The following is a 57,671-nucleotide window of genomic DNA, read 5'->3' on the forward strand; positions in this document are numbered from 1 at the left end:
TACAGTTGTACTAAATCTTTCACTTTTTCCTATTCTGCCATTTAAAGCTTCTTGAACCTCTACTCTATCACTATGATTTTCTATTATGTGTAAATTATCCTTTTCGACCTCAGAATCTCCAATAACATCGCCATATCTATTAATAAAAGTAACACGGGCATTGATTTCATCGGATATCTTATAGGACAAATTTAAAAAATCAATTTCCGAAAAAACTTTTTCATCTAATTTATCTTCCACTAAACTATTTATAAGATTCCCATTTGTTATTAGCATTTTTTCAACATTCTCTAGATAACTAATTCTTATAAAGCTCAGAGAAAGAAGCCCAGTAAGTATGGTTCCTATTAATATCAATATCGCATAGGTTATAAATATTTTCTTTTTCATCAAATCACCTATTTCATCTTATATCCTACACCTCTTACGGTTTCTATAAACATTCCATCATTATCATCAATCTTTTTTCTTAGATGCCTAATATGAACATCAACGGTTCTAGTATCTCCAAAATACTCATATCCCCATATTTTATCTAAAATAACATCTCTGGATAAAACCTTACCTTTGTTTTTAGCAAGCATTTTTAACAACTCAAATTCTTTTAAGGTTAATTCTAAAATAGTATTATCCTTCTTGATTTCATGTTTTTCAATATCAATTGTAATATTTTTTACTTTTATCAAATTTCCATCATCAACATTTTTATCTTGTATTCTTCTGAGTACAGCCTTTATTCTAGCTAATAGCTCTCTTATGCTAAAGGGTTTTGTCATATAATCATCTGCCCCAATATCTAATCCCTTGATTTTATCATTTTCTTCACCCTTAGCCGTAAGCATAATTATAGGTATATTTCTATAATCTGAATTTCTTATTCTTCTACAAACTTCAATACCGTCTATTCCCGGTAACATTAAATCAAGTATTATAAGATCAATATCACCATTTTGGGCAAATTTTACAGCATCTTCGCCATTATCACAAGTTGCTACATCAAAATTATTACTTTCAAGATTAAATTGTATTAATTCTAAAATATGATGTTCATCATCAACAACTAATATTTTTCTTTTACCCATAGCCACTCTCCTTTTTTATATATACTATAGAGAGTTCCAAGTAAATCTTCATTTATACATAGCAAAATATCCAATGTTACTTGGGATTTTTGATGTTTATAAATTAAAGTTTTGACTGGAATCTCTAATGTGTTATTTATAAACTGAGGAAATTGAATAACTCTTAATTGGCACAATTGCATATGCGAATACTATCCTTGATTTAATGGCTTAAGATATAAGCATATTTGATGGTATAGCTTTAAGAATTTTAAAACTACATGTAGTAGATGGTTTTTATAAAAAGTAATTATGCCATTTGCTCCATTAACATAAAAACGCCCTTAATCATCATAAATGATTTTACAGGCGCCTTAGGCTCGGCTCATAAAGACAACTGGGATCTCTATATCAATTACGGTGTCTTTTCTTTTTTTCTTGGTACATAAGTTTGTCTGCTTCATCTAAAATATCCTCTATTTCACTTATATTACCTGACTCGTAGAGTACAGAACCTATACTCATTGATAGTCTATAGGGTCTTTGTTTTATATTATTGTAATACTTAATCTTTCTTTGTAGTCTTTCAATAATAGCTTCCCTATCTTCCTTTCTAACATCTATAGCTAGGACCACAAATTCATCACCACCAAATCTTGCTAGTATATCAGTTTCTCTAAAAACCTCTTTTAGTATTGAAGCTACATCCTTTAGCACCTTATCTCCAACGAGATGTCCAAAGTTGTCATTGATAGATTTAAAATCATCCAGATCACAAAATAAAAACATTAAGTTTCTTTTCTTTCTTTTGGCAAGCTGTATGTGATGGTTTGCAAGGTTTAAAAACCCTCTTCTATTATATAAAGAAGTAAGTTGGTCTATGAGTGCCATACTTCTAAGAGCAGCAAGCATCTTATGTCTTTCTATTGAGTAATATATTGACCGTAATAACAAATTACCATCAAATTGACCCTTAACTAAATAGTCTTGCGCTCCTTCTTTAACTGCTTTTATAGCCAAAAATTGATCATTTAGACTTGTCAATACTATAATAGGTGTTTCAGCTGTTTCAGCATATATCTTTTTTAAAGTGTCTAGTCCGTGGCTGTCGGGAAGCGTTAAATCTAGTAGTATTATATCAAAATAGTTCTCCTCAAGCTCATGCTTAGAATCACTAAAATTTTTCGCTCTAATAATTTCAAAAGTAGTTTTTTTGAAATTTCTATTTATTTCTTGATTAAGCATATCTTTAATTATAAGGACATCAAAATTACTATCTTCTACTAAAAGAACTCTTATAGTTCCTAATTCCATAAATACACCTCATAAAAATCAAAATAATTCCAATATATTCAAATTGGATTATAGCATAATAATGTATCTCAATAAATATTTTACACATCTTTATAAATATTTTATACCTATAATAATTTAATAACAAGTAGATAAGTTAGATTGCTAAGTAATTTTGATTATTTTCTAGGCATTTTGTTGTAAGCATACTTACTGTATGTAGGCTATGAAGTAACTAGGAAGAGAATTAAAGGGACAAGTAAGATGACTAGTTTATTTTTGGAATGTGACTTAAAGCATCCTAGATATTTTCAAACGTCCTATAAATTATATAGGTTAATTTCTTTTGAATCTAAAATTTTGTTATTTGTTGCAACTTTTACATGTTATATAATAACTTTAATTTTCAAATAATATGATTGTAAGCTAACAGCTTGCACAATTAGGACTTGAGGATTTTGTATAATTTTATTTTGACTAAGTTGCATAATATATATACTATATCTACTAAGATTTCCAAACCATATATAATAAATAGTTTTTATAAATGGCGATTATGCAATTTGCTCAATTGACTAAATTTTAATATGTTTAGAGAAAAAAATGAATATACATTTGTTTTCTTAAACTTATATATATTAAATTTTAATCAATATGTTAGCAGGTCAAGTAAAGTTAACTTCATCTTCAGTTTTGCCCCTATATTTATAATAAAAATTTATTGGAGGTTTTCTAATGACTAACTATAACCAAATGAATCAATATGAAATTCAAGAGGCTAAAAAAAGAATGGGAACTATGTCCGGTTCTAACGGATCTGGAGCTGGTATGACAAATACAACTGCAGGAGCTGGCATGACAAATACAGCAGCTGCAAATGCTCAATTAAAGAGTTCAGAAAAGATACAAGCTCAAGAAGATATGAATAAAAATTCAATGTATTAATAACTAAAATTGGCTAGGTTTTCACCTAGCCTTAGGCTATCTAAAAACCCGAATTTCTTCGTTGTTGCTGAAACCAAGAACCCTTACGTATGTCTATATACGCTGCGGCCTCTCGGTTTCAGCACGCCTCGAACTTCAAATTTTTAGGTAGCCTTACATCTTATAGACTTTGTCTACAATCTGTGGCTAGGTTTTCACCTAGCCCTTTAATTAGTTTTTGTTAATTTTGGTTGAAGACATCTAATGATTCTTGTAGATAATCATCTATTACTTTTTGAACATTTGAATCCTTGAGGGTAATAGAAATTTCTATCCTTCTATTTTTTGCCCTTGCTGATTCTGAATCTCCACTTGCAATTGGTCTAAATTCAGAATATGCGCTTGCGGCAAAATATTTTCCATATTTATTTTCTAAATCCTTGTTAGAACTCATCAAATAACTTACTACTGCCGTTGCCCTTTTAGCTGATAAGTCCCTGTTATTTTCTGAGGAACCAATGTGGTCCGTATGCCCTTGAATATTTATAGCATCAATATTCGACCTGATACTATTATCATCTAAAACCCTCTCAAAGGCATCAGCAAGCTGATCTAGCAATTCTTGACCTTGTGTCTTTAATTTGTAAGAACCAAAGTCAAAAACTAAAGCCTCATTAATTATAATATTACCATTGTCACTTATTAAAACAAGCTCCTCACCAGCATCATTGGTTTTTCCTAATTCCTTTTCAACTGAACCCTTTACCTTTTTTAGTACATCCAGTCTCAGTACAGCAATACCTTGAAGCTTTGTTCTAAGCTCTCCTAATTCCCTATTACTTTCAGCAATAATCTCTCTTTGCTCGTCAATTTGTTCTTCTGATAGCTTAAGAGCTATTTCTCCACGTTCAACTTCAGCCCTAGCTTCGTCTATTTTATCCTTTAGTAGTCTTAATTTTTTTTCCGCTCTACTTATTTCAGCATTAGATTCTTCTAATCTTTTTTCCGTATCTATAATTTGTTTCTTTGCAAATTCTAAATTTTTTCCTGTAATCATATTTTGAACATATGCCAATAGCATTAAGAAAAATAATATCAATGCTATAGTAGAAATCATGTCAGTAAACGATGGCCAAAAATTTTCTTCTTCTTGGTTTTTTTTATAATTTCTTCTACGAAGCTTCATAATCTTCCTCCCTTCACCTTGACTTTATCCATATAGTATAATCTAAATTTGCCTTTTGATTTCAAAATGAAAAGAGGCTATTCATCTATTTTTTTAGCTAATTTATCCACTGATTTTGATAGATTTTCTATTTGAAGTCCTATGGCTATTTCCTTTGTATTGTGTTTTAACTCTTCGGAAAAATCATTAAAGCTTACATTCATTCTTTGTATATTTGTTTTTAAGTGGTGATTGAATTCTGAAAAATCCCTTGTATTCTCAGCGAATACATTAAGGGAATTGTCAAACTTTTCAACACTCTTAAGTAAAGACTCGGAAAACTGTTCAATTCCACTAGTTGCTGAAGCAAGTCTAACGCTCAACACCTCACTAATTTCCTTCATACTCTTTTCTAATTTTACATTGAATTCTCCAAGACTTTCAACCAATTCATTTTTCACCAATGCCTCTGGGGTTTCTACTATTGTACCAACCCTTTGTGCTAGTGTATTATCAAGGAATTCTTCCATTTCAATCATTACTGACTCTCTTACCTCTTCTACTCCAACGAAAATACTTATTATTGTCAATAAGATGGACGAAGCAATACCAAACAGTGAAGTTACAAAGGCAACAGACATCCCCTTTACGGAGCTTATAAGCCCTTCTATAACTGAATCCATACTATCTAGTACATCTATACCGCCACTGGCAGCTAAGGTCTTTACTAGCTCACTAATAGACAATGTTAGACCATAAAATGTACCAAGAAGTCCTAGTACAATCATTAATGAAACTGCTCTTTTGATAAATTTTTCTCCTAAATACTGGGAACTCAATTCTTTATTAAAGTTTTTTTCAATAATAGCCTGGGTATTTATCTCATTAACTCTAGCCTTTGCAGCTAATTTATAATCATCAACTATGTCATTAAATACCTTACTTTCAAATATTGCAGCCTCTCTATTTTTATCCTCCTGTAAATCCCAAAGCATTGAAAAATATCTTTTCCTAAGAGATAAAGATATTACAAAGGCCGAAATGAATATCGCAAGTATTGCAGCTATTATTACAATAGCCAATGGATTCAATTTACTAAATATGTTACTTAGACCTAACAAATTTAATTCCCCCTTTTTTGTTTTTTATGTAATTCATTTACTGCTTGCTGGATTTCCAACTCAATTGTATCATTTTATGAATCCTGTAGCAATTTGTACAATTATCTAAAAATTTGTCGTATCCTTTGATTTTTCCTAGCTTTTTACTATATATGCATAAATATTAAATTTCTATTAACATTTTCTTACAAGTTAGTGTCAGTAAAAAAAGCCCTAAGCTACTAATTTAGTAACCTAAGACTTAAGTGGATTCAAAAAAACAAACTAGTTATCTTACTTATTCTTTTAATTTCTTGCATTATTACTCAATCACTCCGTAAACTGAATTGTTTATTTTTTTCATATTACTTTAATGGGATTTTAACCCCCTGCAAATACGTGGATGGCCTTTACATCATCACAATCATTTATGATAGTAGTAGACCAATCTTCCTTTTTTATTATTACTCCATTAATTTTTACAATTATTTTTGGAAAAACATAATTCTTTTTTTTTAGTAGTAATTCAACAGTTAGACCTTCTTCCCATTCAAAATCCCTATTGTTGACCTGTATCATTTCGATTCCCTCCGATTGTAGAACATTATGCCATTGCTTGTTCTTTGTCAAGGAACGGCTTTACGACTTCTACTACTTCATCAAAATCAATACCAAGCTTTTTAAGATGCTCAAGGGTAGGAACTCCATTGTTACTCCACCCTCTACGCTTGTATACTGCATCCGTAAGCTTGTCATACTGACCTTCTCTATATTCTCTTAGGACAGCCATTCTTTCCTCAATGGTTTTACCGACTGGATCATAGTCAACTAATTCCCTTAGTTGACCATCATACCTTTCTTCTCTAGAAAGATATTCTTCCTTAGTGACTGGTCCCATAGATCTATATGGAGTAGCATCATTCTTTCTTAAACCTTTTCCCATTCTTATATTAAATACTCTTTGGAAGTTATACACCCTCTCGGATTCAGTTATCATACTATCCTTATCAATACCTCTTCCTGTAACCCCATTTGCAACATCAATATAATTATGAACATGCTCTGGAATTTTGGCTGGCTCATCTTCATACTGATTATTTTCTGGTACTATATCATTCCAACACAATTTACAGAAACCATATAATCCAAACCAAGTCCTAAACATGGGATAATAGTGTAATGCCTCTGCCTTATTTTCAAAGGTTGGTATTTGGTTATTGACCATATCTATAAATATTAGCCATGCTTCATCATGCTGTGGCCCTTTATTAGTGAGTCCATAACCGCCCTGTTGAGCTAAGGATTCCTTGGACATATACTCTGAATACTCAAGACCTTTTTGTTCCATTCCTATATCAAACAAGAAATTGGGATCTCCACCGTATTCCTCGGCAAATATTTTTTTCATTCTCAATATACCTTGACCAGCTATTTTCCCAAAGCCTTCTCCTTTAGCCATTTGATGTATTAGCTCCAGGGCCGCATCAGCATTTCCGAAATTAAGCTCAAGACCACCGGTTATCTCCTTGTTTAATATACCATTTTCATAGCATTCCATAACAAATGCAGTTAAAGTTCCAAAGGAAATAGTATCTATCCCATAGGTATCACAATAGAAATTGAGTTCAAGTATTACATGGGGATCAAAAATACCACAGTTTGGTCCAAGTCCCGCTGCATTTTCATACTCTGGTCCATCAACCACTACCTTATCTCCCTTGTATCGTCCAGTTTTAAGTTCAAAATTATCAGCTGCCTTGGCACATGCCATTGAACATCCATACCAACATCCGTCTGGCATATTCTGGGTTATATATTTTTCTATAAATACTGTAGAAGCTACTTTATAAGTATCCGGATGGGCTCCAAACTTGTAATTGTGGGTAGGTAATAGGTCATATTTATCCATAACCTCGATGATATTGGCAGTACCGATTTTTCTCATATTATTTTGATTTTTATCATTTTTACACATATTCTTATGAAATCTAACTCCCGCTTCTCTAATAAGATCAGGATCTACTGGATTGTTTAAATCCGATCTAACACCATCAAATTTAATAACAATAGCTTTAATCTTTTTATCTCTAAAAACTGTTCCTATGCCGCCTCTACCAGCCTGCTTAAGTCTAACTGCCTTTCTTCTTAAATCATAAAAAGTAAAATTAAGTATGCCTAGCCTAGTATGCTCTGCGGCGGTACCCGCAGTTATAACTGAAATATTTTTTTTATCATACTCATTATCCCCATACATATCGGTCAATACCTCACCAAGTATATGTCCATCTATTGGCTCTAAGGGAGCTTTCTCTATAGTGACCTTGTTATTTAAACCATCAATATATATAATTATATCTTCCTCAGCCTTACCCTGTACCTCGAGAGTATCAAAGCCAGAGAATTTTAGATAGGGCCCAAAGTAACCACCAACATTAGAATCTATTGGGATATCCGTCATAGGAGATATGGAACATACCAAGGATTTACCCGTACCAGAATAAGTTGTTATGCCACAGGCAGGTCCTCCCGATATAACTATTTCATTCTCTGGATCATTCCATTTTGTATTCTCAGTAACTGCATTCCAAAGATACCATAAACCATAACCCTTCCCTCCAACAAACTTCTCCTTAACCATTGGAGGTATGTCCTTAATCGATATCTTATTTTCTCCAATATTTATATACAGGGTCTTGTCTGTATAACCTTTATCTATAGGTGCTTTTATATATTCAAGACTAGTAATAAGCTCCCGGGCATCTCTCATTGCTTTTATATCCATAAATAATTCCCCCTTGTCCTCTAAAATATAGTAGCTGGAGTAACTTTTTCTAGCATTTCTACCTCAACATCCTCAATTTTCAATGCATTTGTAGGACAAACCCTTGTACAAATACCACATGCTATACATTTAAAAGGTTCATGTGAACTACTATGATACATCATGGCCCCTTCAGTACAATATCCAACACACATCAAACATCCTACACATCTGTTTTTATCAACTCTTATTATTCCCCTAGCATCCCTCTTTAAAGCAAGCACTGGACATTGATCCATACACTCACCACATTGAGTACAAGCTGTTATTTTCTTTTCTAAACTAACATCCACTTTTATACATGACTTATCCCTGTTTGCTTCCTTAAAAAAGGCTTTAGAACATGCCTCTTCACATGCTCCGCATCCAATACATAATTCATCATTTTTAGTTAGTATCTTCATAAAAGCTCACCTCCTGATTTATAATAAATTACGTTTTGTATAGCTTGAAACGTTTTAGATTACTTCTTTTATAGGTATGATATAAATATGTTTGCAATTTACATGCCAATTATACAAATGGTACAAGGACTTAAAACAACTTAAAAATTCCTTTTTTTGCCTCTTTTCGAGACGCCTGTTTTTAGGACATCGTATCTAAAAATTGACACATCCATGATTTCCATTGAATTTAACTGTGTTTAACTAATGAATAGTCAATGGCTATCAACAATTTAATTATACTAAATTTTTATATTTTTTAAAACATTTACCAGAGTCTCCCCTAAATAAAAATTAGGGACATGAAGTCCCTGGGAAATATAATTTCTACACCTTAGTATCATATATAAAGATTTATATTAAACAACCGATGGTTCAAATATTAATTCACCTCTTTCAAATCTATTTAGATGAAGCATATCAATTGGTAAAGTAGTTTCCTCACCTAAAATACTTTCTGCTATCAATACGCCAGTTGCCGGCCCAAACATGAACCCGTGTCCACTAAAGCCAACTGCTAAGTAATAACCTTCAACCCCATCTACTGGTCCCAAAATTGGTTGCCTGTCTGGAGTTATATTATAAATCCCCGCCCATTGTCTTATCATTCTGGCATTTTTAAGGGGTGGCAGTATCCCTGTGATGGTTTTAGCCATTTCCTCTAAGAAATGCCATCCCGATGTTATACGTAAATCCCTTGGCTCTCCTTCATCGCCTCTACCCATGAGTAATCCTCCATGGGGAACCTGCTGGCAATATAGATTTAATGAAAATGACATAACCATAGGCCCAAGTACTTGTTCTATTGCCTCTGTAACCAGTATTTGATGCCTTTCTGAATATACTGGAAGTTCGATACCAGCCATCTTACCTATTGCTTGTGAATATCCTCCAGCCCCATTAACAACGATATTTGTAGAGATATCTCCCTTAGTAGTTTTTACACCTTTAACTTTACCATTTTCTATCACTATATCAGTAACCTCTGTAAATTTATATATTTTAACACCAAGTCTTTCCGCCGCCCTTGCAAAAGCTTCTGTAGTATGGAATGGATTAAGATGCCCATCCTTTTGACAGAAGGTTGCACTTATAAGTCCATCCGTATTTAGGAAGGGAACTATCTCCTTAGCTTCTTCAAGGTTTAACAGTCTCGATGGAATCCCTAAACTATTTTGAAGCTCAACATTTTTCTTGAATTGCTCATGCTCCTTTTCTGTACTAGATATCATTAGATACCCACCTTGCTTAAACTCTATATCACCATCATACTCCAGTTCTTCATTAGCATTTTCAAAGAGTTCACAGGCAAACTTCGCTATTTTACAATTCATTTCCGTTCCCCATTGCTGCCTAATGCCAGCTCCACATCTTCCAGTTGATCCACTAGCTAAATATCCCTTCTCAATGACAGCAACATTTCTTACTCCCTTTTTAGCTAAATTATAGGCTATAGACACTCCCGATATGCCTCCACCAATAATAACAACATCAGCAGTTTTAATCATCCTCTCTGCCTCCTTCACTTCCAGCCTCCGCAATTTGTCCCAGGGTTATGGCTTTTACAGGAGGTCTATATGTCCCAGGCATAATTTGTGATATGGGTTTACCTGTTATTATTGATATTTCCCTCAAAATTAATGGCATACATGTCCTTCCTTGACATGGCCCCATTCCCGCTCTGCTCACCCTTTTGATCTCATCAAAGGTGGTATAACCTTCCTTCACTAATTTTTTTATATCTTCCTTGGTCAAATCTGAACAACGGCATATTATGTTATCGTCTGACATAGTTAATCCCCCTTACATCCTAAAATTTCTTACTACTTTCATATATTGTCTTGGAACAGCAATAGAAACTATAGGAGTCCTATCTAATGCCTTTGAATCTAGTATCCTTACTACCCTAACATCACATACATATTGCCCTTCTCTATTTAACCCCTTAACCACTTCTCCCTGTTCTGGCAATGGAATAAATTCGTAAGGAATTTTTATTAGAACCTCATTCTCGGAATAAGTTGCATCGACTATCATAATCGCCAGCCCTGGACAGTGGGCTATACATAATCCACATCCATTACAATTATCATGATTTATCTGTGGCAAATCATTAATATCTTCAAATTTTTTAATAGCATTTCTCTTACATGCAGTATAGCAAGGATTACAAGGTATATTCTGATAACATTCAATCACTGCAACGGCTCCCTTTTCTAATCTTTCCTCGGAAGGAAAAACACTGTCTATCTGCTTTGCAGAAGGCACTCCAGTACTTTCTAACATTCCGACACCTCCACTATTACAATTCTGTTATCCTACTACTGTTTCACTCCTAATCGTTACTTGGTCAAGCCCCTCACGTATTTTATCTCCCACATGGCCTGAACGAAGTGACTCAAGTTGGTCAAGATAGTCTTGCTTTCTTTCATCAAAATCAACTATTTTATAACCAAGGGACTCTGCCGCCGCTAATCCCGATAAATAACCCTCTACCATAGCACTGGTCGCTTCTTCAACTCCACAAACATCCCCTGCTACAAAAATGCCTTCCCTTGTGGTTTCCAAATTTTCGGTTCTAGCTGGTACAAACCCTCCTAATTGACCTACATACTTCATTTCACAGCCTGCTTGCCATAACAACTCTCCTAATGGACATAGTCCAACGGAAATACATAAAACATCTATTTCAAAATCCTTTTCAGTTCCTTCTACTGGCTGCCATTTCTCATCTAACTTGACTATAGTAGCCTTTTCCAAGTAGTTTTTTCCATAGGCTTCCTTTACGGTATATCCAGTATAAATAGGAACTCCCATACGCCTTACCTTAGAAGCATGTACTAGATATCCTCCTATTTTCGGTGCTGCATCAAGTATCGCCTTAACCTTCACCCCTGCTTGCATCAACTGATAGCTTACTATCAATCCTATATTCCCTGCTCCTAGCATTAATACATTGTCTCCTGGCTTTACTCCATGTACATTCATTAGTGTCTGCACTGCTCCAGCACCATAGATTCCTGGCAAATCATTATTTGGGAATGCCAATGTCTTTTCACTTGCCCCCGTTGAAACTATTATCCTTTGAGATTCTATTTTTGTGTATTTGCCGTTTATCTCCGCTGTAACAACACCATCATCGTATATAGCTAATACTGTAGCATTTTTCAAAATCTCAATATTATCCAACTCATCAATTTTATTAAAAAGCAATGTAGCGATATCAACGCCCCTTACTGAAGCATGCTGCTTTTCTGAACCAAAGAACATATGGGTCTGTTTTATTAATTGTCCCCCAAGCTTCTCATTTCTTTCAAGTACAAGCACCCTTGCACCTGCCTCAGCGGCATTTATAGCTGCACAAAGTCCAGCCGGGCCTCCACCAACAACAAGGATTTCTACTTGCTTCATAGTATGCCTCCTTTGTCTTTCTGAGTTTTTATAACCATATCCTCTTTAAGGGGTTCTATACAAGTTCTAACATTCGATACTCCATTCACTTCCATAACACATTGTCCACAGTTCCCTATGGCACAATAAAAGCCCCTCGGTCTTTTCTTTTCATGACTATGGGTTAACACCTTTACTCCTGCTGCATGAAGTGCCGCGGCGATGGTTTCCCCCTCATATCCTTCATACTCCCTTCCATCAAAGGTAAACTTTATCTTTTTACCCTTTTCAAACTTCAAAACAGGGTGTTTTTTGATTCTCATAGACTACCCCTCCCGTCATAATCGTGGGCTGAACTCAAGAACACCTTTGAGACAACCCAAATTCTATTTATTTGTTCTTAATAATTAAAAGCTTTATTACAAGTAAATAAGCAAATCCTATGCCATAAAATCTAATATAGGAATTTTAGTATAAACTTTAACTTATACACGCCCAAAATGCCCCGAACCATCGCATATTTGTCCATGTATAAGTTAAGTTATATTATGAAAACCCTATATAGATATGGGATTTTGAAAATTATAAAACGTCAAATATCCGACACATAATTTAAGATTTGTTGGCAAAAGAAAGTGTCAGAAAACAGACACTAAAGTCAATTTTCTGACACTTATATAAAATCCTAGCTTTTAAAAAAATCTGCTCATTTTTAATCTAATTATTCCATGTATTGAAGGCTATCTTGTTAAAATATTATTAAAATTATACTTATTTAATTTAAAATACAACGTACTTCTAGGTATATTTAAGAGTTTAGCTGCTCTTGCTTTATTTCCTCCAGATGTTCTCATCGCATTTAGGATTGCATCTTTCTCAGCCTTTTCTATAATATTATTAAGATCAAAGGCTTCTTTTTTATATTCTATTTTTTCTTTATTACTTTCTATTATGCTCCTAGGTAAAAAATCTATGTCCACTTCCTTTGCTTTGTTGTTATTTACTAATATAACTATTCTCTCTATGATATTTCTAAGCTCTCTTATGTTTCCTTCCCAGTCATAATTCATCATCATATTCATAACCATTGTTGGAATTTCAGGTATATTACAGCGATAGGTAATACAAAATTGTTCAATAAACCTATCTACTAGCTCAGGTATGTCATCCTTTCTTTCCCTTAACGGCGGCAGTGCAATTAATATAGAATTTAATCTATAATATAAATCCTTTCTAAACATTCCTTTCTCCATCATTAACTTTACGTCTTTATTAGTTGCAGCAACTACTCTTACATCAACCCTTATGGATTTTGAACCCCCGACCCTAGTTATCATCCCATCCTCTAGTACTCTTAGAATCTTAGGCTGCATTGATAATGGCATATCCCCTATCTCATCCAGAAACAATGTCCCATCATGTGCCAGTTCAAATTTCCCTACTTTTCCTTTTCTAAGAGCCCCAGTAAACGCTCCTCCTTCATATCCAAACAACTCACTTTCCATCAAATCTTCTGGGATAGCACTACAATTTATCGGTATAAAATGACCTTTTCTTCTACTTTCAATATGAATTGCCCTTGCAAATACCTCTTTTCCCGTTCCACTTTCACCAGTTATTATCATATTTATTTTTGATTTTGAAACATTCTTACATAGATTTATTATTTCTTTAAACTTTATATTTTCTCCTACAATTTGGTCAAAGGAAAACCTGTTTTCGTTAAGTGCTGTAACTTCCTCTTCGAGGACCTTTAAATCAAATTTGGTTTTATCAAGAATTGTAGTCAATCTAATCAATTCGGTTATATCTCTATCACAGCTTATGGCTCCTATCAATTCACTTCCACTATAAAGGGGCCTGGCAGTAATTATATTATGGGAGTCCTCCCTAGGACTATTATATACATTAACATAGGGTCTCTTTTCTTTTATAACCTTAGGAAGTAATGCAGTGGGAAAAAGATTATTTATATGTTTCCCAACCACATGTTGTCTGTTGACTTCATATATTTCTTCAGCCTTTTCATTCCAAAATCTTACTATACAGTCTCTATCAACAATACAAACCGCATCATTTACATTATCTAATATTATATCTATTGTTGAATTGAGAAATAACATATTTATTCCCCTCTTTCATTTCCTTAATAAGGAGTTTACAAATTGATTTTTAATGAATATTTATTATATTTCGACAATTGCTTTAGATCACCTTTTTTTTTGCATATAAGTTTTAAGACATATGAAGAAAATAATCAAGGATAGGAGTAGTATGACTAGTTTATTTTTTTAATGTGCCTAGGTTAGAAATGCTGTAACCTAAAATTGTCAGTATGTTTATAAATTGCTTTAGTTTTTAGAAAGTATAAAAATGGTGATAGCTAATATACTATATTCATATATGGATGTTTAATTTCCGAAGTTTAATTAATCAATAGGTCTTAAAATCTGCTTAGACATGGGATCATGGGTTATATAGTTATACTAAGCACAAAATGGACACTGTGCTAAATGCAGGATAATAAAAATTTTTATTTTGTGATTTAAATCATATTTTAAATCCAGAGCTACTCCTATAATATAATTAATCCAAAAAGTATTTAAATATAGATTTGGGATTTTGAAAATTAATAAAAAGAACGTTCAATCCGACAAGAATTTAGAGAAAACTTTATCTTCAAGCTTTGAGAAAAATTCTAACGCTCCCGTGAGTCGTCCATGCCCCATGGCCTAAGAACTGACGTCCTGTCAGTTCTACGAATTTTTCACAAATCTTTCAGATAGTTTTCTTACTAAATTCTTGAAGTCATTCTCTTTTCTTTTTATTAATTTTCTTAGTCACATATCTATATAGATTTCCCAAAATTAAAGTTTTCACTGGAATCTCTATAAAACTTCTAAAGGTAAGGTGATATATATGAAGGCACCTAAGAATGCAGTTCTTCAAAAAATAAGAAATGGTAAAAAAACATATGGTGTTACTCCACGTATACCAGGTGGATTAATAAGTCCCGATAAACTAATAACAATTGCTAAAGTAGCGGAAAAATATGGAGGCGTTCTAAAAATAACATCGGGTCAAAGAATAGCTATACTAAACCTCAATCCCGATGATGTTGAAAGGGTTTGGAAAGAACTTGATATGCAACCCGGAGTTCTATCTTCCTATTCTGTAAAAAATGTAGAGATGTGCCCTGCTTCTTTTTGTAAAAGATCTAAGCAAAATTCCTTAAGCCTAGGGATGAAATTAGAAAAAAGATTCTATGGTGCGAGTACACCAAATAGAACAAAAATAGCTGTGGTAGGATGTAGAAATGCTTGTGCCAGTGCTTATGCCAAGGATATTGCTGTGGTAGGAGATGTAAATGGCTATATAGTGGCTACTGGAGGCAGTGCAGGTTTTCATCCAAGATTACCGGATAAAATAGCTGAAAATCTAAGTGCAGATGAAGCCTATAATATGGTTGAAGCCATCTATGAATATTACTGTGATAAGGCTGAAATGGGAGAAAAGTTAGGTCATTTTATAGATAGAATATCAATTGATCAATTTAAAAAAGATATTATTGCCATATTTGAAAAAAGAATGAAATCATATAAAGGGGAGTTTATTAATGAGTAAATTTTTAGGACCTATTCATTATTGGCTATTTAATAAAATTTTTCTTTACGAAAACTTAGAATCTGATATAATAGAAAGCATTGAACAAAAACTTAATATAAGCCTATGGGATATTACAAAGGAGCTACATGAGAAAATCGGCCTTCCATTGGAGAATAAGCCCCTTGAAGAGCTGATCGACACAAATAATATTCATGGCTGGCTTCAAAATAAAATTACAATAGCTGAAACAAGGCAGGCTGCATTAATAACTTTTATTGTTAATAAGTATGGTGAAAAGGGTATGAATATAATAAAGAATTGTTATAAAGAACAAGCAGTAAAAAGTGGCAAAGATGCAAAATCCAATTATGATGTTACCTCTGCCTCAGCTATTTATAAGACTCTAAACAATTATATACTGGATGGTACGCCATGTGATAATGTAAATAATATCACTGTAAATGAAGATACTAAACTAGAGTGGAGAGTATTAAATTGTCTCCATAAAAACTATTGGATTAATGTTAGTGGTAATTTAGATATTCTATATGAGCTTCGTAACACTTGGATTTCAAATTTTATACAATCAGTTAATTCAAACTATGAATATAACTTTAAAATTGAAAATATGGATAATAATAAACTACTTATCCATGAAATAGTAAAAACAGTATAATTTGTTGTAATAGTGGCTTATGCCCCTATATAAAATAAATATATTTTAAGGAGGATATTATTATGGCAGTAACTAAGGATACTTTAATAAGTGAAATTTTGAAAATTAACCCTAACTCTGCTCAAATTTTAATGAGATATGGAATGGGTTGTCTAGGATGCCCTTCAGCTCAAATGGAATCTTTAGGTGAAGCAGCTATGGTACATGGCATTGATTTAGAAAAGCTTTTAGAAGAATTGAATAAATAATTTACCATGTTTAGTATTATATAACTATTTTTTTAGAACTGTGAGTATTACATTTTAAATGGGATACTCACAGTTTTTTTGTTGTGAAAACTACAAAGCAATTTATTTAATGATTTTATGCCCCTTGTACCAATAAGCCAATCCCAATATTAATCCTCCCCCTATAAAGTTTCCTATTGTTACTGGTGCTAGATTATGAGCTAAACCCCAAAGGCTGACCATGGCATCATGGGGTAGAAATAATCCTAGGGAAAGTAGGGACATATTGGCAATACTATGCTCAAATCCTGTGGTTATAAATGCAAACAAACACCAAAATATCATAATTAACTTAGCTGTTTCTTCCTTCAATTTTATATAGCATAGCACTGCAATACAAACCAGAATATTACATAAAATTCCTCTAAAGAAAAGTTCACCTGTGGGGGCATTCATCTTTGCCGAGGAAACTTTTAAAATAAAATCTGAAACAGCCCCCTTGGCAAGTCCTGTCTTTAAATATAAATATGCTATAAATATACTCCCTATAAAATTTCCTATAAATGAGTATATCCATATTTCTAATGCCTCAAGCCATGTGACACTTTTCTCCATGGCCCCTATAACCATGACAAAATTATTACCTGTAAATAACTCTGAACCCGCCATGATCACTAGGCTCAATGCAACACCAAAGGAAACCCCCATTATTATCCTTGTTGCCGGGGCTCCATGTAGAACTCCCCCTATGGTCATAATTAGGAATACTCCAAGTCCAACATACATACCTGCTAGTATAGATGATATAAAGTATTTAGTCTTACTGCTTCTTAAGGTATGAACCTTAGCTATAGCTGATTTACTAACTCTATTTACTAAATCACTGTACATTATGACACCTCACTCATATGCAAATATTTAACCATAGATATACCAATAAATCCTTTGTATACCGCCCTTTCAAATCCCCTATAAGCATTGATTATTAGAAAATTTAAAATATAGATTTGTTAACGTGTTCTATATAGAGCAAATTGCATAATTACCTTCTGCAAAAACTATCTACTATATATAGTTAAAAAACCTTAAGAACTATACCATCAAATATGCTTATATCTTAAGCAATTAAATCAAGGATGATATTCGTATATGCAATTCTGCCAAGTAAGAGTTATGCAATTTCCTATATAGATAAAATTCCTCGTTCCTATTTGCTATTCTCATTATCATACCCTATAGTATTTCTATTTTCCCTAATAAAAATCATCAAATAGTATTCTATGGGAATATTTGAGAAGTAAGTTGGAAAACTAAATATGATTATAATCAATATTAGGAGGTCAATATATGGATAATGCTATGTTTTGTTGGCAATGTGAACAAACTGCGGGGGGAAAGGGCTGTACTAAGGTTGGGGTCTGTAGCAAAGATCCTGATGTGGCTAAAATGCAGGATGTTTTGATTTATTTACTAAAAGGAATAGGTTTCTATGCCACTAAAAATATTGAACGTGGAAATAAAATTCCCCAAGAGATGGGAGAGTTTCTCACAGAATGTGTATTCGCCACTCTCACAAACGTAAACTTTGATAGTCAAAGATTTGTAAAATACATAAAAGAGGCTAATACAATCAAAAAACAATTAAAGGAAAGTGCAGGTCAGCTTGAAAATGTTCCAATAGATGCGGATTTCATAGCTCCTGAAACTAGAGGTGAAATACTTAATATACCTAGTAGACCAAACCTCGGTGTTATGGATGATGAAGATTTAGATATGGATATCCGTTCCCTAAGGGAATTCCTTATTTATGGAATAAAGGGTATGGGTGCATATCATCATCATGCTTATGTGCTAGGCAAATATGATGAAGAAGTTGCCAATTTTATGTTTAAAGCCATGGGTGCTACACTAGATAGAAGCTTAACTGTTGAGGATTATTTTGATCTAAATATGGAATGTGGAAAAGCTAACCTCAAGTGTATGGCACTTCTAGATGCTGGAAATACTGGTGCCTTTGGAGATCCTGAACCCACTGAAATGCTTATAACTAAGAAGAAGGGGCCATTCATTGTAGTTTCTGGACATGATCTAAAGGATTTAGGGGATCTGTTAGAACAATCCAATGGAAAGGGTGTCAATATATTTACCCACGGCGAAATGCTTCCATGTAATGCTTATCCTGGGCTCAAAAAATATCCCCACCTAATAGGTAATTACGGTGGTGCATGGCAGGATCAACAAAAAGAATTTAATAGTATTCCAGGAGCCATACTTATGACAAGTAACTGTTTGATGAAACCCAGAGAAAGCTATAAAGACAGGATATTTACTTCAAGTATAGTTGGATGGCCTGATATTCAGCATATTGAAACTGTTAATGGTAAAAAGGATTTCTCACCAGTGATAAATAGGGCCTTAGAGTTAAGTGGATTTCCAGAGGATGAACCAGAGAAGAGAATTCCAATGGGATTCGGTAGAAATGCTTTGTTAGAAAGTGCTGGTGCAATAGTGGATGCCGTAAAGGCCGGTAAGATAAAACACTTTTTCTTGATAGGCGGTTGTGATGGAGCAAGACCCGGAAGAAATTATTTCACAGAATTCGCTGAAAAAACGCCAAAGGACACTGCAATCCTCACACTAGCTTGTGGTAAATATAGATTTAATAAGCTTGACTTAGGAACCGTAGCTGGATTCCCAAGAATTCTTGATTGCGGTCAATGTAATGATGCCTATACAGCTATCCAAGTTGCCCTTGCCTTGGCTGAAGCCTTTGATTGTGATGTAAATGACCTTCCACTTTCCTTTATAATCTCATGGTATGAGCAAAAGGCCGTTGCAGTATTGCAGACACTGCTTTACTTAGGACTTCAAGATATCTATCTGGGCCCCACATTACCTGCATTTGTTACTCCAAATGTACTTCAAGTCCTAGTAGATAAATTTAATATCAAAGCTATATCAACACCCGACGAAGATCTAAAGGCAATATTGGGATAGTTAAAAAAGCGTCTGGTTGACGCTTTTTTGGTTGTAAGTTCTAAGATTCCGGTCATTCTCTAAGGTACTTTTTGAAGAACCTCATATAAAGCTCAAACTATTATTTCTAAGTTTAAAATATAATGATTATGCTTTTGTAACCCTAAATTACAACTCAAAACTTAGAACTTACCACTTAGAACTGCAAAATGGACTTTAGTCCTTTTTGCCAAGCTTGCTTTCCATATATTTAACAAGGGGCGCTACTTGGACTAAGGTCGGTGCCCCCTTCATCCATACTTGCTGTTTTAATACTTCGATTATTTCCTCCTTTGTTGCTCCATATTTTATAGCCTTATTCATTTCCAGCTTAGCTCTTCTTTCATTTTCATCAAAAACTGCTGTAGCAAATGCAATTAAATATCTGTATTTTAAAGGTATGACACCATCTCTCCAAATTTCATGATGATACTCAGAGATTATCCTTTGAAAGTTTTCTCCAAAGCTTTGAGATACCATTACTCCCGGCGGTACAAAGCCTATCTCTTCCTTAAATTCCTCTTGTAATTTTTTTCTATCCATAGTTTTTCCTCCTTTTTATCAAATATGAATACCTATACTTAATAAGTATGTACTCTGCTATTCTTATTTATATAATACCCTCAGTTATATATACAATTCTGTGATTCATATCATATAAACATCAAATAGTTGAAGAAATTTCGTAATTCTTAATTGGCTAAGCCTAGTATGGGAATATGATCCTTGATTTAATTGCTTAACCTATAATCATATTTGATGGTATAGCACTAAGGATTTTAAAACTGCATGTAAATATAAACAACCTCAAGGTTTAATATATTTCAGAGAAAAAATATAGAAGCATTCATTATTTTTTTTGAAATATTTTACGTCTTAATGGTTTTTATAGAAAGTAATTATGCAATTTCCTCAGTTGACAAAAACAACCGTATCTGTTAACATTTTTTAACAAAGCACTAAATAAAATTTAATTATTTGATCATTAAATAAATCTATAAAAAATTGCTTATAATATTATAAGTACTTATACTTTTTATGTTCTATAGGGATTTTAGGGTGAATCTTAATATATACATAGGAAAATATCTGATATTTCTGGGGAGCTTTGATATGTATATATTAATTCTTGCTCCGTGGACTCTATGCCCATAACTAATATTTTGTTTAAAAAATGTTTTGCAATCCTTAAGTAGGGTATAATTCTATTGACAAAATTATATATAGGGTTTTCATAGTATAAGTTAAAGTCTATACTAAAATTCCCTATAACTAGATTTTTATAAAGCTTTAAATATCTTAGGAGGTGTATTTATGGAAGCTTTTAATATAAAAGGTAATGTATATTGGACTGGAGTATTAGATCCGGGTCTGGAAGTTTTCGATATTATAATGAAAACTGAGTTCGGCTCAACATACAACTCATATTTCATTGATGATGAAAAAAAGGTACTGATTGATACGGTTAAGGCTAATTTCAAAGACGAATTTCTTGAAAAGCTTGGCAAGCTTACGGATATTAAGAAATTGGATTATGTAATAATCAATCATACGGAGCCTGATCATTCAGGGAGCTTAAAATATATACTTGAAATCAACCCTGATATAGTTATTTACTGCACAAAGGCTGCTAGTATATTTTTGAAGGAACAAATAAATGGAGAGTTCAATTGTCATGTGATAAAGGATGGAGAAACCCTTGATATAGGAAGTAAAAAGCTGAAATTTATCACGGCTCCATTCCTACACTGGTCGGATACTATGTTCGTATCTGATGAATCGGAAAACATATTATTTACATGTGATGCCTTTGGTTCACACTTTAGCTCAGTTGATCCTAAAACTGTTCATAGTGAGGATTATAAAAAATCTCTAAAGCACTATTATGAATGCATTGTAGAACCCTTTGCACAACATGTTTTAAATGCACTTAATAAAGTAAAAGACCTCAAAATAGACACCATACTCACTTCCCATGGTCCTATACTTTCAGAAAACCCAAGCTACAATATGGATAAGTATTTAGAATGGTCTACTACTGCTGTGGAAAACAGAAATAAAAAACAAGTAGCATTGCTTTATATTTCGGCCTATAAAAATACTATGTTAATGGCTGAAAAAATTAAAGAGGGGCTAGAGTCTGAGGGAGTAAAGGTTGAGTATCTGGATATTGAAGCTGAAGATACTCAGAAAATACATCTCACAATTAATAATTCCAAAGGGCTTATCCTAGGATCACCAACAATTAATAAGACCATGGTTAAACCCATGTGGGATGTTCTTTCAGTTATAGACCCAATGGCAAATATGGGTAAAATTGCTGGAGTTTTTGGCTCCTATGGTTGGAGTGGTGAGGGTATAAAAATGGCTCATACCCTTTTAAAACAAATGAGCTTTAAGGTTCCATTTGAAGCTCTTTCAAAAAAATTCTTCCCATCGGATGAGACATTAGAAGAGTGCTTACAATTTGGTAAGGAATTTGCTAAACATATATAGACATATAAAAAATAAGTGAAGGGATATAAATTCCCTTCACTTCAGATTGTTGACAAAGTCAACAAGATGTCAGGCTGTTGAGAAATTCGAAGTTCGAGGCGTGCTGAAACCGAGAGGCCGTAGCGTATATAGACATACGTAAGGGTTCTTGGTTGAAGCAATAACAAAGAAATTCGGGTTTGTCAACAGCCTATAAGTGAAGGGACATAAATTCCCTTCACTTATTTTTTATATATGACTTCAGTATAACTGATCCTGTCCTTAAATCTAATTAAAACATTAATAACATCTGTCCCAAATAGATAGGCAAATACAAAATTGCCTATAGCATGGATCAAATCAAAATAAAAGGAATTTATATTGATAGCAATAAAGCTTCTAAAATTTAAAGGGTATATGAAGAATAGCCAATGCCATAGATTCATTATGTACCCATAAAGAAATCCCCAAAGAAAAGCAAATATACCTAACACTATTTTAGAGGGCTTTCTACCCATTTTTTTTAGAAGTCCAGCACTTGCACCTGCTAATCCCCATGCTATCATCTGCCATGGAGTCCATGGCCCATGACCAAGAAAGGAATTTGAAACTAGTGTGGAAACAACGCCTACCATGAATCCAAAGATTGGACCAAATACGTAACCACTGACTATAACTAAAAAGGTGGTAGGTTGTAGATTAGGTATTGCTGCAAAGGGAACCCTTGATACCCCAGCTAAGCCTGACATTGTTGCAATAATAGCAATTTCTTTTACAGATAGCTTCTTTTTTTCATAATAAACAAAGATTAGTATAAGACATGCCGTCACAATCAGAACAGAGATTATTCCATAATTCATATTAATGATCTCCTTCTATAAATGATCTATCAAATAAACTTAAGGCATCCCTAGGGCTAATTATTTTATCCTTTAACCCGCTAAAAAGCTTATTAATTTGAGTTGAATAAAATATTCCAGAGTCAAGGACATCATACTTTGATCCCACCTGTGCTATTGTTCCATCAAATACTAAGCATACCCTATCGCAATACTTTCCAACAAATTCTACATCATGGGTTACAAGTAGAACCGTCTTTTCTTTAGCCTTTAAATCCAGCATTATCTTTCCTAGCCTGTCCTTAATATGCCTATCCAGTCCTCTTGTGGGCTCATCCATAAGGAGTATTTGAGGCTCCATAACTAGTATTGAGGCTAAAGCCACCCTCTGCCTTTCTCCACCGCTCAAATCCCTTGGATTTTTGTCTCTATATTCTAAAATATCTAAATCCATCAATACATTTTCTATTATTGAATAATCCTTTATCCCCTTGTTATCTAGGGTGAATTTTAATTCATCATATAGGGTATCATTAAATAAATAATCATTTGGATTTTGAGAAAGGTATCCAACTTCACCCTTTACCGTCACTTTCCCCTTTGTTGGTTTCAATAACTTTGATATATTCTTTAATAATGTTGACTTTCCACTTCCATTTCCCCCCATTATACCTATAACTTCACCCTTATATGCCTTTAAATCCATTCCTTTCAATGCTTCATTTCCATTTTCATAAACAAACTCTAGCTTTTCTATTTTAATAATATCTTCCCTATCAATGTGATTGATAGCTCCTATTCCACTATCTACTTTATTTAGTGGAATATTCATTTTCTTTAATTCTCTTCTGCCTTCCTTTACTGTAAGGGGTAATTTTTCATTCCCAAGTCTTTTAAATAAATATGATACAGTAGGTAAGAAATTAGTATTGCTTGCATTACTCCAATTAACAAATTCCCTTGGAATACCATCAAATACAATCTCACCTTCCTCCATAAACAATATCCTATCAGCCAAGTGAAAGCATCTATCAATCCTTTGCTCAATTAAAACTATTGTATATCCTAGATCTTCGTTAAGCCTCTTCAATATATGTAATATTTCATCTGCAGTGGCTGGGTCAAGCTGAGATGTCGGTTCATCTAATACTAAAAGCTTATTTCCCATGGCTAAAGTGGCTCCTAAAGCCACTTTTTGTTTTTGACCCCCAGAAAGCTCGTAGGTTTTTTGATCCTTTATATCCATAATATTTAAAAAGCTTAAGGTCTCCATTACCTTTTTTCTCATCAATTCATATTCTGCTCCTATATTTTCAAGTCCAAAGGCAAGCTCTCTTTCAACCTTATCCATTACTAGCTGCTTTTCTGGATCTTGAAATAACATGCCAACTTCCACATCCGTCTTAATATTTCCCTTTATCTCTCCTCCATAAAACTCAGGTACTATTCTGTTAAATACCCTTCCTAATGTGGATTTTCCAGATCCAGATTTGCCAAGTAGTAATATAAACTCCCCTTCAAATAGGGATAAATTAATATCCTTTATAGCTGCCTTTTTTTGTCTCGGATAATAATATGTCATGTCTTCTATTTTAAAAATTTCCATCTTTTACACCCCCAAATAAGAAAAAACGGAATAAGTAAAATAAAATCTATAAAGATGATATATAATAATTCCATGTTCGTAAAACCCTTAAGTACAGGATAAAATTCATATCTTCCAATTCCTTTTACAAATGAAGCTACAAACACTAAAAATAGAATAATATTAGATACAATGAAGATATAATCTAAATTGTTCATTTTTATTTTTGAATAAGCAGTTCTTTTTGTTTTTCCATAACCCCTGGAATATAAAGCTTCGGCTCTATCTAAAGAACCTTCTAGAGCCGATATCAAGATCACCTTTAATATCGGATAGTATACTTTTATCCTTTTGATAGGACTTTTATGGTCAAATCTTACTCCCCTTAAAATCATTACGTCCTTAACCCTCATTATTTCTAATCTCAGCTTATGGATAATGTTTGTAGTCATTGAGAGTATTAAAGTAAGCTTGTGGGCATATTTTGAAAAGAAGCTAAAGCTTTCATCTTGATCCGTTAATATGCTGTAAAGTAAAAATACAAACATTATACAAATCAGTTTTGCGGCCATATTAAATCCATAGGATAAGGCCTCAAAGGTAATTTTTATTGTGCCAAGTACAGGTAGTCTTAATCCTTGCCATATAACTGTTCTACCTTTTTGTGACACAATGGGATTTACTATTATTATCAATATCGCCGTAGGCAACCCATATTTCAAAGTATTTATGAGCTGTTGTCTATGTCCTAGGATAACAATATTTAAAACAATTATTAGTAGTAAGGATAATATATAAAGGGGATGACTAAATGATAACGTTATCAAAAACAGAACTGACGAGTATACAATTACACTAAAAGGATGTACTTTAATCATAGGATCACCTTTAATTTTAAAATTTTTTCTTAAATCATAAACCAAGAACCTCTCCAAACAGGAGAAGTTCTAAGGTACATAACCCCATATATTATATCATTTTTTTCTTTTATTGGAAATATTTACTCAAAAAGAAAATAACAAAGGGGCTGTTGAGTTCAGCCCCAGTATTTCATAATGAATAAATATAGTTTACTCGTTGATTTTCACTTCATATTTGTCTCTTAATTCTGTAGTTTTACTTATGTATAGATCATTTTGCTTTTTGCCCAATAAGAACTGTCTTATTTGATCTTTAACTTCTTCAAAAGTGCTAGTAGTTGCTTCCTTTTTGTCTACCAACTTGATAATATGGTATCCAAACTGAGTTTTTACTGGCTCCGATACTTCACCTTTTTCCATACTAAAAGCAGCATTTTCAAATTCTGGCACCATTTGTCCCTTATTGAAAAAGCCTAGGTCACCGCCTTTTGCTTTAGATGGGCATGATGAATACTTTCCAGCAGCTTCTTCAAAGGCTGATCCATTTTTGATCTCATCTAATATATTATTTGCTTCTTCTTCAGTCTTAACAAGTATATGACTAGCTTGAACGCTTTCTGGAGTCTTGAAGCTTTCTGGATTACCATTGTAATAATTTACTACTTCCTCGTCTGTTACATTTATACTATTTAAAACCTTTCTAAGCCCATAATTCTTAAGAATATTTGCTTTATTTATTTCAAGCTCTTTTATAAATTCTTCTTCCTTATCATAGCTTTTTTCTATGGCTTCACTATAAAATAATTCTTGATTGATAAGCTCATCTAATATCTGCTTTTTACCCTGCTCACTATTAAAATTCATGTTCCCTTGAGCTATAAAGTTTTGTAAAAGTGCATTTACATCCATTTCAGTTATTTCTTTTCCATTAACTGTTGCTAAGATTTTGTTTTCACTCATTTACTTACTCTCCTTTTCGTTAGTCTATGGCTATGATAACAGATATTATTTATTATGTCCAATACTAAAAGAGCTTAAAATTATTATTTATGAGAAGTATCCATATTATTTGAAGAAATTGCATAATTATGACTTGGCACAATTGCATAATATATATGGTAGACAGTTTTTATAGAAGGTAATTATTCAATTTGCTCATTTAATCATTTCTTGAATTTCACGGGCAATATCCCAAGTACCAAATTCAGTATTCCCAAGTATAGTGACCTGTAAATTTCTTGTGGGATATACGGAAGACATCATACTTACTCCAGGGTCTTCACCCATAATATAGTACTTGAATATGTCATCACCTTCTTTTATCATCCATATACCGTATCCATAATAAAAGTCGCCATCAACTTGAATATAAGGCTTTAACATTGCTTCAGTCAATTCTTTACTCAAAACCTTATACTCAAAAATTCCTTCCCATAGTTTGCACAAATCCTTAGCTGTTGTAAAAGCACCCCCATCGGGCCCACCAATGATAGGTAGAGAATATATATTGGTTCTCCAGTCCCCTGATTCATCTTTAATATAACCATATGCTGTATCCTTTGGTAATTGGTCTAATGAAAAATATCCTGAACCCATCATTCCACATGGCTCAAAAATATTCTTCTGAATATAGTCTGTAAACTTCATTCCTGTGTTTTTCTCAACAATCAATCCCAGTACAATAAACCCTGCATTATTATATTTAAACTTCTCCCCCGGGGTAAAGTCCATATTTCCATCCTGAAACATCGGTAGAAAGTCCTTAGGCTCTTTAATATTATAGGTAGGTCTATCCTTCCATAGTTCTGAAAAATCATCCATTACTTCTTCATCGAAATAATCTGGAATACCAGCACTATGAGTTAATAAATGGTGAACTGTGACACTTTCATCAAAGTTTGGAAACCTAATATCCATACAATCCTTTAAATATGTATCAAAGGAAATTATACCTTTTTCGACTAATTGACATATGGCTATTGATGTAAACAGCTTACATCCTGAAGCAATACCAAACTTTGTATATACGGTATTGGGAATAAGATCACTTTTGTTTGCATATCCAAATCCACTCTCAAAAACTGTCCTTCCGTTTTCTTGTGCTAATACAACTCCAGAAAAATTCTTTTGTCTATCAATAATGCTTTTTATTATATCTAAATTTAGTTTCATTTTTATTCCCCCAAATTTTATTGTTTATTTTTCATTTCATAATATTAACTACTTTTATGAAGCATCATCGACTCCTGTTCATCCATAAACTGATTTGTATAAAGCCTATAATAATATCCTTTTTTGTTTATTAACTGATAATGGTTGCCCTCTTCTATAACTTTACCCTTGTTAATAACCAAGATTCTATCGGCCATGCGGATAGTAGATAGTCTATGGGCGATTATGAAGCTTGTTCTGCCCTTTAGCACTTTTCCTATGGCATTTTGTATGAGCTGTTCAGTTTCCGTATCAACTGAGGATGTGGCTTCATCAAGTACGAATATTTTAGGGTTGGCTAATATCGCCCTTGCAAAGGATATTAACTGCTTTTCTCCAGTTGACAATCTGCTTCCTCCTTCTCCAACCTCAGAATCATATCCATCCTTTAGCTTGATTATGAAGTTATGGGCATTAACTAGTTTAGCAGCTTTTATGATTTCATCATCGGTTGCATCTAGTCGCCCATATAATATATTTTCCTTTATTGTTCCACTAAAGAGGTGGGGGGTCTGTAAAACATATCCCAAATTAGAATGAAGCCATAGCAATGATCTTTTACGATAGTCCACTCCATCAAATAATATTTCACCTTCAGTTGGTTCATAAAAGCGACAGGCTAGATTTACTATGGTACTCTTTCCAGAACCAGTTTCTCCAACTAATGCAATTGTTTCCCCTGCTTTTACATTAAGATTAAATGTATCTAATACTTTCTCCCCTTCTTTATAGGCAAAGGATACATTCTTAAAGTTTATATTCCCCTTTATATCAGTCCAATTTTCTCTACGGGGTTTAAATACGTCCCCATAGACACTAACTATTTCACAGTTATCCTTGATATCCGGCTCAGTTTCAATCATAGAAATAATTCTTTCAGCTGAAGCCTGAGCCGATTGAAGCTCCGCAAATATTCTGGCAAGCTCTCTAACTGGTTCAAAAAACTGTATTGTGAAGGTAATAAATGTCACAAGGGTCCCATAACTCAAAACTTCCAATACTACGCCTTCTCCCCCTTGCCATAAAGCTAAAGCTGTGCCTATACTCCCTAGAGTTATTACTACAGGTAAATACATGGAAGAAAAGATAGCTGCTCTAACAGATGAACCATACATTTTACCAGTAATTTCACTGAACTCTTCTAAATTTTTTTCTTCCCTTACTAGGGTTTTTGTAGTCTTTGCTCCCATTATTCCTTCATTGAATGCTCCTGTTATACGAGAATTGGTTTTTCTAACATTTCTATAGGATTTTAAGATTTTCTTTTGAAAATAAATACTAACAATGCCTAAAAACGGTATTACTGTTAAAGCTAGTAATGCCAATTTCCAATTCATATATAACATTACACAGGATACTGTAATCATCATTGCAAATCCCCAAACAAGGTCAACTAACCCCCATGCAATTGTATCCCCAAGCCTCGTAGTATCCGAGGTCATTCGTGCCATTATCCAACCTATATGGGTTCGATCAAAGTATGAAAATGATAATTCCTGTAGTCTTTGAAATCCTGCCTTCCTAATATCATAGCATATTCCCATGTCTACCTTTGCAGCTTCTGAAATAAACTTCCAAACCACAATGGACTGAAAAACAACTAGCAAAACATACCACCAAATGAACCCCCGTAGGCCCTCAAGCTTTTGTGGAACTATAAAGTTATCAATGGCATACTTTGTCAGCATTGGAAATGCCACATCTACAGCTGCTAATATTGTCATCATAACCCCAATCAAACCCATATTTTTTTTATATGGTTTTGTAAACTGCAATAATTTTTTCCAAACATTTAAATCAAAGCCCTTATTATAATCTTGTTCCTTTATCCCACTCATTTATATCTATCCTTTCCTATTACTGCTTTGCCATGGGGACAGTCTCCATGGCAAAGCTACTTCCCAATTTCTTTAACCTTTCTCCAATCTCCTCTTTTCCCTATGAAGCAGCCTCTTCCAATTTATCATCAGAAGAAGTCTTTATTTCTTTATCCAGTTCTTCCTCAAGGGAATTTTGTAATGCCCAGATACGTTTATATAGTCCCTCTTTATTAATTAAATCTTCATGTTTTCCCGATTGTACTATTTCACCATCTTCAACAATTAATATGAGGTCTGCCTCTGAAAGGGTATTTATACGATGGGAGATAATAAATGTAGTAACATCCTTTCTTTTCTCCTTTAATGCTCTTCGTATAGCCAAATCGGTCTCTGTATCCACTGCACTCAATGAATCATCAAATATTAATACATTTGAATTTCTAATTATGGTTCTAGCAATGGCAACTCTTTGTTTTTGGCCACCTGAAAGAGTAACTCCACGTTCACCCACAGAGGTTTCATATCCCTTTTCAAAATCCAATATTACATCATGGATTGATGCTATTTTTGAAGCCTCGGATATTTCTGACTCCTTTATATCCTTTTTAGTAACTCCAATATTCTCTTTTAATGTCTTAGAATATAAGAATGGTTCCTGTAGAACTATTCCAATCTGCTCTCTAAGCCATTTTTTATTTATGTCCCTAAGCTCTATTCCATCTATCCTTATGTTCCCTTCATTATAATCATATAGCCTCAATAAAAGATTCACTAATGATGTTTTGCCACTTCCCGTTGAACCAAGTATTGCTACGGTTTCCCCGGGCTTAACATTAAAGGAAATATTTTTCAATATAGTTCTATCTCCATCATATTGAAAACAGACGTCTTTAAATTCTATCTCACCTTTGATTTGAGGTTTTTTCCCTTCATCTAATCCATCTTCAAGCTCTGCATCTAATATTTCATTTATACGTTCTATTGACACTAAGGATTTACCTAAATCAGTAAGTATCCTTCCCATCTGTCTTATAGGAAAAATTAGCTTTCTTTCATAGCTAATGAACACATAAAGCGTTCCCAATGTCATAACTCCAATTGAAGCAAAATAGGCTCCAAAGACTAACACTGCACCTATTTGTAGAAAGCATAGTAGGTCTGAACATGACCAAAACCAAGCAAGCATCTTAATTAATTTATAGGTTACATCCCTATATTCTGTATTTCTTTCATCAAATTTATCTACTTCATATTCTTGTCTGGCAAAGGCTCTTACTACCCTAACCCCACTTAGATTTTCCTGTAATACCGTTGATAACCTCGCCTCCGATTCATCGGACAGCTTAAATGCCTTCTGAACTTTAAAGAAAAATACTAGGGTAAATATAAAAACTAATGGGATCAATGATACTGCTACTAAAGTCATTGTCCTATTTAGGGAAACCATTACCCCTATAGAAAATACCAGTATAAATAAAACACGGCCAATTTCAACAAATTGGATAGATAAAAATTTTCTGATGGTTTCAACATCCGATGTACATCTTTGAATAAGGTCGCCGGTCTGAGCCTTTACATGATAATCAAAGGGTAGATGCTGTAGATGGTCATATAGCTTTTCTCTAATGTTTTTAGCAACGGATTCAGATGCCACTGCCGACCATTTACCCTTTAAATATAAGAATGCACCATTTATTACTGTTAATATTACTAAAATAGCCCCACATAACCATAGATTTTGTAGTAAAACTGATTTACCACCATTTGCTTGAATTAAGTTTGCAATCCATACAGGTACCTCCATTGGTTTATCTCCTATAATAGAATCTATAGTTACCCTTAATACAAGAGGAATTAATATCTCAAAGCATGTTGCAAAGCCTATAGCTAATACTGCTCCAAAATATAAGAGCCTATTTCCCTTCATAAACTTAAATAAAAGCTTTATTTTCTTCATTTATTTTCCCCCAATTCTGTCAATAAGCTTCTGCTTCATAAAAATCACAATAAATTACTTTTAAATCTTAATCACCATTTTCTACCCCCTTCAATACACAAAAAAACCATGGGCAGTTATACCCATGGCTTTAGTCTATTTGTGTATCAAAATAGTGATATTTATATAGACATACTATTATCACTAACTATGTAAAACAAAAGCCATAGGTTTATACACATACCTATGGCTATACTCTGCTAGTTATTTTATAGTTAGAAAATATCTAACAAGCAATACTGATAGTCCTAGGTCGCGTATTCGTTGTATAAGTTTTATAAGTTTTATATGAATATTTAAATCTAAATCCCTTGCCAATGATTAATTTTTTAACTTTCATCAACACGACCTCCTATCGTAAATTTCTATTTGCATATACAGTATATTATTTGTTAGCAAAATTTACAACCAATTTTGTAAATTGTAATAATTCTGTAATATAAAAACATAAAAAAAGGACTGATAAATCATCAGTCCTACAGATTGTTGACAAAGTCAACAAGATGGCAGGCAATTGAGAAATTTGAAGTTCGAGGCGTGCTTCAACCCAGAGGCCGTAGCGTATACAGAAATACGTAAGGGTTCTGGATTGAAGCAACAACGAAGAAATTCGGATTTGTCAACTGCCTGAAGGACTGATAAATCATCAGTCCTATTATCTTACCTCTATATAGGAATTACCGTCCAAAGGAATAACTACCTGTAATGGTGGCTTTTCTCCTAGAAGTCCTATTGCATATACCGTATAGAATCTATTTGGCTTTAAATTAATATTTGGAACATGTAATACTCTATTATCCGTTCCAGCTGCATATACATCTAGGGTATATATTCCTGGATCTAGTAAATCATAGTCTGTAATCTCTTTATATTCCACATCTTCAAATACATTAGTTCCATCTGGTAATCTGATATCAACAGCCGGTGCATTTGGAGATAAATGACCAAATCTTAAGTATACTTTATCCATTGGTACTGGCATAGGTGTATCTTCTATAGCATATAATGCTAGATCCTCAAGCTTATTGATAGCAGCTACTGTTAGGATAGTGTTGCCAGGTACATTTATATTGGTGTTTATAACTGGATTCGTGGTTGTTCCAGCTGGATAAACCTTTACATTATATACTCCTGGAGCCAATGGAAGATATTCTGTAAAGCTTCTGTACTTTAGATTTGAAACTACAGGTCTATTATTTAGGTATACATCTACAGGTGGTGCATCTGGGGATGCATGAAAAATTCGAGTATAGGTTACATCTACAGGCAGAGTATTTCTCCTATAAAAATCACCTCTATATAGGTTCATTGGATAGAAATTATAAAACCCAAACATCGTTTCAACACCTCTCAAAATACTATTTTGATCTTCACTAATAGAATATTCCAGTATTTTAAAAATGTGACAAAAACAAAAGCCGCTAAAGCGGCTTTCGTTTTTGTCACATTGAACCTTTTGAGAAAATACTCAGATTCTAAGTTTAATTTTCTAACCCTTACTAAAAAACTCCTTTTTCGTTTAAAAAATCTTTATACCTATGATCAACCTTTAAGATATGTTTTTCGATCCAATCAGCTATGAAGATAAGTATATCCATTGTAGCTTTTTTCTGGTCTTCATCAATATCCCCTAGATCAATTTCATTAACTTTGTTAATAAAGGCTTCATGTGCCTTCTTATGCTCTTCTAAACCTTCATATCCATATTTATACATCAGTTCTTCTTCGGACTTAAAATGATAAACCGTATATTCCTTTAGCTCATCTATGAACTCAATAATTTCATCGTAATGGTCTCCATCATCCTTAGAACGAACTAAAGCATGTAAGTTGGCACCGATATCTAACAGCCTTTTATGCTGCTTATCTATCTCAGCAATATTACATGAATACATTTCTCTCCATCTAAACATTTCATCCCCCCTTTGTTTCTCTTTTTTTGTTACTAACATACTTAAAATATAGGTTTTTCAAAGGTTATATTTTAAGGCACAATATTTTTATTAGCTGTTGAATTTCTCCAGCTTAATTCCTGTTCCATGACCATTTAAGTCCTGCTTTTCAAAGCTGTCATCTGAAACTCTTTCAATACTTACAGCCAATGTTTCTTCCTTAATATAGCTTTTAAAAATTTCTACTGCCTTAGCTATTTCATCATCCCCATCAAAATAAATCTTGATATTGTCCATCATCTCATAGCCATTATTTTTTCTAAGCTGTTGTACCTTTGAAATGAACTCCCTAGCAAAGCCTTCGTTGATTAGTTCGTCATTTAAGGTTGTATCTAAGATTACAAATAGATTATTTTCCATTTCTACTGTAAAGCCTTCCTTAGCAGAAATATTTATCATAACAAGTTCATTTGTAACTTCAAAGGCTTCCCCATCTAAATCAACTGTGATAGTTTCACCATTTTCGAGCTTAGGTGCCGCCACTGACGCGTCTAATTCACCTAAAACCTTACCGAATGCTTTTATATTCTTACCTAGCTTTGGCCCAGCAACTCTAAAGTTTGGTTTTAAACTAAAGTTCATGAACTCTTTTAAATCCTTAGCAAATATTACTTCCTTAACGTTTAGTTCTTCTTTTACAAGTGGAACTAAATCAGATACTAATTCTTCATATTTTCCATCTACCATTACCTTTTGTATAGGTTGGCGAACTTTTATTCTAACTGCTTCCCTTGATGCTCTACCAAGCTTAACAAGATTTCTAACAAGATCCATCTTTTCTTCTAGATTCAGGTCAATTAAATCTTGATTTGTAGTAGGATAATCGCTAAGATGAACCGACATATCCCCAGTAAGATTTTTATATATTTCTTCCGATAGATATGGAGCAAATGGTGCAACCATTTGACTTATACCTACTAATATTTCAAAGGTTGTGTTGTAAACAGCTTTTTTATCCTCAGTTAATTCTGTAGCCCAGAAGCGTCTACGGGAACGTCTTATATACCAGTTGGATAAATCCTCATTTACAAACTCTTGTATCTTTCTAACAGCCTTAGTCAGGTCAAATAATTGTAGATCCTGTGAAACCGTTTCTAAAAGACTATTGAATTTTGATAATATCCATCTATCTATCTGAGGTCTATCCTTATACTGAACAAAGAATTCCTTTGGATTTATACCATCAGTATTTGCATATAATACAAAGAAATTATACACATTTTTGATTGTACTAAAGAATTTACTTTGAACTTCCTTAAGTCCTTCTTCATCAAATTTAGTTGGAGTCCAAGCCGGTGATACATAAAGTAGATACCATCTAAGGGCATCTGCACCATACTTATCAAATAGTGAAAATGGATCAACAGTATTTCCCCTAGACTTAGACATTTTTCGACCTTCTTTATCTAAAATAAGGTCATTAACTAAGACTCTTTTATAGGATGATTTTCCAGTAACAAAGGTTGAAATGGCAAGAAGTGAATAGAACCATCCCCTTGTTTGATCTATACCTTCACATATATAGTCTGCTGGAAAAAATTCATCGAAGAATTTTTCACTGTTTTCGAATGGATAGTGATGTTGTGCAAATGGCATCGATCCACTATCAAACCAACAGTCAATGACATCCTTAACCCTTGTCATAGTACTTCCACACTTTTCACATTTAATATGGATATCGTCCACATAGGGTCTATGAAGCTCTATACTTTCATCAATATCTTCTATCGCTCTCTCGGCTAATTCTTTTCTTGAACCTATACTTGTAGTATGTTCACAGTCTTTACCATCACATCTCCAGATATTTAAAGGTGTTCCCCAATATCTACTTCTTGATATAGCCCAATCATTTAAGTTTTCAAGCCAGTTTCCAAAACGCTTTTCTCCAACATAGCCTGGATACCATTCAACACCATTATTATTTTCAATAAGCTTATCCTTAAGCTTTGTCATCTCAATATACCAGCTTGGCTTAGCATAATAAAGAAGTGGTGTCTTACATCTCCAACAATGGGGATAATTATGGGCTACTTTTTGTTTTTTATAAAGTTTTCCTTCGTTATAAAGCCATTTGATAATCTCTATATCGGCATCCATAACGAACATGCCTTCCCAAGGAGTAGTAGTATACTTACCTTCTTCACTTACAGGTTGAAGAACAGGAAGACCATATCTCATACCAGTATTGTAGTCATCCTCACCAAAGGCTGGAGCAGAGTGAACTATACCAGTACCATCTTCAGTAGTTACATAATCAGCAAGGGTCACAAAAAAGGCTTTTTTATCGGTCTTAACAAAGGGCATAAGCTGCTCGTATTCCATATATTCTAAATCCTTGCCCTTATATTCCTCTATAACCTCATATTCTCCTTCTATAACTGAAGGTGCAAGGTCTTTAGCTAGATAATAAAGCTCTCCATTTTGGGCCTTTACCTTTACATATGTTACATTTGGGTTAACAGTAACACAAACATTTGAAGCTAGAGTCCATGGAGTAGTTGTCCATGCTAAGAAATATTCATTTTCTTTATCTTTTACTTTGAATTTAACTACAACAGTATTACTCTTGATTTCTTGATAGCCCTGAGCAACCTCATGACTTGCTAATCCTGTTCCACATCTGCTACAATAGGGAAGAATTTTATGACCTTCATATATATAGCCTTCTTTATTAAACTTGTCTAAAATCCACCACACACTTTCAATATAATTGTTGTCAAGAGTAATGTAGGGATTTTCAAGATCTATGGCATAGGCCATACGCTTAGTCATTTCCTTCCATAGTCCTTCGTATTTGAAAACAGACTCCCTACATTTTTCATTAAACTTATCAAGTCCATAGGCTTCTATTTCTTGCTTGTTATTGAGATTCAACTGCTTTTCAACTTCAATCTCAACTGGCAATCCATGGGTATCCCATCCAGCTTTTCTCTTTACCTGATAACCCTGCATAGTCTTATATCTACATACTGAATCCTTTAATGTTCTAGATATTACATGGTGGATACCTGGTCTCCCATTGGCTGTCGGTGGTCCCTCATAGAATACAAAGGATTTTTGTCCTTCACGAGTTTCTACACATTTTTGGAGGATATCAATATCATCCCAAAACTTTGATATTTCTTTTTCATTTTCACTAACTGATGAATTCAATAATTCTTCAAATTTCTTCATATTTTCACCCTTCCTATATTAGTTGCAAGATATAAGTTCCAAGTTTCAAGCATTAAGCTCTTCCATTTGGGTCTAATAAAGCCTAACCCTTAGGTTTACCTAGATCATTCATAGAAAATTCAATACTTCCATAAATATTTTCAAACTTTTTATGACTAATCTAGAGTTAAGGTTCAAAATGACCTTTAATCAAAAAAGTCCCTAAGTCAATAGACTTAGGGACGAAATTCTCCGTGGTACCACCCAAATTATAGGTAAAACCTATCACTTATTAGAATTTAACGCACTCAGCGAGATATCTTACTGGGTTTCAGATATCCGGCTCAAAGGTGATTTTCATAAAGATATACATCGATAATCTTTCAGCCTAGGATCATCTCTCTAAAAAGTATATTCTAAACTACTCTCCTCATCATAGCCATTAACCTTATTGAATTTATTTAGGTATATACAATTTACTTTATTAATAATAATACCTTAAAAAATCATATTTTGTCAAAATTTTTTTTTGTTTTCTACAAATTTATTGAAAACAAACATTTTTATATCTACCCTAGGGGAGCTAGAATAGAATTATACAGCTACATCAAGTATTCTTGCCTTCTTTTAAATTTCTATACTCCTTAAGGCATATTCAAAAAATAAACTGGTCATCTTACTCCTACTTTTAATTCTTTTATCCTATACTCAATTACTCAAATGCAGTGTACTTCATAACTTCTATTCTTCTTCATAATCATTATATGTTGCCTTATATAACTTTCTATTATGTAAAGTCCAAATCTTATCGGAGAAACTTCCCGTCTTAGTACCTATTAGGTTTTTTCTCATATCATACATTCTTGCGTCAATTACATCTAAGTAATGTAAAATCTCAGCCTCTGGAATCATGGGTCTTTTAGGGCTTCCAAATTCTGGTTCATAATGATGTGAAAGAATCATATGCTGAAGTAAAGTTGTTATTTCTTTATCGGCTCCAAGTCTCTCAGATACTTTTTCAATATTTTTTATGCCTTGAATTATATGTCCTAATAATTCACCCTCACTAGTATATGATGAAACTATTCCAAGCTCATTTGAATCCATTTCTTCAAGCTTAGCAAGATCGTGGAGTATAACCCCTCCAAATAGTAAATTTCTATCTAAAAATGTATATATTTCGCATATTTTTTCAGCTGTTCTAAGCATTGTTAAAATATGATAAAGAAGTCCACCGTGTATTGCATGATGATTTGACTTTGCAGCTGGATAAAACATCAATTTATCCTTACTTTCTTTAAACATATAGCTTACAATATCATGGATATCCTTATTATTAATATCCTGTATATATCCTAATATAGTTTCATACATAATCTGTGGTTTTTGTGGTGCAGAGGGTACATAATCATCTATCACTAGACCATCATCATCATTAACAAGTCTTAGTTTCATAATTTTCAACTGTAGTTTCCCCTGCCATTCAGATATATTACCCCTTACTTTAATTAGTTTTCCCTCTGAATATCTGTGTTCATCTCCCTTATTATAATCCCATAATTTAGCATTAATTTCTCCTGTCTTATCGGCAAGATTAAAATCCAAGAAGGTCTTATTATTACTTGAGGTCTTTAAAATCATAGACTTCACGAGATAAAACCCTTCAATAAAATCTCCAACTTTAAAATCAATAACTTTCATATCAACATATATCTCCTCTATACTTTTAATTAATCGAGCAAATTGCATAATTACTTTCTATAAAAACCATCTACCACAGGTAGTTTCAAAATCCTAAAAGCTATACCATCAAATATGCTTATATCTTAAGCAATTAAATCAAGGATGATATTCGTATATGCAATTCCGCCAAGTAAGAGTTATGCAATTTTCTCAATCATTTATATTATAACATTTATGAGTATATATCTGAAAACTCTATATTAATTATTTCTATAAGATCACCCTTTGGTTCGTTTTTATTAGCCTCTCTGATTATATTATCCTTGGTTTCTAGGGTCTCTACTGGTAGGTCAATAATAAACTCACTGCCTTTGCCACATTCACTTTTTACAGTAATGGCCCCACCATGCATTTCAACCAATGATTTTACTAAGGATAACCCTATTCCACTTCCCTCATGATTTCTAGTAAATGACTTATCCACTTGTCTAAAGTGTTCAAAAATAATATCTATCTTATCCTTTGGGATCCCAATACCCGTATCCTTAACTGCAATAATTATATTACTTCCCCTATCATATATATTTACTAGTATGCTCCCACCGGGGTCCGTAAACTTAATGGCATTTGATAGAAGATTTAACATTATTCTTTCAATCTTATCAGGATCACAAGCGATGATTCTCTCCTCAATATTAGTATCAAATACAAGCTTTATTTTTTTATGTTCAATATATTCTGCTACTGAAAGGGTTATTTCCTCAACAATACTTACAATATTCTGATTCTGTAGGTGCAGCTCGTAATATCCAGCATCTATCTTAGTTATATCAATCAAATTATTAACTAGCCTAAGCAGCCTATAACAGTTTTGCTTTAAAACCTTTATTCTATTACGTACACACTCTTGTATATCCTGTAATGGCTTTTCGTTTACATACATCATCAATATCTGTATAGTTCCTAGTATTACATTAAGTGGTGTCCTTAATTCATGGGAAAGGTTTGCAAAAAACTGGGTTTTTAGTTTATCATATTTAATGGCATCGTTAAACAGTTTAATATATTTTTCTGCCTTTCTACGATCCCTTAAATCCCTAAGTAATATAAGCACAGCTTGCTTATTACTATAATTAAAAATCGTTGATGCAATCTCGACTTCTAAGACTTCGTTGTCAGACTTTCTTATTAGTCTAAGCTCATTAAATAGGGAAAAATTATTTGCTTCATTCTTCAAATTTTTCATAATAAGTGTTATATCGTCTCCTGGATATATATCCACAAAATCTAAGACATTTTTGCCTATGAAAGAATGTCTATTTTCAGCTCCTAAAAATTTTATTGCGGCTTGATTGGTATAAAGAATTCTGCCATCTTTTTGTAATATTATTGGATCTGGCAAAAGCTCAACCAACCTTCTATTTCGCTCCTCACTTTCACGCAAAAATTTCTCTATCCATTTTCTTTTTGTAATATCCCTGACTATAGAAAGTATCACTTCTTCACCAAACAATTCAAATTTGTGGGAATTAATCTCTACGGGTATTTTATCACCATATTTTGATATGTGTACAGACTCAAATGTGATATGACCCTCTTTATCAACTTTATTGATTTTGTTATAAAAATTACTGTAATGATTATCCGGTTTAATATCCTTTACAGTCATATTCAATAATTCTTTTCTACTATAGTTAAGTCTTTTACAAGCAATATCATTTACTTCCATAAAATTATGGGGTATTCCTTTTTCATCTACCTTATATAGGAAAATTGCATCATTTGCCTTATTAAATAGCTCTTTATATTTTTTTTCACTTTCTTCTAGGGCATTTAGAACTTTTTCCATTTTAGTAAAATCATGAACACTAAAACATATTAATTCTCTAGTTTTATATTTTATTTTATTACAATGGACCTTTACAAATCTTATCTCATCATTAGACGCCCGTTGTCTGATGTAAAAACTATCCTTTTTACCTTCAATAGCTGCTTTTATGGAGTTTTCAGTTTCTATATCCCTATTCAACATACTGAGATGTGAAATATACATATTGGTCATTTGTTCTTTACTATATCCATAAAAGGAGCATGCAGTTTTATTAGCATCAAATATTTTACCGTGACATGGCTCAACTAGTATCATTATCCTATGACTGTTTTCAAAAACATTTTGATATAATTGTCTATTTTCTTCAAGTATCCTTTGCATAGCTATTCTTTCACTAATATCCCTTAAAGCAGCACAAAATATAATTTTAGTTTGAATTAGAAGCTTAGTTATACACACTTCCACGGGCAACTCATTACCATCTTTTCTTTGAATTATCCAATTGAAAGTATATTTTTTATTCTGAAACCCACTATAAATACTATCATTCATTTTTGGAGAACTCCATTGAGCTTGCTTAGTGAGAGATATGTCAAATGGAATGTGTCCTATCAAATCCTGTTTTAATTCATATCCAAACATACTAACTGCAGCATCATTACAATCCATGATTTTACCATTTTCTAAGAGCATGTACCCTTCCCTTGAATTCTCAAAAAAAAGCTTACATATTTGACTCTTCTCATTGGCGGATACCTCAACATGTAATTCTGAAATTTTATTTTCGAGGTCTTTAATTCTTTGTTCCTTTTTATATAATTCAGATAAAATCTCTTTCTTAGTTCTTTGTAGCACTCAACAGCTCCCCCCTTTAAATGCCGGCACATTTTTAGAAATTATTAACTATTTTAAGTATTCAACATTTTGCCTATAATTCCTACCATGAATTACATAAATTTGCTATTTTATTCAATTTATATCCAAATACTTTTTAAAATTATAGAAATACTAATTAAAACACTAAAAAAGTGAAGTTTCTTGCAAATTCATGCTATAAAAACAATGTTTCCCTTATTTTTATTGGAACTTCGCTAATATTTAATTTTTATCAATTCAAACTCTTTTTTTGACATTATATGACATTAATAATGAGTATAATTAAATTATAATTCTATATTAAAGGATGATGTAAATGACCTCAGTAAATTCCTATGAGAATTTAAAGTTATTAGAAAAGAAGATACAATCATTACGATCTGTGATGCATGAGCTTATTGAATCTAAAGGAGATATAAGCGCTCCCGAAATCATTGAGATAAGTCAAGTACTAGATAAAGTTTTAGTGCAATACCTTAAACAAAAATTGATTTAAAATAGAAGGTAAAAATCTATTAAGCAAATTGCATAATTACTTTCTATAAAAACCATCTACTACATGTAGTTTAAAAATCTTCAAAGCTATACCACATATATTATGCAATTGTGCCAAGTAAGAGTTATGCAATTTCCTCACATAATTATCTTCTATTTTCCTATGTAAATTCTTTCTATTAGAGTATAATATATAACGTGTGCTTAAGTATATTTTTTAGTATAGGTGCCCTATGATAACGTAATAAATGCAGAAAGAGGGAAAGAAATGAATTGTATAGGTTTCATTGGTGCAGGTAATATGGGAAGGGCTATGATTAAAGGATTGTTATCAAAAGAAAATGAAGATAGTATTATTTTTACTGATTCGAGTTCCACAATAAGACAGGAAATATCCGATCAGTTAAAAATTTCCAGTTTTGAAAAAAATGCTGAAATAGCTTCAAAGTCAAAGTACATTATTATTGCTATAAAACCTAAGATTTACAAAAAGGTATTGGAAGAAATTAAAGGTTCTATGACACCAGATAAAGTAATCATCAGTATAGCACCAGGTATTACGATTAAAGCTATAAAACAAATTTTAGGTGAAAGTACAAGGGTAATACGATCCATGCCCAACACACCTTCTTTAGTTGGTGAGGGAATGAGTATTATTTCTTTTTCTGAGGATCCATATAGTGAAAAGGAGAAAAAAGAAATAATAGGTATCTTCAATTCCTTTGGCGAAGTAGAAATATTAAAGGAAAAACTTATGGATGCTGTTGTTCCCATTTCTGGCAGTTCTCCTGCCTATGTATATATGATGATAGAAGCCATGGCCGACGCAGGTGTATTAATTGGTCTGCCAAGAAAACTCTCTTATAAACTAGCAGCTCAATCGGTTTTAGGCGCAGGAAAAATGGTTTTAGAAACCGCCTCCCATCCTGGGGAATTAAAGGACGCAGTTTGCTCTCCCGGGGGAACTACTATAGAAGCTGTTGCTGTGCTTGAAAAAAGAAACTTTAGAAATGCAATTATTGAAGCAATGATTTCTTGCTATGAAAAAACTAAAAAATTAGATTAGCTAACTTAGCTAATCTAATTTCAGATTGTTGACAAAGTCAACAAGATGTCAGGCAACCTACCAATTTGAAGTTCGAGGCGTGCTGAAACCCAGAGGCCGTAGCGTATACTGGACTGTCAAACCCTATATTGCAAAATTCTTTTCTTTATCTAAATTCTTAAATGCTACTGAAAGCATTAGCTTTATACGGTTAAGCTGATTCACCTCACTGGCACCGGGATCATAATCAATAGCGGCAATATTGGCTAAAGGATATGTCCTTCTAAGTTCCTTTATCATGCCTTTTCCCGTTATATGGTTCGGTAAGCAAGCAAAGGGTTGAAGGCAAACTATATTATTTACTCCACTCTCTATAAGCTCAATCATTTCACCCGTTAAAAGCCATCCCTCACCGGTTTGATTCCCCAAGGATAAATGCTTTGATGACCCTTCTGCCACCTCATGAATCTTTTTGGGTGCTTCAAATCGTTTACTTTTATTCAGATTTTTTCTCATTTCTCTTCTATAAAACTCGATTAATTTGATGCCAACCTGACTAATCATCATCTTACCATATGTTCCTGACAGCTTTTCATATCTGACCCTGCTATTATAGGCACAGTATAATAGAAAATCGATCAGATCTGGCACAACAGCCTCTGCACCTTCCTTTTCTAAAAGATCAACAATATTATTATTAGCTGTGGGATGAAATTTAACTAGAATTTCACCTACAACGCCCACCCTTGGTTTAGCTAAATCCCCATGAATCTCAAGCTTGTCAAAATCATTAACTATTCCTCGAATATTTTCTGTGAATTCCTTTTTAGTTCCTGATATCAATGCACTCTGGCATCTATTTACCCAATGGTCATAAAGCTTATTTGCTGATCCTACTACCTTTTCATAGGGTCTTACCCTATATAATACACGCATTAATATATCCCCATATACTAACCCCATCATGAGATTATCTAGCATTGGAAGCGTCACCTTAAAGCCCGGATTTTTTTCTAGCCCACCTGCATTAAGGGAAATAACTGGTACATTGTCTAATCCTGTATCCTTTAAAGCCTTTCTCAAGAATGCAATATAGTTGGTTGCTCTGCAGCCTCCACCTGTTTGACTAATCATCACAGAAGTATTATGGGGGTCATACTTGCCGGATTTGAGGGCCTTCATAATTTGGCCTACCACTATTATTGCAGGATAACAAGCATCATTATGTACATATCTTAGTCCTTCATCAATTGCTGACTTATCAACTGAAGGTAATATTTCTATATTGTATCCTGATTTCTGAAATCCAGTTTTTAGAAACTGAAAATGTATAGGTGACATTTGAGGAGCAAGGATAGTATGGTTCAACTTCATTTTTCTAGTAAATACTATTCTATCTCGTCTATTTACCAATTGCTTTGACCCAGAATCTCTTTTATCCCTTTCCTTTATTGCAGCAATTAAGGATCTTATACGAATCCTAGCTGCACCTATGTTACTAATCTCATCAATCTTTAACAGGGTATAAATTTTACCATATTCCTTTAATATTTCTTCAATCTGATCAGTAGTTACTGAATCCAGTCCACAACCAAAGGAATTTAACTGAATAAGCTCTAAATTCTTCTGCCCAGATACAAATGTAGCCGCCGCATACATTCTTGAATGATATACCCATTGATCTATAACACGAAGGGGCCTCTTTATATTGGCTAAATGTCCTATGGAATCCTCTGATATAACAGCAAAGCCATAGGATTTTATCATCTCCGGTATCCCATGATTAATCTCTGGATCAATATGGTAGGGCCTACCTACTAATACTATGCCTTTAATATTGTTTTCTTTAATATATTTTATGGCTTCTTCACCTTTTTTTCTTACATCGTTTTTATATGAATCCAATTCTTTATATGCCTTTTCAAGGGCTTTACTCATTTCACCCCTTGTTATACCTTCTTGTTTCAATTCCTCCATTAACCGCCATAGTAATTTTTTAGGCTTATCAATGGGTAAAAAGGGATAGTAAAATGTAACTTTATTTGTTTTAAGAATATCCATATTGGCATTTATTATTTGAGGATAAGAGGTGACTATAGGACAATTATAATGATTCCCTGATGCCTTATCTTCTTGTCTATTATAAGGAATACAAGGATAGAATATCTTGTTTACCCCTTTTCCAATCAAATCAGTGATATGCCCATGAACAAGCTTTCCCGGATAGCATACTGACTCAGAGGGTATGGTCTCCATTCCCAGTTCATATATTTTCTTCGATGATCTACCAGAAATCACTACTCTGTAACCGAGTTCAGTAAAAAATGTGAACCAAAATGGATAGTCTTCATACATATTTAGTACTCTTGGTAGGCCTATAGTTCCCCTAATAGCTTGTTGTTTGGATAAAGGTTTATAGGCAAATACTCTCTTATATTTATATTCATAGAGGTCTGGAATATCATTTTCCCTTTTCTCTATTCCAGCTCCCCTTTCACATCTATTTCCCGAAATGAATTTTCTTCCATTTGAAAATTCCTTAATTGTCAGCAAACAATTATTTCCACATAGACCGCACCGCTTCATAGATGTTTCCATATTAAATAACCTTAGTTCTTCATTCTTTAATAAAGTGCTTTTATAGGTCCCTTTATAACGCTCTTTTGAAATCAGTGCCGCTCCAAAGGCACCCATTAACCCTGCTATATCAGGTCTTATGACTTCTCTCCCAATTATTTTTTCCATGGCTCTTAGGACTGCTTCATTGTAAAAAGTTCCACCCTGAACAACAACTTTCTCTCCTAATTCCTCTGGGCTTCTTAGCCTGATAACCTTAAATAAAGCATTCTTTATAACTGAAATTGAAATGCCAGCAGAAATATCTTCAACATCAGCGCCTTCCTTCTGAGCCTGCTTCACCTTAGAATTCATAAAAACTGTACACCTTGTTCCTAAATCAACAGGATGCTTTGATTTAATACCTGCTGATGCAAAGGTTTTTACATCCGTATTTAGGGATTTAGCAAAGGTTTCAATAAATGAGCCACACCCCGATGAGCATGCTTCATTCAACATAATAGAATCTATAACCCCATCGTTGATCCTTAAGCTTTTCATATCCTGCCCGCCAATGTCTAAAACAAATTCCACCCCTGGAAGAAAAAAGTCTGCAGCTTTATAATGTGCTACGGTTTCTATCTCCCCAATATCTATCTTAAGAGCAGCTTTTATAAGGTGTTCGCCATAGCCAGTAACTGCCGAATTAACTATTTGTATATTATCATTCAATTTACTATACAAATCCCTTAAAGCATTAATAGTGGATTCCAATGGATTTCCCATATTACTATCATAATGGGAGTATAATAGTCCTCCTTTTTCATCTATGAGTGCCAGCTTTGTTGTGGTAGAACCAGCATCTATTCCTAAAAAAGCTTTACCTGCATATGTATTTAAATCTACTCTTCTAACTTTATTTTTTCCATGTCTATCCCTAAACTCCTGATATTCACTTTCATCAGCAAATAGGGCTTGCATATCAACATCTTCTCTATCCCCCAATTTACATATACCAGGAACTCTTTCGTAGATACAATCAAAGGGAACGGGTTCCTCTTTTCTAGAGGACAATGCAGCTCCTATGGCTACAAAATACTGGGAATCCTCTGGATAGATCACATTATTATCCTTTAACTTTAGGGTTTCTATAAATCGCTTTCTAAGCTCAGACATAAAGTGTAACGGGCCGCCTAAAAAGGCAACATTTCCTTTAATAGCTCTTCCCTGGGCTAATCCGCTTATACTTTGATTAACCACTGCTTGAAGTATAGATGCAGCAATATCTTCCTTTGCGGCACCTTCATTTAACAAAGGCTGAACATCAGTCTTTGCGAACACTCCACATCTTGATGCTATGGGATAAATGATCTTGTGATTTTTTGCCAATTCATTAAGACCATATGCATCGGTCTGCAAGAGTGATGCCATTTGATCTATAAATGCACCGGTTCCACCGGCACATGTACCATTCATCCTTTGTTCAATTGAATCTCCAAGGTAAGTTATTTTTGCATCCTCTCCACCAAGCTCAATAGCCACATCTGTATCTGGAATCATGTTTTCAATCGCATTTGTACAAGACATTACTTCCTGAATAAAGGGTACATTAAGCTTTTCAGATATATTAAAACCTCCAGAACCTGTAATCATTACTGTTATAAGTTTTTTCTGCAATATTTCCTTAGCACTTTCAAGCATAGAAATTACAGTACTTTTTATATCTGAAAAATGCCTACTATACTTTTTGTATAAAATATTTCCTTTCTCATCCAAGACAGCCATCTTTACAGTCGTGGAGCCTACATCTAGCCCAACATTCAATATTTTGCCCATCTCTTGTCCCCCTTAAACCGAGATTAGTCATAGATAGTTTTCTAATTCCTAGGCAGCTTTGAATTTTCTATGGATAATCTAGGTAAATCTAATATTCCAATATTCCAAGCTTGTTTCCTATGGTATAACTGTCTTACATCTTAATCTTCAAATTAATGATCCAAACTAGTCCCTTTATTAATTAATATTTCTAACCCTTTACTTTTATAATCATTTTTTATAATCTGGAATAGTATAGAGAGTTTAGGGTAAATCTTTGTATTAGGAAACTATTCCTTTGGAAAAGGTCTTAACAAAATCCCTAATACATAAATCAATACCTATATCTGTATTGTACTTTTCCAGAATAGAAAAGCTGGTAAATATTCCAAAATTACTCGACAAAAAATTTATTGCTAAAACATGTGGATCTTTGTCTAAAACTCCTTTTGACTTCATCTTGGAAAAATAATCGGTTAATAACCTATTGAGTTCATTAGGAAATTTTCTTAGGGGCGAATCCAGTTTAAATATCAACTCATTGTTCTTTAATTGCATCAATATTATTCGCTGGTTTTTGCATAATATCTCTTGATAAACGGAACTAATCTTTAACAAATCCTTTTCTAAATTCCACTCAAGACCATTTGTAAAAAGTGTTTTTAATTTTGGTGAAAATATATATTTATCAAAGGCTCTTTCGAATAAGTTTCGCTTGCTTTTAAAATGACGGAATACTGTCATTTCACTTACTCCTGCTTCCTTTGCTATTTTCTTTGTTGTAACAGCCTTATAATCATTTTCCGAAAAAAGCACCATGGCTGATTCTAATATTTTTTCCGACGTACTCAAATTATCCATTAAATCCCTCCCAAGGTTTGTTAGTGCTAACTAACATATCAATTATATCACTGCCATCATCCATTAGCAATTAAGTTACCAATTTTTAACAATGACAAAAAAAGAATTTCTTATATCTTAAATACAAGAAATCCTTTTTAAAGAATTTAAAGAATATTTATAATGGCTGTTAAGCTCAATGTTGAAAGAACTACGAACAAAATTGTGCCTACTAATAAAGCCTTAATTCCCTTGTCCATTATACTTTTAAAATCTACGGATAGTCCCATGGCAGTCATTGCCATTAATATAAATAATGAGCTAACTTTAGTAAGTATCTCAGTAATCGATGAAGGTAATATGCCCAATGAATTAATGATTCCTGCTAAAACAAAATATAGAACATACATAGGAAATTTAGCTTTTTTATCACCTATATTTTCTTTATTAAAAAAGTATCCTAATACCAATGAAACGGGAACCAACATAAGTACCCTTGTCATTTTGACAAATGTTCCTATCTCCCCAGAGGTATCTCCCAGTGCAAATGCTGCTGCTAAAGCATGGGCGACACCATGAAGTGTAAGCCCAGACCAAGCTCCATATTGAACCTGAGTTAGATTTAGACTGCTAGCTGCAACCCCAGAGTATATAAGCACTCCAATTGCTCCTAAGAAGCTTACTATAGATACAGCAATCACAGAATCATCATCATCGGCATTTATACAAGGTGTCAATGCAACTACTGCCGATGCCCCACATATACATGAGCCTACCCCTATTAATGTTGCTAATTTATTATTTGCTTTGAGCAACCTGCCCAAGATTATTGCCAATATCAATGTAATAGGAACATAAATAATCACCATAGTAAGTATTTGTGGCCCAAGCTTCAATATGGCATAAATATTTAGCTTAAATCCTAATAAAACGATCCCTACTTTTAAGAGCTTTTTTAAAGAAAATTTCACACCAGCTTTGAAAATATCTTGTGTCCTAATCATGTTGTTGTAAATAATACCAATAATAATGGCAATTGTTAAGGCCTCGAGATTTATAAACGTTTTAATTGAATCATTCAAGAGGATTGATAGATAAGAAATAACAAAAACGAAGATTACCCCTGGTATGTAGTTTTTTATATTCTGCATTTATATTCTCCCCTAATTTCTTGGATATTCTGAGATACTTCAAAACTGATTTCATAGAAATATATTTTAAAACAGCTTCTTTTATATCACACACTAGAACTTATAAGTGTTTAATCCCACTTCTTCATTAAATTCTCTGTCAACCATTCCATCAATGATATCAATAACTATTTCACATGTTGCACAAATCACGGCTTCATTTAAGTGTCCCCCAAAGGCATGCAGTTCATGATCTGCTATGGTTATATGAAGATGAGTATATATTTCCCCATTCATTGTAGATATATTTCCAGTCAAATTAGTTATCTCAAAATCACCTTCAAATACTTTAGAAAAATACTCCTTTTTTTCAACATCAAATAATCCAACTTTAACTTTTCCAGCAGCTCCTAAGCCACTAACTGAAGCAAGGGTGATACTTTGTTCTTTACAAAACTTTGTAATAGTTTGTACAACCTCTTCACCCCTATCGATTCTCATGACTATCTTGTTGCCAAATCTTTTAAAATCCATATATATATCCCTCCTAGAAATTATCTTTTGTTTCTTTAGTCAAAGTATAAATTTTAAATTTAATCTGGTCAATATCCAATTTTGAATCGATTACTATCTCATCTATTTTGACATCGGTATTTAAAATTTCTTTAACATTTAATTCTATTTCTTTGCTTTTATCCTTAAATAATAGTTCTCTATTATAATCAACCAACCTGATATTTTGAGGATTTTCCAACAATGTATTTTCATATGCAGTTCTCGTTTCAAAAAATTGAACTGTAAGGATATCCCCTTGAATGAAGGCCTGTACATTTTTAGGTCCCTTGCCGGTAGATGATTTGATAAACTTTGCCATAAAGGTTTGAACCTTTATTTCTAGTTCTTTCTTTGTATCTTTTTGAAGAAACATCGAATTTATAATTGTCTCTTTAGCCCTCATCTTGTAAAGCTTCAATGCCGCCTTTTCCATAGCCTGAACTAGCTCCTTTGTATCAATAGGCTTTACTATATACTTATCAATACCTACATCTACTGTATGTATAACGGATTCGGCATCGGATATAGCAGTAGTAATAATAATAGGACATACCTCATCAATGTTTCGGATTTTCTTCGCCATTTCTATACCATCTATTTTGGGCATTTTTAAATCTGTAATGACTATATCGGGGTCGAATTCATTAAATTTTACAAGCCCTTCCTCTCCATCGGCTGCTAAGCATAGCTTGCCAACTCGTCTTTTAATAAATCTAGCTAACTGTTCCCTAACAAATTCTTCGTCTTCCACGTATAAAACCTTGAGATTATATAAAATGCTTTTATTCTTGTCTGACATCTTTATCAACTCCACTTCTTGGAACTATAATTGATACACATAAGCCATCATTTCGATTAGTAATATCGATATTCCCATGAAAATTCTTTTGCATAATAACCTTAGACATGTGAAGTCCCAGACCCGTACCTTTTCCTTTACTCTTTGTGGTGAAATATGGTTCAAAAACATCCTTAATGATGCTTTCATCTATACCTCCAGCGTTATCTTGTATCTGTACAACCTGCATACTACCCTTTGAAAAAATTCTTATATCAATTCTACGATGATTTAATCTTTTTTCAATTAATGCATCAATAGCATTTTGTATAATATTAAATATTACTTGTGAATACTGATTAGCATGGCCATAAAGCATGCCATCTTCAACAACATGTATATTTAATCCAATTTCATAAAGTCGTAAATATTCCTCAAGGAAATTAATAGTTGATTCAATATTAGATTTTACAGAAAACATTTCTTCTTGACTTTTGGGATTAAAAAAATATCTGAAATCATCAATTGTTTGTGACATACGATTAATAAGCTTATTAGATTTATGAACCAAATCTTCTAGATATTCTTCCGTTAACTCCCCATATTGATAAGCATCCTGTATATTTGAAAATATCAATCCTAATCCACTTAATGGTTGACGCCACTGGTGAGCAATATTGCCAATCATTTCTCCCATTGCAGCCAATCTTGACTGAAAAATCATTAATGCTTCCTTTTTATTATTTTCATCCACTTCTTTTTGAAACATTTTCTCTAATTCAATGTTAATACGTTCTAAATCTAAAGTAATACGATTTTTATTTTCTATATCGGAGTAATAGGTGCTAGTTTTTTTCCTATCGTAATAGATATCTATATTTTTTTGTTTTGACCCAACTGATATCTCCGTTGCAACTTGGTTAATAATTTTTCTAAAGCGTTCTTCGCTTCTTTTTAAAGCTTCTTCTTGAATTTTTCTATTAGTAATATCCCTAGATACTAGGATTAGCTTCAACTGATTTTCTAGTTTGAATAAATGTGCATTGACTTCTACAGGGATAGATTTACCTGTACTTGTAATTAGAATATCTTCAAAGATCATTGATTGATTTTTCTTTAAAGTCTCAACCATATGCTTGAACTTTTCCATATTTGAGTACTTTGAAATATCTAGATATGACATCTTTAAAAATGTTAACTTATCATAATCAAGACTCTTACAAGCTTTTTTATTTACTTCTAAAAACTCTGTAGGCAAATTATTTTCATCTAAATTTAGTACAAATACACAATCACTTCCGCTATTAAAAAGGCGTTCATATTTTTCTTTATTCCGAATCAATTGTATCTCTAGGGATTTTCTTTGTTCAATATCTTTTTCTAGTTCCATATTTAATTTATTTACCTGTTTTAATAGACTAGCTTCCTTTTCTAATTGTCTTTTATCCTTCTTAATTTTATAAATATAAAACATACATGAAATAAAGATTAATATGACAATAGTAATAACTATAACTGTTTCATATGTTTGATTTCTAATGAATTTTGTCATCTCTCCATAATCCATTGAGACAGTAACTATCCAAAACTGATCTCCTATCCTTGCAGGAGAATAGGCACTAAACTTCTTCACTCTTTTTTTGTGTTTATCGTGATACCATATGGAGTGATAAATCCCAACCCCAGATTCTCCATTCATCTGTTTTTGAACTAAAGCTTCGAGTTCTGACCAATCATAATCAGGAAATTCTTCCTTTCTAGCCCTCATTACATGTCTTCCTATGTCTTCTTTTTTGGGATGCATTAATAATACTCCATATCTGTCTTTTACAGAAGCATAACCTTTGCCCGTTCTAATCGGTTTAACAAATTGATCATAAATCTTATCCAGTTTGACCTGAATACATAGTATTGCCTCAATTTTCGAATCATAAAATACGGGCTCATATAGTCGAATAAAGAATTGTCCATCAAAGGAATAAACATTACTTACAACAGACGATTTCATTTTTATAACCCTTTGGATATCATCAAATAAATAGGGATGAATTGATAAATCATTCTTAGGATATTGATCAATAACCTGGGCATTAACCCCTAATAATTGTATTTTATCTATATTATCTTCTTGGATAATATAATATTCCTCTAAACTATTAAATTTTGTATTTAAACCATGGGATAAAATATATTTCTCAAACTGTTCTTTAAATAGTTTGTTTTTAGTGATGATTTGAAGATTCTCACTATGATAATCAAAATAACGTTCCAAGCTTCTCGATACGGATTCTGAAATAGTCAATAATTGCTGTTGTTCCTTTGATATTAAATGATCTCTTATATTTTTATAATTTATGTAAAATGCCACTATGATAATTATTACTCCAATTAAAGTGGCCAGTATCAATTTAATTAAATCATCTAATTCCTTTTTTTCTTCCATACTGCCATATCACTCCTCGATGACATTATATCACATATTCTTACATTTTTTTCTTGTTGATAGGAAATCTTTGCTTTCTATAATAGTATGATCACTGGCTGATATTTCTAAGGAACTACCATTTTAAGACATGGACTACTTTTTGAAAAAAAATGACATAAGTTTCGTCTTTGTATTCCTACTTAAACATTTCATACAAAAACTTGCAAACCTATGCCTGTAACCAGACTATTAATATTAGCCCAGATTATATAAATTTTTCAATTGAGCAAATTCCATAATTACTTACTACAAAAACTATCTACTATATATAGTTTTAAAATCCCCAAACCTATACCATCAAATATGCTTATATCTTAAGTGATTAACTTGAGTTGTGCAAATTTTAAATAGTTAAATTTACCAACTAATTTTACACATAAAAAACAGCATAAGTCCTAACACTTGTGAAAAAGCCGACGAGCCTACACAAGGAGGATTTAAACTTATGCCTATAACTAGTATTCCCAATAACAGTGAAGTTTTAAACTATATAAATAACTTAAATTTGGATTTTTCTAAACCACAGTTTAATCATCTCAAGAATTTAGTGACAGGCATAATTAGTATTGATAGCAAAAGAAATATTTCTAATTTATCTAGCAAAGTATTAAACAGTAAAGACAGAAGCTGTGTAACTAAGTTTTTAAATAATTCGCCCTGGGATGATAAATCCCTTGATGCTTGTAGGATAAACAATTTATTATCTTTAACTAAGCCGAAGGCTAATGAGACTATATTTATTGTAATAGATGATACAGTTATTACTAAAAGCAAAGATACCAAGCATATAGAAGCTCTAGGGTATCACTTTTCTCATACCGAAGGTAAATCCGTATGGGGACACTGTATAGTTTCGTCTCAAATTATAACTAAATCACACTCTGTTCCTTTAGGGTTTAAACAGTATTTCAGTGAAAGTTATTGCAATCAAAGGAATTTGACCTTTGAAACTAAACTTGAAATAGCAAATGATTTAGTTGATGTCTTTGCTAAGGCAAATACTTACAGACAGAATAAAATTTACATTCTAACTGATAGCTGGTTTGCATCCAAAGACTTTTTTGAGAAAAATTTATCCTGGGGATACCACACTATTAGTGGATTTAGAACCAATAGATGTATATATCCCAAAGGCATAAAAGTTAAGATATCTGACTTTATAAAATATACTTCAGAAGATGATTTTAAAGATGTTACTATAAAAGATAAAACATATAAAGTCTATAGGTACGAAGGTAAAGCCAGTGGTATAGATAATGCTGTAGTTCTAATATGCTATGAAGCCAATAAAACTAATCCTAAAATAGTAGCTATTTTATCTACTGATACGGAACTAAGTAGTAAAATCATTTTAAAGCATTACTCTAATCGGTGGAAAATAGAAACATCATTTCTATACCTTAAAGATAGACTAGGATTAAAGCATTACCAAATGCGTAAAATTAAAGGCTTTACAAGATTTTGGTCAATTGTCTACTTAGCTTATACTTTATTAGAGCTCTATCGAGCTAGAATAAGTCAAGAAAAATCTAAGCTAACGCTTGGAGATACAATACAGAAATTTAAAGGGGCTACCTTTAAGTCTTTAATCACACTGATATATGTTTGCTAAATTAAATATCAATTTATATGAGCTGTATAGGGTCTTTGGGCTAACGCCCTAGAATTTTTGCACAACTCAAGTGATTAAATTAAGGATGCTATTCCCATATTAGGTTTAGCCAAGTCAGAGTTATGCAATTTCCTCAATTAAATATTTTCATTGACAATATTCTTTTTTCTCTTAACTCTATCTTTTATAAAAGGATAAACTACTGAAACTACAGTCAAAGTAAGTAACACAATTGAAACACCTGATTTAAAGAATATACCATAATCTCCATCTGATATTGTTAAAGCCTGTCTAAAGGATTGTTCCATACTATTTCCAACTATAATTGCAAGTATTAGAGGAGCTGTAGGAATTTTAGCCTTTGACATAAAGTAACCCATAATACCAAAAATAACTAATAAATAGAAATCAATAACGCTATTACTAATTGCATATGTTCCAACGAAAGCCAGTCCTAATACTATCGGATATAATATTTTTGGAGGAATAGCCAAAACCCTTACAAGAAGTCCTGCTAATGGGATATTTATAACTGCTAGAATCACATTTCCAATAAACATACTTGCAATTAATCCCCATGCAAGGTTAGGATGTTGTTGGAACAACATTGGTCCCGGTTGAAGACCCAACATTAGTAAAGCTCCCATCATAACTGCTGTAGTACCAGAGCCAGGTACTCCAAGGGTAAGCATAGGAATTAAAGCCCCAACGGAAGCAGCATTATTTGCGGATTCAGGAGCTGCTAAACCTTCTATTGCACCTTTACCAAACTCTTCTGGATGACTTGACATCTGTTTCTCATTATTGTAAGCCATAAGGGATGCCATAGTTCCACCTGCCCCAGGAAGAGCCCCAATAAAAAATCCTAGCGGCGCACTTCTAAGGATTGGCCACTTACTCCTTTTCCACTCTTCTTTAGTAATCCATATTTTACCGAATTTGGTTTGCATTTTCTTTTTGCCTTCTTTTATCATCTTAAAGCTCTTAAATACTTCTCCTAAGGCATATACTGCAATAATTACTACCAAGAAATCTATTCCCGTCTGAAGCTCCAAAATTCCAAAGGTAAATCTAGATACTCCCGATTGGGCGTCTATGCCTACAGTCGAAATCATAAGACCAATAAACATGGAAATGAAGCCCTTTGTTAAATTCCCCTTTGTCATAGAAGATGTAGCAGATAATGCAAAAACCATAAGCATAAAATATTCTGCTGGCCCAAATTTCAATGCAAATCTAGCTACAGGTTGTGCAACAAATACCATAACGATGGTAGCAAGAATACCACCAATAAATGAAGCTATGGCAGACATAGCCAGTGCCGACTCCGCTCTCCCCTGCTGTGCCATAGGATAGCCATCAAAGGTTGCTGCTAAAGCAGCACCATCACCGGGTGTATTGATTAGTATTGAACTTCTAGAACCTCCAAACATCGCTCCATAATAAACACCACACATTGTAATAAGTGCGGCTTCTGGTCCCATAGAGAAGGTAATAGGTAATAAAACAGCTACCCCCGTGGCAGGCCCAAGACCTGGAAGCATTCCTACTATAGTTCCTAAAATTCCTCCTAAAGTTACCCACATTAAATTAATCGGCTGTAAAGCCACCGAAAAACCCTTTAATAGATAAGCTAATGCGTCCATTATATCACCCCCTAATTAAAGATTTATAAAAGGCATAACAGGTAATGTAACACCTAGAAACTTTGAAAAAACAATATATATGAATAAGCTAAAGCATACCGATATAATTGTATTTGTTTTCCAATTTTCCTTTCCATTAAACAACAATAATATAATTTCTAAAAATACTATTGTTGAAATCACATAACCTAATTTATTAAAAATCAATCCATATAAAATACAAGTTAAGCTTATATAAATAATCAACTTAATATTTTCATTATCATGCTTTTGACTACTTTTTTTCCCTTTAAATCCTGATTTTTTTATTTCCTTCAGGGATAAAACAACCCCCAACAATATCATTAATACTCCAACTCCAATTGGAAAAATCTTTGGTGCTAGAGGGTTACCTATTGCCGCTTCAGGTAATAGCATAGCCTGAATAGTATAAATAATTCCTATTAGTGTTGCAAGCATTCCTGCTAAAGCTGATAGATTCACAGTGTTCACCTCGGCTTTACTTATTATAGAAGGGGCTGTCTCAAAGGCCAATTCCTTGAGTTTTGACCTAAAGACACCCCTAAATTAGACTCACTACTTCTTAAGCATACCTATTTCAGAAAGTATTTCTTCGTATCCCTTATTAACTTCTTCTAAGAAAGCTTTAAATTCATCTGATTTTTGATATGCATCGTCCCAACCATTTCTTTTACAAGCTTCTTCCCATTCAGTAGTTTTAACCATTTTGTCAAGGGTTTCTGCCCAGTACTTAGCTGCATACTCTGGCATTTCAGGTGCCCCAAAAAGTCCTCTCCAGTTGACAAATATACCATCTATACCTTGTTCTTTACATGTTGGAATATCTGCAACTGCCCCAGTCCCAACTCTATGATCAGCTGTTTGTGCTAATGCTCTCATATCTCCACTTTCAATCAACCCTGTAACTTCACTAAGTCCCGTAGATAATATATCTATATGTCCACCTAATAATTGACTGTTAACACCTTCTTGGAAACTTACATAATCAATTTCCTTTAAGTTCTCTATACCAGCAGCCTTTGCAATCATTAAGAACTGAATATGATCCATACTTCCAACGGAAGATGCTCCACCGATTTTTACACTCTTAGGATCCTTTTTAAGGGCATCCATTACATCGTTAATAGTTTTGTACTCTGAATCACTTTTAACAACAAAAACAGCATAATCTGCAATCAATCTAGCTAGGGGAGTAGTATCCTTATAGCTAAGCTTTGTAGTACCATTCAAGTTTGTTAATAGTAGTGGTGAGGAATAAACGGAGATTAGCCCATCGCTGCCTTTTTTCTCCTGCATATAAGCAAGGTTTACGCTTCCACCTCCACCAGGTCTATTTGTAACTGGTGTTGGAACTGAGGATAATTTTGTATCCTGTAATACTTTAGAAACTGTACGAATAGTAAGATCCCATCCGCCACCGGCACCACCCGGTGCGATAAATTCCATTGCTTTTTTAGGATATTTGTCGGCATCTGATGTATTTGCGGTATTCCCACTATTTGCATCCTTTGCACTACACCCTGCAAAAAGACTTGCTCCTACCAAGCTAACCGCTAATAACCCTGCTAAAACTTTCTTTCTTAGTACCACTTAAATTCCTCCCTTAATTTTCTTTATTTTTAAAATACGTCTCGGCAGTATCATGGATATATAAAAGCATTTCCTCAACACTATGGGCTCTACTTCTTGAG

General features: G+C 33.2%; 47 protein-coding genes, 1 pseudogene and 1 other annotated feature (2 of these 49 running past the window's edge). Of the genes and pseudogenes, 9 read left to right on the plus strand and 39 right to left on the minus strand.

Annotation, left to right across the window (positions count from 1 at the left end):
* The 4 genes and pseudogenes from N4A68_10360 to N4A68_10375 all read right to left on the minus strand — a co-directional run.
* A protein-coding gene (locus N4A68_10360; GenBank protein MCT4564695.1) for a cell wall metabolism sensor histidine kinase WalK crosses the window boundary here: on the minus strand, positions 1–390 show its 5' portion. The gene continues 1,386 nt to the left of window position 1, outside the view; 390 of the gene's 1,776 nt are visible here — the first part of the coding sequence; it begins with the start codon at positions 388–390; its stop codon lies off the left edge, out of view.
* An 8-nt stretch (positions 391–398) separates the two neighbouring features.
* Positions 399–1,082 (minus strand): response regulator transcription factor, encoded by a 684-nt coding sequence (locus N4A68_10365; GenBank protein ID MCT4564696.1) that lies wholly within the window; start codon positions 1,080–1,082, stop codon positions 399–401.
* Between the two features lie 390 nt (positions 1,083–1,472).
* A complete protein-coding gene (locus N4A68_10370; GenBank protein ID MCT4564697.1) occupies positions 1,473–1,952 on the minus strand; it encodes a GGDEF domain-containing protein in 480 nt (159 codons plus the stop codon).
* A gap of 87 nt (positions 1,953–2,039) precedes the next feature.
* A pseudogene (locus N4A68_10375) lies at positions 2,040–2,375 on the minus strand (response regulator).
* Positions 2,376–3,089: 714 nt separating this feature from the next.
* Here N4A68_10375 and N4A68_10380 point away from each other — a divergent pair.
* On the plus strand, positions 3,090–3,299 hold the full coding sequence (locus N4A68_10380) for a hypothetical protein (protein MCT4564698.1): 210 nt from the start codon (positions 3,090–3,092) through the stop codon (positions 3,297–3,299).
* 220 nt (positions 3,300–3,519) lie between these two features.
* Here the strand turns inward: N4A68_10380 and N4A68_10385 are convergent, their stop codons facing one another.
* The 11 genes from N4A68_10385 to N4A68_10435 all read right to left on the minus strand — a co-directional run bounded on the left by N4A68_10385 (position 3,520) and on the right by N4A68_10435 (position 14,320).
* Complete coding sequence (locus tag N4A68_10385) at positions 3,520–4,464, minus strand: OmpA family protein (GenBank protein ID MCT4564699.1); 945 nt, start codon at positions 4,462–4,464, stop codon at positions 3,520–3,522.
* Between the two features lie 77 nt (positions 4,465–4,541).
* The gene (locus tag N4A68_10390) at positions 4,542–5,564 is read right to left on the minus strand and encodes a MotA/TolQ/ExbB proton channel family protein (protein ID MCT4564700.1); all 1,023 of its coding nucleotides are present in this window, start codon (positions 5,562–5,564) and stop codon (positions 4,542–4,544) included.
* Positions 5,565–5,924: 360 nt separating this feature from the next.
* Complete coding sequence (gene thiS, locus N4A68_10395; GenBank protein ID MCT4564701.1) at positions 5,925–6,122, minus strand: sulfur carrier protein ThiS; 198 nt, start codon at positions 6,120–6,122, stop codon at positions 5,925–5,927.
* 25 nt (positions 6,123–6,147) lie between these two features.
* Entirely contained in the window at positions 6,148–8,325 is a 2,178-nt protein-coding gene (locus N4A68_10400) for a hypothetical protein (protein ID MCT4564702.1), read from the minus strand.
* 20 nt (positions 8,326–8,345) lie between these two features.
* Complete coding sequence (locus N4A68_10405; protein MCT4564703.1) at positions 8,346–8,768, minus strand: 4Fe-4S binding protein; 423 nt, start codon at positions 8,766–8,768, stop codon at positions 8,346–8,348.
* Between the two features lie 398 nt (positions 8,769–9,166).
* A complete protein-coding gene (locus N4A68_10410) occupies positions 9,167–10,315 on the minus strand; it encodes an FAD-binding oxidoreductase (GenBank protein MCT4564704.1) in 1,149 nt (382 codons plus the stop codon).
* Positions 10,308–10,598 carry a (2Fe-2S)-binding protein gene (locus tag N4A68_10415; GenBank protein MCT4564705.1) on the minus strand — a complete coding sequence of 97 codons (291 nt, stop codon included), beginning with the start codon at positions 10,596–10,598 and terminating at the stop codon, positions 10,308–10,310. The genes N4A68_10410 and N4A68_10415 overlap by 8 nt, the downstream gene beginning before the upstream one ends.
* Positions 10,599–10,610: 12 nt before the next feature.
* The gene (locus tag N4A68_10420; protein ID MCT4564706.1) at positions 10,611–11,093 is read right to left on the minus strand and encodes a 4Fe-4S binding protein; all 483 of its coding nucleotides are present in this window, start codon (positions 11,091–11,093) and stop codon (positions 10,611–10,613) included.
* Between the two features lie 27 nt (positions 11,094–11,120).
* Entirely contained in the window at positions 11,121–12,218 is a 1,098-nt protein-coding gene (locus N4A68_10425; GenBank protein ID MCT4564707.1) for an FAD-dependent oxidoreductase, read from the minus strand.
* The gene (locus tag N4A68_10430; GenBank protein MCT4564708.1) at positions 12,215–12,520 is read right to left on the minus strand and encodes a (2Fe-2S)-binding protein; all 306 of its coding nucleotides are present in this window, start codon (positions 12,518–12,520) and stop codon (positions 12,215–12,217) included. The genes N4A68_10425 and N4A68_10430 overlap by 4 nt, the downstream gene beginning before the upstream one ends.
* Positions 12,521–12,937: 417 nt before the next feature.
* The gene (locus N4A68_10435) at positions 12,938–14,320 is read right to left on the minus strand and encodes a sigma 54-interacting transcriptional regulator (GenBank protein ID MCT4564709.1); all 1,383 of its coding nucleotides are present in this window, start codon (positions 14,318–14,320) and stop codon (positions 12,938–12,940) included.
* Positions 14,321–15,116: 796 nt separating this feature from the next.
* On the opposite strand from N4A68_10435, the gene N4A68_10440 reads away from it, so the two are divergent.
* The 3 genes from N4A68_10440 to N4A68_10450 all read left to right on the plus strand — a co-directional run bounded on the left by N4A68_10440 (position 15,117) and on the right by N4A68_10450 (position 16,727).
* Positions 15,117–15,821: an NAD(P)/FAD-dependent oxidoreductase gene (locus tag N4A68_10440; protein ID MCT4564710.1), complete on the plus strand. Its 705-nt coding sequence runs from the start codon at positions 15,117–15,119 to the stop codon at positions 15,819–15,821.
* Positions 15,814–16,479, plus strand: a complete 666-nt coding sequence (locus N4A68_10445; GenBank protein ID MCT4564711.1) for a hypothetical protein — start codon at positions 15,814–15,816, stop codon at positions 16,477–16,479. The genes N4A68_10440 and N4A68_10445 overlap by 8 nt, the downstream gene beginning before the upstream one ends.
* Before the next feature lie 62 nt (positions 16,480–16,541).
* Positions 16,542–16,727, plus strand: coding sequence for a DUF1858 domain-containing protein (locus tag N4A68_10450; protein MCT4564712.1), 186 nt, complete (start codon positions 16,542–16,544; stop codon positions 16,725–16,727).
* A 102-nt stretch (positions 16,728–16,829) separates the two neighbouring features.
* Here N4A68_10450 and N4A68_10455 read toward each other — a convergent pair whose 3' ends face one another.
* Complete coding sequence (locus N4A68_10455; GenBank protein MCT4564713.1) at positions 16,830–17,597, minus strand: formate/nitrite transporter family protein; 768 nt, start codon at positions 17,595–17,597, stop codon at positions 16,830–16,832.
* 456 nt (positions 17,598–18,053) lie between these two features.
* Between N4A68_10455 and hcp the strand changes: the two genes are divergently transcribed.
* Positions 18,054–19,703 (plus strand): hydroxylamine reductase, encoded by a 1,650-nt coding sequence (gene hcp, locus N4A68_10460; protein ID MCT4564714.1) that lies wholly within the window; start codon positions 18,054–18,056, stop codon positions 19,701–19,703.
* Between the two features lie 195 nt (positions 19,704–19,898).
* On the opposite strand, the gene N4A68_10465 is transcribed toward hcp, so the two are convergent.
* On the minus strand, positions 19,899–20,264 hold the full coding sequence (locus tag N4A68_10465) for a carboxymuconolactone decarboxylase family protein (protein ID MCT4564715.1): 366 nt from the start codon (positions 20,262–20,264) through the stop codon (positions 19,899–19,901).
* Positions 20,265–21,035: 771 nt separating this feature from the next.
* On the opposite strand from N4A68_10465, the gene N4A68_10470 reads away from it, so the two are divergent.
* On the plus strand, positions 21,036–22,217 hold the full coding sequence (locus N4A68_10470; protein MCT4564716.1) for an FprA family A-type flavoprotein: 1,182 nt from the start codon (positions 21,036–21,038) through the stop codon (positions 22,215–22,217).
* A 221-nt stretch (positions 22,218–22,438) separates the two neighbouring features.
* Here the strand turns inward: N4A68_10470 and N4A68_10475 are convergent, their stop codons facing one another.
* The 12 genes from N4A68_10475 to N4A68_10530 all read right to left on the minus strand — a co-directional run bounded on the left by N4A68_10475 (position 22,439) and on the right by N4A68_10530 (position 40,981).
* A complete protein-coding gene (locus N4A68_10475) occupies positions 22,439–23,056 on the minus strand; it encodes an ECF transporter S component (GenBank protein ID MCT4564717.1) in 618 nt (205 codons plus the stop codon).
* A 1-nt stretch (position 23,057) separates the two neighbouring features.
* On the minus strand, positions 23,058–24,641 hold the full coding sequence (locus tag N4A68_10480; GenBank protein MCT4564718.1) for an ATP-binding cassette domain-containing protein: 1,584 nt from the start codon (positions 24,639–24,641) through the stop codon (positions 23,058–23,060).
* Complete coding sequence (locus N4A68_10485; protein ID MCT4564719.1) at positions 24,623–25,498, minus strand: energy-coupling factor transporter transmembrane protein EcfT; 876 nt, start codon at positions 25,496–25,498, stop codon at positions 24,623–24,625. The genes N4A68_10480 and N4A68_10485 overlap by 19 nt, the downstream gene beginning before the upstream one ends.
* A 192-nt stretch (positions 25,499–25,690) precedes the next feature.
* Complete coding sequence (locus tag N4A68_10490) at positions 25,691–26,440, minus strand: peptidylprolyl isomerase (protein MCT4564720.1); 750 nt, start codon at positions 26,438–26,440, stop codon at positions 25,691–25,693.
* Positions 26,441–26,635: 195 nt separating this feature from the next.
* Entirely contained in the window at positions 26,636–27,652 is a 1,017-nt protein-coding gene (locus tag N4A68_10495; protein ID MCT4564721.1) for a beta-lactamase family protein, read from the minus strand.
* A gap of 44 nt (positions 27,653–27,696) precedes the next feature.
* Positions 27,697–29,529 carry an ABC transporter ATP-binding protein/permease gene (locus N4A68_10500; GenBank protein ID MCT4564722.1) on the minus strand — a complete coding sequence of 611 codons (1,833 nt, stop codon included), beginning with the start codon at positions 29,527–29,529 and terminating at the stop codon, positions 27,697–27,699.
* Between the two features lie 100 nt (positions 29,530–29,629).
* A complete protein-coding gene (locus N4A68_10505; GenBank protein ID MCT4564723.1) occupies positions 29,630–31,468 on the minus strand; it encodes an ABC transporter ATP-binding protein/permease in 1,839 nt (612 codons plus the stop codon).
* A gap of 694 nt (positions 31,469–32,162) precedes the next feature.
* Positions 32,163–32,843 (minus strand): DUF4397 domain-containing protein, encoded by a 681-nt coding sequence (locus N4A68_10510; GenBank protein MCT4564724.1) that lies wholly within the window; start codon positions 32,841–32,843, stop codon positions 32,163–32,165.
* A gap of 163 nt (positions 32,844–33,006) precedes the next feature.
* Entirely contained in the window at positions 33,007–33,420 is a 414-nt protein-coding gene (locus N4A68_10515; GenBank protein MCT4564725.1) for a bacteriohemerythrin, read from the minus strand.
* A 90-nt stretch (positions 33,421–33,510) separates the two neighbouring features.
* Positions 33,511–36,633: an isoleucine--tRNA ligase gene (gene ileS, locus N4A68_10520; GenBank protein MCT4564726.1), complete on the minus strand. Its 3,123-nt coding sequence runs from the start codon at positions 36,631–36,633 to the stop codon at positions 33,511–33,513.
* A 214-nt stretch (positions 36,634–36,847) separates the two neighbouring features.
* Positions 36,848–37,058, minus strand: a binding site (T-box leader).
* A 295-nt stretch (positions 37,059–37,353) separates the two neighbouring features.
* Complete coding sequence (locus N4A68_10525) at positions 37,354–38,313, minus strand: HD domain-containing protein (GenBank protein MCT4564727.1); 960 nt, start codon at positions 38,311–38,313, stop codon at positions 37,354–37,356.
* A 214-nt stretch (positions 38,314–38,527) separates the two neighbouring features.
* Entirely contained in the window at positions 38,528–40,981 is a 2,454-nt protein-coding gene (locus N4A68_10530; GenBank protein ID MCT4564728.1) for a PAS domain S-box protein, read from the minus strand.
* Positions 40,982–41,318: 337 nt separating this feature from the next.
* Here N4A68_10530 and N4A68_10535 point away from each other — a divergent pair, with 337 nt between their 5' ends.
* Together N4A68_10535 and proC are read left to right on the plus strand one after the other, a co-directional pair.
* Positions 41,319–41,498 (plus strand): aspartyl-phosphate phosphatase Spo0E family protein, encoded by a 180-nt coding sequence (locus N4A68_10535; GenBank protein MCT4564729.1) that lies wholly within the window; start codon positions 41,319–41,321, stop codon positions 41,496–41,498.
* Positions 41,499–41,765: 267 nt separating this feature from the next.
* On the plus strand, positions 41,766–42,563 hold the full coding sequence (gene proC, locus N4A68_10540) for a pyrroline-5-carboxylate reductase (GenBank protein ID MCT4564730.1): 798 nt from the start codon (positions 41,766–41,768) through the stop codon (positions 42,561–42,563).
* A gap of 123 nt (positions 42,564–42,686) precedes the next feature.
* Here the strand turns inward: proC and N4A68_10545 are convergent, their stop codons facing one another.
* The 6 genes from N4A68_10545 to N4A68_10570 all read right to left on the minus strand — a co-directional run bounded on the left by N4A68_10545 (position 42,687) and on the right by N4A68_10570 (position 52,659).
* Positions 42,687–46,934: a 2-hydroxyacyl-CoA dehydratase gene (locus N4A68_10545; GenBank protein ID MCT4564731.1), complete on the minus strand. Its 4,248-nt coding sequence runs from the start codon at positions 46,932–46,934 to the stop codon at positions 42,687–42,689.
* 261 nt (positions 46,935–47,195) lie between these two features.
* Complete coding sequence (locus N4A68_10550) at positions 47,196–47,774, minus strand: TetR/AcrR family transcriptional regulator (GenBank protein MCT4564732.1); 579 nt, start codon at positions 47,772–47,774, stop codon at positions 47,196–47,198.
* A gap of 146 nt (positions 47,775–47,920) precedes the next feature.
* Positions 47,921–48,904 carry a putative sulfate exporter family transporter gene (locus N4A68_10555; GenBank protein MCT4564733.1) on the minus strand — a complete coding sequence of 328 codons (984 nt, stop codon included), beginning with the start codon at positions 48,902–48,904 and terminating at the stop codon, positions 47,921–47,923.
* A gap of 93 nt (positions 48,905–48,997) precedes the next feature.
* A complete protein-coding gene (locus N4A68_10560) occupies positions 48,998–49,417 on the minus strand; it encodes a DNA-binding protein (protein MCT4564734.1) in 420 nt (139 codons plus the stop codon).
* 13 nt (positions 49,418–49,430) lie between these two features.
* Positions 49,431–50,237, minus strand: a complete 807-nt coding sequence (locus tag N4A68_10565; protein MCT4564735.1) for a Na-translocating system protein MpsC family protein — start codon at positions 50,235–50,237, stop codon at positions 49,431–49,433.
* The gene (locus tag N4A68_10570) at positions 50,221–52,659 is read right to left on the minus strand and encodes an ATP-binding protein (protein MCT4564736.1); all 2,439 of its coding nucleotides are present in this window, start codon (positions 52,657–52,659) and stop codon (positions 50,221–50,223) included. The genes N4A68_10565 and N4A68_10570 overlap by 17 nt, the downstream gene beginning before the upstream one ends.
* A gap of 487 nt (positions 52,660–53,146) precedes the next feature.
* On the opposite strand from N4A68_10570, the gene N4A68_10575 reads away from it, so the two are divergent.
* Complete coding sequence (locus tag N4A68_10575; GenBank protein ID MCT4564737.1) at positions 53,147–54,313, plus strand: IS701 family transposase; 1,167 nt, start codon at positions 53,147–53,149, stop codon at positions 54,311–54,313.
* 137 nt (positions 54,314–54,450) lie between these two features.
* On the opposite strand, the gene N4A68_10580 is transcribed toward N4A68_10575, so the two are convergent.
* The 4 genes from N4A68_10580 to citX all read right to left on the minus strand — a co-directional run.
* Positions 54,451–55,959, minus strand: coding sequence for a tripartite tricarboxylate transporter permease (locus N4A68_10580; GenBank protein MCT4564738.1), 1,509 nt, complete (start codon positions 55,957–55,959; stop codon positions 54,451–54,453).
* 15 nt (positions 55,960–55,974) lie between these two features.
* Positions 55,975–56,442: a tripartite tricarboxylate transporter TctB family protein gene (locus N4A68_10585; GenBank protein ID MCT4564739.1), complete on the minus strand. Its 468-nt coding sequence runs from the start codon at positions 56,440–56,442 to the stop codon at positions 55,975–55,977.
* Between the two features lie 93 nt (positions 56,443–56,535).
* Entirely contained in the window at positions 56,536–57,570 is a 1,035-nt protein-coding gene (locus N4A68_10590; GenBank protein MCT4564740.1) for a tripartite tricarboxylate transporter substrate-binding protein, read from the minus strand.
* A 13-nt stretch (positions 57,571–57,583) separates the two neighbouring features.
* Positions 57,584–57,671: the final stretch of a citrate lyase holo-[acyl-carrier protein] synthase gene (gene citX, locus N4A68_10595; protein ID MCT4564741.1), read on the minus strand. It continues 440 nt past the right edge of the window; 88 of the gene's 528 nt are visible here — the last part of the coding sequence; its start codon lies beyond the right edge, outside the window; it ends in the stop codon at positions 57,584–57,586.

This window comes from Maledivibacter sp. (genome assembly GCA_025210375.1).
In the GTDB taxonomy this organism is placed as follows: Bacteria; Bacillota; Clostridia; order Peptostreptococcales; family Caminicellaceae; genus JAOASB01.

Bases quoted from the DNA above. Each gene is read 5' to 3' on its own strand.
- N4A68_10480 (MCT4564718.1), bottom strand. From the start codon at position 24,641: ATGGAAATTTTTAAAATAGAAGACATGACATATTATTATCCGAGACAA.
- N4A68_10430 (MCT4564708.1), bottom strand. From the start codon at position 12,520: ATGAGAATCAAAAAACACCCTGTTTTGAAGTTTGAAAAGGGTAAAAAG.
- N4A68_10400 (MCT4564702.1), bottom strand. From the start codon at position 8,325: ATGGATATAAAAGCAATGAGAGATGCCCGGGAGCTTATTACTAGTCTT.
- N4A68_10545 (MCT4564731.1), bottom strand. From the start codon at position 46,934: ATGGGCAAAATATTGAATGTTGGGCTAGATGTAGGCTCCACGACTGTA.
- N4A68_10425 (MCT4564707.1), bottom strand. From the start codon at position 12,218: ATGAAGCAAGTAGAAATCCTTGTTGTTGGTGGAGGCCCGGCTGGACTT.
- N4A68_10385 (MCT4564699.1), bottom strand. From the start codon at position 4,464: ATGAAGCTTCGTAGAAGAAATTATAAAAAAAACCAAGAAGAAGAAAAT.
- thiS (MCT4564701.1), bottom strand. From the start codon at position 6,122: ATGATACAGGTCAACAATAGGGATTTTGAATGGGAAGAAGGTCTAACT.
- N4A68_10555 (MCT4564733.1), bottom strand. From the start codon at position 48,904: ATGCAGAATATAAAAAACTACATACCAGGGGTAATCTTCGTTTTTGTT.
- N4A68_10505 (MCT4564723.1), bottom strand. From the start codon at position 31,468: ATGAAGAAAATAAAGCTTTTATTTAAGTTTATGAAGGGAAATAGGCTC.
- proC (MCT4564730.1), top strand. From the start codon at position 41,766: ATGAATTGTATAGGTTTCATTGGTGCAGGTAATATGGGAAGGGCTATG.
- N4A68_10415 (MCT4564705.1), bottom strand. From the start codon at position 10,598: ATGTCAGACGATAACATAATATGCCGTTGTTCAGATTTGACCAAGGAA.
- N4A68_10455 (MCT4564713.1), bottom strand. From the start codon at position 17,597: ATGTACAGTGATTTAGTAAATAGAGTTAGTAAATCAGCTATAGCTAAG.
- ileS (MCT4564726.1), bottom strand. From the start codon at position 36,633: ATGAAGAAATTTGAAGAATTATTGAATTCATCAGTTAGTGAAAATGAA.
- N4A68_10550 (MCT4564732.1), bottom strand. From the start codon at position 47,774: ATGGATAATTTGAGTACGTCGGAAAAAATATTAGAATCAGCCATGGTG.
- N4A68_10470 (MCT4564716.1), top strand. From the start codon at position 21,036: ATGGAAGCTTTTAATATAAAAGGTAATGTATATTGGACTGGAGTATTA.
- N4A68_10525 (MCT4564727.1), bottom strand. From the start codon at position 38,313: ATGAAAGTTATTGATTTTAAAGTTGGAGATTTTATTGAAGGGTTTTAT.
- N4A68_10515 (MCT4564725.1), bottom strand. From the start codon at position 33,420: ATGTTTAGATGGAGAGAAATGTATTCATGTAATATTGCTGAGATAGAT.
- N4A68_10405 (MCT4564703.1), bottom strand. From the start codon at position 8,768: ATGAAGATACTAACTAAAAATGATGAATTATGTATTGGATGCGGAGCA.
- N4A68_10475 (MCT4564717.1), bottom strand. From the start codon at position 23,056: ATGAATTATGGAATAATCTCTGTTCTGATTGTGACGGCATGTCTTATA.
- N4A68_10370 (MCT4564697.1), bottom strand. From the start codon at position 1,952: ATGGCACTCATAGACCAACTTACTTCTTTATATAATAGAAGAGGGTTT.
- N4A68_10420 (MCT4564706.1), bottom strand. From the start codon at position 11,093: ATGTTAGAAAGTACTGGAGTGCCTTCTGCAAAGCAGATAGACAGTGTT.
- N4A68_10435 (MCT4564709.1), bottom strand. From the start codon at position 14,320: ATGTTATTTCTCAATTCAACAATAGATATAATATTAGATAATGTAAAT.
- N4A68_10490 (MCT4564720.1), bottom strand. From the start codon at position 26,440: ATGAGTGAAAACAAAATCTTAGCAACAGTTAATGGAAAAGAAATAACT.
- N4A68_10510 (MCT4564724.1), bottom strand. From the start codon at position 32,843: ATGTTTGGGTTTTATAATTTCTATCCAATGAACCTATATAGAGGTGAT.
- N4A68_10465 (MCT4564715.1), bottom strand. From the start codon at position 20,264: ATGGATAGAAAAAAATTACAAGAGGAATTTAAGGAAGAGATAGGCTTT.
- N4A68_10440 (MCT4564710.1), top strand. From the start codon at position 15,117: ATGAAGGCACCTAAGAATGCAGTTCTTCAAAAAATAAGAAATGGTAAA.
- N4A68_10410 (MCT4564704.1), bottom strand. From the start codon at position 10,315: ATGATTAAAACTGCTGATGTTGTTATTATTGGTGGAGGCATATCGGGA.
- N4A68_10365 (MCT4564696.1), bottom strand. From the start codon at position 1,082: ATGGGTAAAAGAAAAATATTAGTTGTTGATGATGAACATCATATTTTA.
- N4A68_10535 (MCT4564729.1), top strand. From the start codon at position 41,319: ATGACCTCAGTAAATTCCTATGAGAATTTAAAGTTATTAGAAAAGAAG.
- N4A68_10565 (MCT4564735.1), bottom strand. From the start codon at position 50,237: ATGTCAGACAAGAATAAAAGCATTTTATATAATCTCAAGGTTTTATAC.
- N4A68_10495 (MCT4564721.1), bottom strand. From the start codon at position 27,652: ATGAAACTAAATTTAGATATAATAAAAAGCATTATTGATAGACAAAAG.
- N4A68_10560 (MCT4564734.1), bottom strand. From the start codon at position 49,417: ATGGATTTTAAAAGATTTGGCAACAAGATAGTCATGAGAATCGATAGG.
- N4A68_10485 (MCT4564719.1), bottom strand. From the start codon at position 25,498: ATGATTAAAGTACATCCTTTTAGTGTAATTGTATACTCGTCAGTTCTG.
- N4A68_10580 (MCT4564738.1), bottom strand. From the start codon at position 55,959: ATGGACGCATTAGCTTATCTATTAAAGGGTTTTTCGGTGGCTTTACAG.
- N4A68_10575 (MCT4564737.1), top strand. From the start codon at position 53,147: ATGCCTATAACTAGTATTCCCAATAACAGTGAAGTTTTAAACTATATA.
- N4A68_10450 (MCT4564712.1), top strand. From the start codon at position 16,542: ATGGCAGTAACTAAGGATACTTTAATAAGTGAAATTTTGAAAATTAAC.
- N4A68_10380 (MCT4564698.1), top strand. From the start codon at position 3,090: ATGACTAACTATAACCAAATGAATCAATATGAAATTCAAGAGGCTAAA.
- N4A68_10445 (MCT4564711.1), top strand. From the start codon at position 15,814: ATGAGTAAATTTTTAGGACCTATTCATTATTGGCTATTTAATAAAATT.
- hcp (MCT4564714.1), top strand. From the start codon at position 18,054: ATGGATAATGCTATGTTTTGTTGGCAATGTGAACAAACTGCGGGGGGA.
- N4A68_10570 (MCT4564736.1), bottom strand. From the start codon at position 52,659: ATGGAAGAAAAAAAGGAATTAGATGATTTAATTAAATTGATACTGGCC.
- N4A68_10500 (MCT4564722.1), bottom strand. From the start codon at position 29,529: ATGAGTGGGATAAAGGAACAAGATTATAATAAGGGCTTTGATTTAAAT.